General features: G+C 38.9%; 39 protein-coding genes and 1 pseudogene (1 of these 40 running past the window's edge). 22 read left to right on the top strand and 18 right to left on the bottom strand.

The genetic code is table 11. From position 1 onward, the window contains the following. Positions 1-340: 340 nt before the first annotated feature. From B4N43_RS18890 to B4N43_RS18870, 5 genes are all read right to left on the bottom strand, one after another. Entirely contained in the window at positions 341-844 is a 504-nt protein-coding gene (locus tag B4N43_RS18890) for a hypothetical protein (RefSeq protein WP_075991373.1), read from the bottom strand. A gap of 407 nt (positions 845-1,251) precedes the next feature. Further along, positions 1,252-1,749, bottom strand: a complete 498-nt coding sequence (locus B4N43_RS18885; protein ID WP_075991374.1) for a DUF1772 domain-containing protein — start codon at positions 1,747-1,749, stop codon at positions 1,252-1,254. 202 nt (positions 1,750-1,951) lie between these two features. After that, positions 1,952-2,725 (bottom strand): helix-turn-helix domain-containing protein, encoded by a 774-nt coding sequence (locus B4N43_RS18880; RefSeq protein WP_075991375.1) that lies wholly within the window; start codon positions 2,723-2,725, stop codon positions 1,952-1,954. 229 nt (positions 2,726-2,954) lie between these two features. After that, a complete protein-coding gene (locus B4N43_RS18875) occupies positions 2,955-4,082 on the bottom strand; it encodes an NAD(P)-binding domain-containing protein (RefSeq protein WP_286735851.1) in 1,128 nt (375 codons plus the stop codon). A 12-nt stretch (positions 4,083-4,094) separates the two neighbouring features. Then, positions 4,095-5,117, bottom strand: a complete 1,023-nt coding sequence (locus B4N43_RS18870; RefSeq protein ID WP_075991377.1) for an LLM class flavin-dependent oxidoreductase — start codon at positions 5,115-5,117, stop codon at positions 4,095-4,097. 178 nt (positions 5,118-5,295) lie between these two features. On the opposite strand from B4N43_RS18870, the gene B4N43_RS18865 reads away from it, so the two are divergent. From B4N43_RS18865 to B4N43_RS18855, 3 genes are all read left to right on the top strand, one after another. Next, positions 5,296-5,895 (top strand): HD domain-containing protein, encoded by a 600-nt coding sequence (locus B4N43_RS18865; RefSeq protein WP_232475691.1) that lies wholly within the window; start codon positions 5,296-5,298, stop codon positions 5,893-5,895. A gap of 1,312 nt (positions 5,896-7,207) precedes the next feature. After that, positions 7,208-7,429: a methyltransferase type 11 gene (locus B4N43_RS18860; RefSeq protein WP_075991379.1), complete on the top strand. Its 222-nt coding sequence runs from the start codon at positions 7,208-7,210 to the stop codon at positions 7,427-7,429. Between the two features lie 172 nt (positions 7,430-7,601). Next, entirely contained in the window at positions 7,602-8,459 is an 858-nt protein-coding gene (locus B4N43_RS18855) for an alpha/beta hydrolase (RefSeq protein WP_075994664.1), read from the top strand. 24 nt (positions 8,460-8,483) lie between these two features. Here the strand turns inward: B4N43_RS18855 and B4N43_RS18850 are convergent, their stop codons facing one another. Next, entirely contained in the window at positions 8,484-9,020 is a 537-nt protein-coding gene (locus B4N43_RS18850) for a GNAT family N-acetyltransferase (protein ID WP_286735850.1), read from the bottom strand. A 211-nt stretch (positions 9,021-9,231) separates the two neighbouring features. Continuing rightward, complete coding sequence (locus B4N43_RS18845) at positions 9,232-10,398, bottom strand: FN3 domain-containing metallophosphoesterase family protein (protein ID WP_286735849.1); 1,167 nt, start codon at positions 10,396-10,398, stop codon at positions 9,232-9,234. A 238-nt stretch (positions 10,399-10,636) separates the two neighbouring features. On the opposite strand from B4N43_RS18845, the gene B4N43_RS18840 reads away from it, so the two are divergent. The 5 genes from B4N43_RS18840 to B4N43_RS18820 all read left to right on the top strand — a co-directional run bounded on the left by B4N43_RS18840 (position 10,637) and on the right by B4N43_RS18820 (position 18,186). Then, positions 10,637-13,774 (top strand): SusC/RagA family TonB-linked outer membrane protein, encoded by a 3,138-nt coding sequence (locus B4N43_RS18840; protein WP_088160505.1) that lies wholly within the window; start codon positions 10,637-10,639, stop codon positions 13,772-13,774. A gap of 4 nt (positions 13,775-13,778) precedes the next feature. Further along, positions 13,779-15,392, top strand: a complete 1,614-nt coding sequence (locus B4N43_RS18835) for a RagB/SusD family nutrient uptake outer membrane protein (RefSeq protein WP_088160506.1) — start codon at positions 13,779-13,781, stop codon at positions 15,390-15,392. A gap of 18 nt (positions 15,393-15,410) precedes the next feature. Next, the gene (locus tag B4N43_RS18830; RefSeq protein ID WP_075991384.1) at positions 15,411-16,094 is read left to right on the top strand and encodes a hypothetical protein; all 684 of its coding nucleotides are present in this window, start codon (positions 15,411-15,413) and stop codon (positions 16,092-16,094) included. An 8-nt stretch (positions 16,095-16,102) separates the two neighbouring features. Then, positions 16,103-17,092, top strand: coding sequence for a DUF5007 domain-containing protein (locus B4N43_RS18825; RefSeq protein WP_075991385.1), 990 nt, complete (start codon positions 16,103-16,105; stop codon positions 17,090-17,092). Positions 17,093-17,280: 188 nt separating this feature from the next. Continuing rightward, complete coding sequence (locus tag B4N43_RS18820) at positions 17,281-18,186, top strand: AraC family transcriptional regulator (RefSeq protein ID WP_088160507.1); 906 nt, start codon at positions 17,281-17,283, stop codon at positions 18,184-18,186. Between the two features lie 34 nt (positions 18,187-18,220). Here the strand turns inward: B4N43_RS18820 and B4N43_RS18815 are convergent, their stop codons facing one another. Next, positions 18,221-20,860 carry an alpha-L-rhamnosidase gene (locus B4N43_RS18815; protein ID WP_232475692.1) on the bottom strand — a complete coding sequence of 880 codons (2,640 nt, stop codon included), beginning with the start codon at positions 20,858-20,860 and terminating at the stop codon, positions 18,221-18,223. A gap of 223 nt (positions 20,861-21,083) precedes the next feature. Here B4N43_RS18815 and B4N43_RS18810 point away from each other — a divergent pair, with 223 nt between their 5' ends. The 5 genes and pseudogenes from B4N43_RS18810 to B4N43_RS18790 all read left to right on the top strand — a co-directional run bounded on the left by B4N43_RS18810 (position 21,084) and on the right by B4N43_RS18790 (position 24,576). Beyond that, positions 21,084-21,527, top strand: coding sequence for an SRPBCC family protein (locus tag B4N43_RS18810; protein ID WP_075991388.1), 444 nt, complete (start codon positions 21,084-21,086; stop codon positions 21,525-21,527). Positions 21,528-22,029: 502 nt separating this feature from the next. Then, the gene (locus B4N43_RS18805) at positions 22,030-22,242 is read left to right on the top strand and encodes a hypothetical protein (RefSeq protein WP_075991389.1); all 213 of its coding nucleotides are present in this window, start codon (positions 22,030-22,032) and stop codon (positions 22,240-22,242) included. Between the two features lie 150 nt (positions 22,243-22,392). Then, positions 22,393-22,731, top strand: a pseudogene (locus B4N43_RS18800) (TraB/GumN family protein); the annotation flags it as partial. A gap of 36 nt (positions 22,732-22,767) precedes the next feature. Next, positions 22,768-23,529, top strand: a complete 762-nt coding sequence (locus tag B4N43_RS18795; RefSeq protein ID WP_088160510.1) for an SDR family NAD(P)-dependent oxidoreductase — start codon at positions 22,768-22,770, stop codon at positions 23,527-23,529. Positions 23,530-23,667: 138 nt separating this feature from the next. Further along, a complete protein-coding gene (locus B4N43_RS18790; protein ID WP_075991392.1) occupies positions 23,668-24,576 on the top strand; it encodes a DUF6268 family outer membrane beta-barrel protein in 909 nt (302 codons plus the stop codon). On the opposite strand, the gene B4N43_RS18785 is transcribed toward B4N43_RS18790, so the two are convergent. The 3 genes from B4N43_RS18785 to B4N43_RS18775 all read right to left on the bottom strand — a co-directional run bounded on the left by B4N43_RS18785 (position 24,577) and on the right by B4N43_RS18775 (position 27,021). Beyond that, complete coding sequence (locus B4N43_RS18785) at positions 24,577-25,305, bottom strand: LytR/AlgR family response regulator transcription factor (protein ID WP_198386042.1); 729 nt, start codon at positions 25,303-25,305, stop codon at positions 24,577-24,579. It abuts the gene before it with no gap. A gap of 9 nt (positions 25,306-25,314) precedes the next feature. After that, positions 25,315-26,220, bottom strand: a complete 906-nt coding sequence (locus tag B4N43_RS18780; protein WP_232475693.1) for a sensor histidine kinase — start codon at positions 26,218-26,220, stop codon at positions 25,315-25,317. Between the two features lie 204 nt (positions 26,221-26,424). Beyond that, positions 26,425-27,021, bottom strand: coding sequence for a porin family protein (locus B4N43_RS18775; RefSeq protein WP_088160512.1), 597 nt, complete (start codon positions 27,019-27,021; stop codon positions 26,425-26,427). A 251-nt stretch (positions 27,022-27,272) separates the two neighbouring features. Between B4N43_RS18775 and B4N43_RS18770 the strand changes: the two genes are divergently transcribed. Then, the gene (locus B4N43_RS18770) at positions 27,273-28,208 is read left to right on the top strand and encodes a hypothetical protein (protein WP_088160514.1); all 936 of its coding nucleotides are present in this window, start codon (positions 27,273-27,275) and stop codon (positions 28,206-28,208) included. Positions 28,209-28,331: 123 nt separating this feature from the next. Here the strand turns inward: B4N43_RS18770 and B4N43_RS18765 are convergent, their stop codons facing one another. Continuing rightward, complete coding sequence (locus B4N43_RS18765) at positions 28,332-30,098, bottom strand: hypothetical protein (protein ID WP_088160515.1); 1,767 nt, start codon at positions 30,096-30,098, stop codon at positions 28,332-28,334. Positions 30,099-30,399: 301 nt separating this feature from the next. Between B4N43_RS18765 and B4N43_RS18760 the strand changes: the two genes are divergently transcribed. The 4 genes from B4N43_RS18760 to B4N43_RS18745 all read left to right on the top strand — a co-directional run bounded on the left by B4N43_RS18760 (position 30,400) and on the right by B4N43_RS18745 (position 34,102). Beyond that, positions 30,400-30,954 (top strand): hypothetical protein, encoded by a 555-nt coding sequence (locus B4N43_RS18760; protein ID WP_145327723.1) that lies wholly within the window; start codon positions 30,400-30,402, stop codon positions 30,952-30,954. A gap of 361 nt (positions 30,955-31,315) precedes the next feature. Continuing rightward, positions 31,316-32,206, top strand: a complete 891-nt coding sequence (locus B4N43_RS18755; RefSeq protein ID WP_075991402.1) for a DUF6694 family lipoprotein — start codon at positions 31,316-31,318, stop codon at positions 32,204-32,206. A 152-nt stretch (positions 32,207-32,358) separates the two neighbouring features. Continuing rightward, a complete protein-coding gene (locus tag B4N43_RS18750) occupies positions 32,359-33,165 on the top strand; it encodes a helix-turn-helix domain-containing protein (protein ID WP_088160517.1) in 807 nt (268 codons plus the stop codon). A 151-nt stretch (positions 33,166-33,316) separates the two neighbouring features. Beyond that, positions 33,317-34,102: a hypothetical protein gene (locus tag B4N43_RS18745; protein ID WP_075991404.1), complete on the top strand. Its 786-nt coding sequence runs from the start codon at positions 33,317-33,319 to the stop codon at positions 34,100-34,102. A 167-nt stretch (positions 34,103-34,269) separates the two neighbouring features. Here the strand turns inward: B4N43_RS18745 and B4N43_RS18740 are convergent, their stop codons facing one another. The 5 genes from B4N43_RS18740 to B4N43_RS18720 form a co-directional block, all read right to left on the bottom strand. After that, positions 34,270-35,769 (bottom strand): SusD/RagB family nutrient-binding outer membrane lipoprotein, encoded by a 1,500-nt coding sequence (locus B4N43_RS18740; protein WP_286735848.1) that lies wholly within the window; start codon positions 35,767-35,769, stop codon positions 34,270-34,272. Between the two features lie 10 nt (positions 35,770-35,779). After that, complete coding sequence (locus tag B4N43_RS18735) at positions 35,780-39,136, bottom strand: SusC/RagA family TonB-linked outer membrane protein (RefSeq protein WP_075991406.1); 3,357 nt, start codon at positions 39,134-39,136, stop codon at positions 35,780-35,782. Between the two features lie 25 nt (positions 39,137-39,161). After that, complete coding sequence (locus tag B4N43_RS18730; protein WP_088160518.1) at positions 39,162-40,187, bottom strand: FecR family protein; 1,026 nt, start codon at positions 40,185-40,187, stop codon at positions 39,162-39,164. A gap of 42 nt (positions 40,188-40,229) precedes the next feature. Beyond that, the gene (locus B4N43_RS18725; RefSeq protein WP_075991408.1) at positions 40,230-40,760 is read right to left on the bottom strand and encodes a sigma-70 family RNA polymerase sigma factor; all 531 of its coding nucleotides are present in this window, start codon (positions 40,758-40,760) and stop codon (positions 40,230-40,232) included. A 79-nt stretch (positions 40,761-40,839) separates the two neighbouring features. After that, complete coding sequence (locus B4N43_RS18720; protein WP_075991409.1) at positions 40,840-41,205, bottom strand: hypothetical protein; 366 nt, start codon at positions 41,203-41,205, stop codon at positions 40,840-40,842. 327 nt (positions 41,206-41,532) lie between these two features. Here B4N43_RS18720 and B4N43_RS18715 point away from each other — a divergent pair, with 327 nt between their 5' ends. Then, positions 41,533-41,928: a hypothetical protein gene (locus B4N43_RS18715; RefSeq protein WP_075991410.1), complete on the top strand. Its 396-nt coding sequence runs from the start codon at positions 41,533-41,535 to the stop codon at positions 41,926-41,928. Between the two features lie 128 nt (positions 41,929-42,056). Continuing rightward, positions 42,057-42,242: a CsbD family protein gene (locus B4N43_RS18710; protein WP_046672091.1), complete on the top strand. Its 186-nt coding sequence runs from the start codon at positions 42,057-42,059 to the stop codon at positions 42,240-42,242. Between the two features lie 156 nt (positions 42,243-42,398). On the opposite strand, the gene B4N43_RS18705 is transcribed toward B4N43_RS18710, so the two are convergent. Next, positions 42,399-42,923, bottom strand: a complete 525-nt coding sequence (locus tag B4N43_RS18705; protein ID WP_276521464.1) for a DUF5777 family beta-barrel protein — start codon at positions 42,921-42,923, stop codon at positions 42,399-42,401. Positions 42,924-43,445: 522 nt separating this feature from the next. On the opposite strand from B4N43_RS18705, the gene B4N43_RS18700 reads away from it, so the two are divergent. Then, the gene (locus B4N43_RS18700) at positions 43,446-43,850 is read left to right on the top strand and encodes a hypothetical protein (RefSeq protein ID WP_286735847.1); all 405 of its coding nucleotides are present in this window, start codon (positions 43,446-43,448) and stop codon (positions 43,848-43,850) included. A gap of 507 nt (positions 43,851-44,357) precedes the next feature. Then, a protein-coding gene (locus B4N43_RS18695; protein ID WP_088160521.1) for a SusC/RagA family TonB-linked outer membrane protein crosses the window boundary here: on the top strand, positions 44,358-45,847 show its start. Its footprint extends 1,711 nt past the window's final position; the window shows 1,490 of its 3,201 coding nt (coding positions 1-1,490); the start codon lies at positions 44,358-44,360; its stop codon lies off the right edge, out of view.

Raw genomic sequence — 45,847 nt, 5'->3', positions numbered from 1 at the left:
TTAGTTTTTATTTCTATATTTGATTATAAATTGAACGTTTGCGGACATGTTGTTGCGTGCTGTCTTGGCGCACCTAGTATATATTTAACGTTAAGAAGGCCGATAACGTGACGAGAATATTGGTTGCTCATTATTCAGGCATGTCCGTGGCGTTCAATTGAAATAATAGGTACATGTGCGTAGGTTGTCAGGGCGGGGTGGAGGCATTTTTGAGTAAATCGAACTATTTACTAAGTTGTACCTATGGACTTACCATTTACTAATCATCATATGTTTATTTTTGAAGCCAGGTTTTGAAATCTGGCTTTTTTATTTCTTATGCTATCAATTGTTGTTAATTTTAGTCTTTTACAAAGCTTACATCGGTTATTTTATAGGAAAAATTATCTTTTTCCCGTTCAGTTTCAGGTTTTTCCATTTCACTGTAGTGAACGGTTCCCTTCATCTTGAAGGTTGTATGGGAATCTAGATTGATTTTTTCTCCCTTATCGTCAAATACATAAAAGTTCTTAAGCGTATAATTTTTCTGATCTGCGGGAATTTCAAATAAAACATTGTTTTTTTCTGTCCCTACAGGTAATATAACGCTGAATGCAGTGAATTTTTCAGAACTAAATGCATGGGATTTAACTACGAAATTCATGGCCATAGTTTTTGATTTACCTGATGAGAATGTAAAGGATGGTGCATCAAATTCACCTGTTAACGTAATGGTTTTGTTTTGATTGTCGTAGTTTGATTCGATAGCTTTTACCGTATCGACAGAACTGCCATTGCAAGATGTGAACAACGCTATGGCAGAAGATACTAACAATGATGTCGAAATTAAGTGTTTTGTTTTCATGGGGAAAAATTTCATTAATTGTATATTATTTTGAACATAACATACTTCGTACTGCTATGCTCCTTTTTAATTGTAAAGACCCTTTTTATTGATAGACAACTTCGGCTCATGTATGTTTTGGCAGTTTCGTGAAGATTTCTTTGAATCATCAATATACATGCCTTCATGATGATTTAAGCTCACATTCAATAACATTCGTTGATCAATTTTTATAAAAGTAAGGTATTGAGGAAGAGGTTTTAGCACTTGATTTAAATTCGGGGGGAATGAATTTAAATTCGCATGCCTTGGGCTTTTTTTCGTCTATAAGAGATAGGTAAATGATAAACTCAAGTTTTATTTCGGCGGAAATGTCTGTAAACAGGTTGTAAGGGATTTGATCTTATACTATTAGCCCAATGTTATGATCAATTTTTTGATTTAAAAAAGACCAAGTTAATAACTAAACAGGTGAGTGTAAGTAAAGAAGAGCAAGTTCGGATGTTATTCCAAAATACCCAGGGTTTTTCAAAGGTGTCACGTGCAAGTCTTAACGATTTTTCTGAAGATATCGATAGGTCTATCGAGGCTAATTGATTATTTAAGGGTACATTTTGCGTGCCTGTAACCACAAATACACCAATAATATAGCTTAGGCATGCTGCTAGGATTAGATAAAATTTTGGTGAATACAGATCAAAAAATAATATGGTAGCCATGAATAACAAAAGTGGTGCGCCTAGAAAACAGCAGTAAAAAGCTGAGTTTAGTATTTCTTTATTGATATTTTGCATCGCCATCAAAAAGGCTTTATCGTTGAGTTTATGTAGACCCAAATTGACCGAAAAGGTATACGAAAAAAACAAGCCTGATATGATAGCCGAAAATATTGTTGCCAGCGCTAAAATGATGTCTTGCGATTTCATGTCTATATTTTTTTTGATGTACAATGTTTTACTGAACCTAATTCTCTAGGAGCTCTAATTTATCAAAGCATTGTTTTCTTATAGCAAATCTTTCGAAGAAGTTGAGGCTTTAAGAAATTACACACTTTCGTTGAGCTCGCCCTTAGACAATACAAAAGTTGTGATAAACAGTGAGTCAATATAGAATAAAAACGACAGTAACCTACTTTTTGTTAAATGATGTTGGCGTTGTTCCTGTGAAAGTCTTAAAGACACGAATAAAGTGCGATTGGTCGGAGAACCCATTTTCATAAACAATTTCCGTTAGCTTTTGGAAATCTTTGCTATTAAGCTGTTTCAAAGCGGCCTGAAACTGTACCATTTTAGCGAATTGTTTAGCGGACACCCCAGTTTCCTTGAAAAACCTTCTTTCAAAAGTTCGGATGTTCAATGCTTCTTTTTTTGCAATTTCCTTAATAATGATTTGGCCCTTTTTTTTGATGATTTCGAGAATTGCTCGCTGAATCGAAAAATCTATGTTATATTTCTTGCTATCGAAAAAGCTGAGGAGCGATTGTGTTAATAGTTGGATGCTGTTTTCAGCATTTGAAGATGAGAATAATGTACTGCTTAGTTGGTGGAAGGCTCTATTTGAAGGAGCATCTAGATCATAGCAGTCGTCGTTTATGCTTTCGGGCGAGATACCCCAAAATCGGCGTAATACAAATGGGTAAAATTGAAAAACGATAATCTGAAAAGGCCCTGTTACATCTATTGAAATCGGTTTTATTGTCTGACCATAGAGAAAAATCGTCGGCATCTTTTTATCATGGGGCTTGATTGTAAAATCACCATAGCATCGTTGAAACAATAGACCAGGGTAACCATCAGCATAAAAAGGTAAGTTTATGCGATCATTTTTCTGACTTTCAAATACCAGGATCGCCTTTACGAATAATGTAATGGATGTATCAGGGCTGATAATTTGAGAATTCATCAATTAACTTTGTTGGCTTTTGATTACGACCTGTTGTACGTTTAAATATACTTAAAAATCTATTATAAGATGGAGTTGCCCTGAGATTTTCATTAGCGGATTTGTAATATCATGGTATATCTAAAGTCTACACATGCAATCCGACTTATTTGAAATAAAAAAGGGGATTTTTTCTTCTCACCTCAAATAATTGTGCATGTTCCAGTAATTTAAATACTCAAAATTGAAACTACCATAATAGCTGGATCCCACTAAATGTATTTGTGTTCAGGTCGGCAGCTGAAAGCGTTTTTAGAAGTTCTCTAGCTGCGGCGCTACCTGCACGGTTTGCACCGATTGTCGATGCTGATGGACCATAACCCACGAGGTGAATTCTTGGTTCTTTAGCGACCATAGTCGCTAGTCTTCCTGCCATTTGAATGCCGCCCTGTTTTTCTTTTGGCAGCACAGCGTCTAGATGGCGCAATGAACTTTTAAAGCCTGTATTCCAAAGTATAACATCTGCTTGTTGTTCTGTTCCATCGGCCCATTTGATCCCCTTTTCTGTTATTTCTTGAAACATTGGAAAACGTTGAAGGACACCCCGTTTTTCCATCTCCTGGATTTTTGTAGAATAGGGGAGGCCCGTAACGGAAACGACAGACAAAGGTGAAAGCCCCAACCGTACACGTTCCTCTACCATAGCAACAGCATTATGCCCAGCCATGTCATCAAATGGCCCCTCTCTGAATAAAGGTGGTCGTCGTGTTACCCAGGTTGTCGTTGTAACCTTCGAGATTTGGTCCAATAGCTGTATGGCAGAAATACCGGCTCCAACAACAATAACATGTTTGCCACGAAAATACTCTGCAGTTTTAAAATCCTTTGTGTGAAGTTGCTCGCCACGAAATAATTCTGCACCTGGATAGGTAGGAATATAGGGGTTTTCCCATGTTCCGGTGGCGTTGATAATACCGAGTGCTGAGAAAAGAGTTTCTGCCGTATCGATATGAAAGCGATCTTGGTACAAGTAGACTTTTTCTACTTTAGCTGGTCGATATACTTGAAGTCCAAATTTTTCTTCATAAAGTTTAAAATAATGGGGAACAGCGGTGTTTGCCTGAACTTCCGCCCCTTTTGTTGATAAAGTCTCCTCAAACGACATGCCGGGCAAATCGTGTATTTTATTGACTGTACTTAAGGTAAGGGAGTCCCAGCGAAATTGCCAGGCTCCTCCTGGTGCAGAGGCTTCATCCAAGATGATAAAATCCGGCCCGATTTTAAGTCCGAGCTTCTTCAAATGATAAGCAGCAGAAAGTCCAGCCTGACCCGCACCAATGACTGCAATTTTTGTTTTGTAGCGAATGTTCTTTATCATACGAGAGTGGAGTTAACGCCAACCAAGTTCGGGAGCTACGTGTTCCAAAATGGCTGAAAGAATGTGGACATTGTAGTCGACCCCTAGCGTATTTGGAATGGTCAATAATAGCGTGTCTGCTTCCTGTATTGCTTCATCTTGCGCTAGTTCTTTCACGAGTTGATCTGGTTCTGCGGCATAACTTCGCCCAAAAATCGTCCGCTTGTCCGATTCTATTACCCCAATTTTATCTGTTTTGTCAGCCTCTTGCCCGAAGTAATAACGATCTAAATCATCGACCAGAGCGAATATGGATCGACTGACCGAAACGCGGGGTTCACCAGGGTGCCCTGCTTCCTTCCAGGCCTCTTTGTATAAACGTATTTGTTCGGCCTGCTGAATATGAAAAGGTTTGCCATTTTCATCATATTTCAAAGTGGAACTTTGCAGGTGCATCCTGTTTTGAGCAGCCCATACAGCCGTGGCATTCGATGCTGCTCCCCACCAGATACGATCACGTAACCCTTCCGAATGGGGTTCGAGTCTCAGCAAACCGGGCGGGTTTGGAAACATTGGATAGGGATTTGGTTCAGCGAAACCAATTCCTTTAAGTTTTTCTAAAAATTCCAATGCTTTTTGCCTTCCCATATCAGCATCTGTTTCGCCCTCGTTGATATTGTAACCAAAGTAACGCCAACCATCTATTACTTGTTCAGGCGATCCTCTGCTGATGCCGAGCTGCAATCTGCCCCCGGAGATTAGATCTGCAGCTCCTGCGTCTTCCACCATATAAAGGGGGTTTTCATAGCGCATATCGATGACGCCGGTGCCGATCTCAATTTTGGAGGTTTTGGCTCCAATGGCCGATAATAGAGGAAAGGGAGATGCTAGCTGATTCGCAAAATGGTGTACACGGAAATATGCACCATCTATGCCTATTTCTTCAGCAGCTACTGCTAGATCGATGGATTGCAATAAAGTATCGCTTGCGGTCTGCGTACTATATGCGGGATGCTTGGACCAATGGCCAAAAGATAAAAAGCCTATTTTTTTCATAAATCACAATGGGATTTGATGTCAATCAAATTTAATAAATGTTGCGATTATTTCGGTAGTCTACATTGTCCGATGGGTGTCAATAATATATGGTTTGAATGAATTTGCCAAATGACAAGTAGGCTGTGGCTCAAAAAGAGTAATTTTATATATTATTCAATTGTATTAGTGATTCAGGATGATGCTTTCAGACAAATTATTACAACAGATCGAGTTTATTAAGGAGATCGATAAGATTAAATATATCCAGCGCAGGACAAAACTTTTCAATAGTGACCGTCCCGAAAATGACGCTGAACATAGTTGGCATCTTGCCCTCATGGCTATTGTACTTTCAGAACACGCAAATCAATCAGTGGATTTATTGAAGGTAGTCAAAATGGTATTGATACACGATATCGTCGAAATTGATGCAGGTGATACTTTTATCTATGATACAGAAAAAAATCATACCAATACAGGTGCGGAGCGTTTGGCAGCTCAGCGGATTTTTGGAATTTTGCCTGGGCAGCAAGCAGAGGAACTCATTGCGATCTGGGAAGAATTTGAAGCTGGCCAAACGCCAGAAGCACAGTTCGCACGAGCGATGGATCGATTGGAACCACTTTTACAGAATAGTTCCAATAATGGTGGAACCTGGAATGAACCTGGTGTAAATTATGAAAAGGTTTATGCAAAAAAATCTGTCATCAAGGATGGCTCAGCAGTATTGTGGGAATATGCAGAAAAATTGATCGATGCTGGAGTTGCTCGAGGGATTCTCAAAAAGGGAGAGTAGTTAGGATACTGATCAATGGCAAGCAGTAAATCCGATACTATTGCTGACAGCTGCCAGCTTTTTATGATGATTGATAACTAAGTTCAGCGGTAAGTCTTCGAGTTCTATTTGTTTCCCAACAGAGGTTAGTGTCCAGCCATTTGGTAGTCCAACTTTATTGCTTTCCAAAATGAACTAATTCTATTTTGTATATTGTTTTGACTGAACGTGAGCTGCGAGGTTGCAAACATGCACGTTGTCAAAATGAATGTTCCTATTCTTTTCATGGGACATATTTACGAAATTGAGTAGTCAGACTAAATAGGAAGCATCAAAATTAAAGAAAACTTAATATTGGACCGCGAACTTAGCGTAGGTTATAACGCGTTGTTTTTTAGTATGGTCAAGAGCCTCTGAAAATCTGTTTGAAAAAAAAATACTATATGACAGGAAATTTAGTATGGAATTCTCTTGTGTAATTGTTTATAGCAAAAGCTGAACGGTTTATAGGTAAAAGTCTGTTGTTTACCGATGGAAATTGTTCTTTCGCCGAAAACTTATGGTTTTTTAAAGTTTATTTTTTGAAATTGGATTGATAAACTATTCAATCTTTATTTATGATACACTTCTTTAATTCATTGGTAATTTTAACTATAGTAGGATTGATAACCATCTCTACCAATGTGAAAACCAAAGATCCTCAGGCCAATATTGGGGACACTATAGTAGAATATAAATCTTCAATCAATCGCACTATTAAGCCCAGTATCCTACACAATATGCGACAAGATAAGGTTCAACTATACATGGATTACAAAGATTCTATTTTGTAACATTAACTTTCTTATTTGAAGTGACTGTTTTTATTTTTTGAAAAATATAATTTTTAAATTACTTTATTGTTATATAGATTAATTTCGTATATTGAGTTATATTGAAAATCAAGAGGGTATGTTATGGCGTCTGTTCTGTTTTGCAGCGCTCTAGCGCAATTTCCATCTTTGTGAAGCCTATATTTTTAAATTGATTATTCTTAAATAGCTTGTTATGAAAAAGAAAAGTTCGTCGTGGTTTTTTTATGCCATTATTGCTATTGTCATTTGCGTATTTTTATTATTGAATCTACCTGAACTTATTCAGGGATTTATGAACGGTTATAATTCAGTTATTAAATAGCAGCCTGTTGTTTACCGTTTAATTTACCATACTTACCGAGTTTTTTACTGTGTTTATCTAAATTTTGTAGCTGTTGCACGCGCTGTATTGTAGTTTAGAATGAGTAAATAGAATAGGATTAACACCGTATTTCTTGAATTGAACTTAATCAGATCTAATGAAACGAGTCGAAATATTTAAAACCAATGTTTATCGAATGAAGGATGCACAGCGAATTGTTGCAACTCTTGTCAGCCTCTTTTCCTCTTATAAAATTAATTTCGATCTTGACGATGAAGAACGTATTCTAAGAATTGAATCTTCACAATTGGAAATTGAGACCAACAGCATTGTTAGAAAGATGTTTGAGTGGGGTTATCGTTGTGAAAGAATCATTTAATTATGCTCAAAAAATAAAAAACTAACAATTATATTAATTTTCATTGTAAATTGTGCTGGTAATTTGTTGAACAAAAATGTTGGCAGGTCTTAGGGATATTATGTCGAATAGTCAAGGATTTCAATATAGGATTATTCAAAAAAACAGTCTTGGTAAGCGCAATATATCGGATATGATTGGTAATAGAATGCTCATTCTTTTAATTTTCTTTATTTTTAATACAGATTGTTTGGCACAAAATGGTACTCCTTTATTGATGGGGAGGTCAGAGATTTTGCATTCAAAAGTTTTGGGTGAAGACAGAATGATCAACATTTATCTTCCCGACAATTATAACCCCAATGATGCTGTTCGCTATCCAATTGTATATGTTCTTGATGGTGGTGTTGATGAAGATTTTTTTCATATTGCGGGTATTGTCCGTTTCAGTACACAACCCTGGATCGATAGATTCCCTCAAAGTATTGTTGTTGGAATAGGTGGAAATACACGTAGAAGAGATTTTACCTTCCCTGTTGAAAATACAGATTTTATAGAAAAGGAAGGTTTTCAAAAAGCTAGCTTTCCCTCGTATGGTGGTTCCGAAAAATATAGAACCTTCATGAAAAATGAATTGATTCCTTACATAAGTGGCAATTATAAATCGAATGGAAAACAGACTTTAATAGGAGAATCACTGGCTGGGCTTCTTTCCGTAGAGATACTATTAAAACAACCCGAACTATTTGATGACTATATTATTATAAGCCCAAGTTTGTGGTGGGGCGAGGAGTCATTATTGAAAAAAGCGGAGAAGTTTCTACAAGGTAATTTGAAAAAAGATGTAAAAGTTTATCTTGGTGTGCCCAATAAAGAAGAAGATGTGAGAATGTATGACGAGGCCATAGCGTTATCTGATATACTTAATAACAATAAAAAAATTCATTTTGTATTTGATTACATGCCTGATGAATTGCATTCCACTGTAATACATCAAGCGGTCTACAACGCTTTTAAGAAGTTGTATCCAAAAACATTTTATTCAAAATAGTGTGGGGATATGTAGCGATTAATTTTATTTTATACTTAGGTTTCTTCTATCGTGCCATTCATCTTCCAGGATTGACATCAATAGCTTGTCGTGAAATTGATTATCCCTAAAACAGGCTTTACGCATTCTTCCTTCCAATTGAAATCCTGCGTTTTCATATGCTTTTATCGCTGCATAATTCGGTTCAGATACCGTAAGCATAATTCTATTGAGCCCTAGATTTCCAAACCCTATATCTAGGATTAATTTGGTAACTAAAGAGCCTATCCCTTTCCCCCATTCTTGGCGATCCCCTATAAAGATAAAATACTCTCCGGATCTGTTTGGCTTGGAAATATTACAAATGCCCGCATACCCAATCAGTTTATTCGAATCGTTTAGGAAAATTCCACGATTAAAATTTTTAGAATCGTTGACAACGGATAGAAACCAATTGTCTATATGATCCTTTGATTGGAGTGACTGAAAAAGAGAGAGGGAATATTTAATAGATAAATCGTCATTGAGCCATTCATAAAATGGTGAGACATCTTCAACAGAGAGTGGTTTTAAGTTGACCATGGTTTAATGTATATTGCATTCATTATTTCCGAAAATTATTCAGGCTCAAAGGCTCTTCAGCTAATGCTCTTTCTCCTGATAGATGCACATGGGGTCGTTTTTCTTGGCTCTTTCGAAGCTTTTTTGTTAGAAATTGACGGCAGTACGATTTGCTATTAGCATTTGCATATGAAAGTGCAGGTAAATTTCCTGTGCTATTTTCTTGACCATTTTATTTTAACGGCTTAATGATCACTTGGTCCACCGTTTTCCCCTGCTGATCGAGAATTTTGAAGATTCCTTTTTCGTCGTCTAAATCTACGCGAAGCACATTATTGTTGGAATTTACAATGATCGGAAATTGTATTATATTTGTCGCATTTTTGATTATGTGTCTATGTAAATGTCCTGATAGCATGATCTGTGTTCCTGCTTTGTTGAGGATAGGAACAAATTTCTCCAAAATCTCTTGTTCCCCATGCCATCCACCAAAAGGGGGCATATGACAGATTACGATCTTATATTTGGCATCTTTAAATGACGGATCTTCAATAGCTTGAGCTAACCAGGCCGCTTGTTCGCTTCTATAGTTATCCATATCTACAATGCCACTATATTCAATGTCGGTATCGGGTTTATCTTCACCACAATCTAAAATGATAAAACCAGCATTTCCATGCCTAAATTGGTAATATAGTTTACCTGTTGGTGTTGGGAAATATTGGGGATATTCAGTGGCAAAAGGTCCACGTGTTTCATGATTGCCTCTTGAATAAAACATTGGTTTTTCGCTGGCGAACTTTTTAATGGCGGTATCCATAAACCCTTCATATAGTTGTGTTTCACTTAATAGGTTATTAACCATATCACCGTTGAATACCACAAAGTCACTAGTCTTTAGACCGCCGATATCCAATAGCTTATCGAGAACCTCATTGCGTTCGTGAATATCATTAACTACCGTAAAATGGGTAGATTTGGCCATGCCAAAGGTTTGGAAAAATAGGGGTGCCTTTTGATAGACATCAGTGGCCACTACTTTTCCATATTGCACATTGACTCCAACATGTTTGAGAACTTCCTGACTATACACACGATATCTATAGCGTGTTCCAGGTTTTAAATTGGTCAATGTAACCTGATGTAAAGTGCCTACCTTTTTGAAGCCATAGGCAGCCGCATAATATTTTGGTCTTTCCTTAAAGTAAAAGTGACTGGAGTCATCTGGGGCCAGCTCAACCCAGCCAGTAGCAGGCTTGTCTGTCGTCCAAATAATGGAAACAGATTGCTCTGTCAGTCCTTGAATGAAAGGTAAGTGATTTATTCTGATCGCATCCTGACCAACTGCCATAAAACAATTGAAGAACAACAATAGGATGATGCATTTTAGTTTCGTCATTGTAGTACCTGGGTCTATAATTGATTTACCGATGTAAATCGGTTTTTCTTAAGCTAAAGATATAAAATTGTGTAAAAAAGCCATCAATCAAAATGTAACAGTCTTGCTAGACTACATGGCGCCCCGTTTTGTTTTTTGCTAAAAAAGTGCTGTAAACTGGTAATAATTAAGAAAATTAGACCTGTGTTTAGCTCCTATATTTGGAATAACCTAAGTAAGAGCACCTAATCAAACACAAATGAAAAAGATAGTTTTATTTTTATCTGTGTTTCTAACTTCACTAATTGCACTAGGCCAGCAGATCACGGGTACCGTACGTGATAAGAATGGTAAGCAATTAGCCGGAGTAACTTTAAGAAACACGAGTACTTCCAATAGTACACAGACCGATGATCAGGGGAATTTTAAGATTTCAGGTAAAGTTGGAGATGTCTTGGAGACGAGTTTTATCGGATACGAGCGGGCGCGTCAGCCTATCCCTGCAACCGGTAAAATGACCTTTACCTTGGTCGAAACATTAAGTATTCTTGACGAGGCCGTGGTAATCGGTTATCAAAGTACTTCCCGCAAAAAAGCTACTGCAGCTATATCAAGTATTTCAGGTAAGGATCTAGAAAATCTTCCAGCTGCCAGTTTTGATATGTTGCTTCAGGGAAGATTAGCTGGCGTCAACGTTCAGAATTTTTCTGGCGCTCCGGGTGCTTCGCCAACATTGGCTGTTCGTGGTACATCGGCAGTTAGCCTGAATTACTCCAATGACGACTATTACAATGTCATTAGTAATCCACTCTATGTTATTGACGGAGTTCCGCAGCCTACAGAACAATTTGTGGGTCCGAATACAGGAACAGGAACCAACTACCTTGCAGGTCTAAATCCGAATGATATCGAATCTGTGGACGTGCTCAGAGATGCTTCTGCTGCTGCAATTTATGGGTCTAGAGCAGCAAATGGGGTGATTATGATTACGACGAAAAAAGGGCGTAATGGCGATCCCCGTTTTATGCTAACCGGATATGGAGGTCTAACGCAACGGCCCGAACTACGTGAAGTAACACTCGGAAGAACCGAACGTGAGCAGAAGATGACGATACTAAAAAATCAACTCTCTTCCAACGATTTTAGAAATCTACCTTTTATGCTAACCGATTCGCTAAACCCTGCATTCAATGGAAATACAGATTGGCAGGATCTATTCTACCAAAAAGGAAAGATAAAGAGTGCAGACCTTTCTGTTAGCGGCGGATCGGCAATTAGTTCGTATCGTTTTAGCGGGAATTATTACGATGAGGCTGGGATCATTAAAGCAACCGGGTTTAAACGCTATACAGGAAGACTCAATTTGTCCAGTAAGGCTATCAATGAGCGTTTAACGATCAATCCCATTGTTGCCTATTCGTATAATAAGCGAGCGCGGGGGAGCGGGAGTGATGTGAGCCCAATAGCATTGAGTGCGGGTAGTATGCCATCATCACTTTTTAATCTTTCAGATGCTAAAAAAGCTTATCTTTTGGGTACCTATGATAGTAGTCTTGACAATAATGAATCTTCTAATCTGAATACCAATCTAAATCTGATTTTCAATATTGCACCTGGGTTAACTTTTACCTCCCAATCTGCCTATATTAAAGATATGGCCAATAGGGCTTATAATAGACCATCTGCCTTGATGAGCGGGGCTGGTAATTATTCGTCAGCTTATTCTTATGAGAATAGCCAGGTCAGGATATCGAACTTTTTAACCTACGTCAAACAGTTTGGAAAACACTCGCTTAATGTATTACTGGGCCAGGAAGCTGAAAAGAATAGAATGCAAAATGTATCAGCTTGGGGCAGCCAGGGCGTATCGGATCAGATCCAAGTGGTTACAGGTTTTCTGCAAAATAATATTGGTGCCAACTCCGATTTGCAAAAATGGTCACAGCTATCTTATCTCGGTCGCTTTTCCTATGATTTTGATAGTAAATACCTTTTTTCAGGTGCTGTACGTGCTGATGGTTCGTCCCGCTTTGGAGAGAACAACAAATGGGGATATTTTCCATCGGCATCTCTTGGCTGGATTTTAACTGAAGAAGATTTTCTAAAAAATAACCCTGCATTGACCTTGCTTAAAATTAGAGGAAGTTATGGATTGACTGGATCGCTCCCTTCAAGTAACTATTTGCAGTATAATCTCTATAATGTCAATAATGGTGGGTATCAGGGTAATTCCGGAGCAACTTCCTATAATGGCCAAGTGGCTATTACGCCAAACTTTAGAAATGGTGTTGCACAAAAGAACCTAAGTTGGGAACGTAATAGACAGTGGAATCTAGGCGTTGATATGGAATTGTATAAAGGGCGATTTACAGCTATGGTCGATGTCTTTAATAAGGAAAATTATGACGGACTATTTGATGTAATGCTCCCGGTGACTTCAGGATATGATTATGCCAAAACAAATTCTGTCGGGATTCGCAATTCAGGTGTCGATATTCAATTATCAGCTGATGTTCTCCCACGTAGCTCCGCATTGACCTGGCGATCCAATTTAAATATTTCTTATGTCAAGAATCGAATTATGAACCTTCCAAATGGTGGCCGTGATATGGTCATGGACGGCGATCGATTTGATAAATCACATATCCTTTCCGTAGGTAGTCCAATCAACGCATTCTATCTCTATAAAACTTTGGGCGTTTTTGCTACCCTGGATGATATTCCTGTTAACCCCTATACAGGTGAGCGTTATCGCAATTCCAATGGAACGTTCAATCCAGGAGATTTTTATTTTGAAGATGTTGATGGCGATTATTTTGTAGACGTGTTTAACAGTGGTATCAATCCTGATAAAAGGGCTATTGGAGATCCCAATTTTAAATGGACCGGTGGTTGGAATAATGTCTTTAACTATAAAGACTTTTCGCTTACTTTATTTTTTACCTATGGTTTTGGAAGAGATGTACTAAATCTTTTTGAATCAGATCAATTTAATAATTCCACTTCTGGAGATGCGGTATCAAATTTCACTTACTATTCGATACGGGATTTAGATAAACTGAATATTTGGAGGCAGCCAGGTGATAAAGCTGAATATGCCAAATATGATATTGGTACCTATCGCTACTACTATACCTCTGCACAGACTTTCTTTTTAGAAAATGGTTCCTATATGCGTTTCAAGAACCTTATTTTTTCTTACAACCTCCCTGAACGCATTAGCAAGAAATGGAGTATTTCTAAAGTGAGATTCTTTGGTATAGTTGACAATGTAGCCCGTTGGCAAAAATCAAAAAAATTGCCTGATGCCGAGGCAGTAAACCCATATGGAGAGTATAACGGTGGGGGTTATCCTATTCCAAGAAAATATACATTAGGATTTGAACTAACTTTTTAAGACGATGAAAAGATTTTTTTTAAACTATAGACTAGCTGTGCTACTGATGCTGGTTTTCTTGCTAGGGTCATGTAAAAAGTTTTTGGTGGAAGAACCTGTCAATTCAACCTTCGCGGGTGCGTATTGGAAAAGCTCCGGCGATTTGAGAAGTGCTATGGCAGGTAACTATGCCTTGGTACGGGATGTGATGAATTCAGGTAACTGGAATCCGAGTCCTCGATACTTTATGTATGGCGATGCAATTGCCAAGAATTATTTTACAATCCAGTATAATGGCGATGGTCTGGAAGGAATTCAAGACGGAGATTTCACATTTCAATACAACGTAGAAAACTTCGGAGACTGGACCAAGTATTATAAAGCGATTACAATGAGCAATATCCTTATTAATCGAGTTCCTAAGGTAGCGGACGACTTGCTGACCGATGTGACCAATCCGACGAAATTCAAAAATGAGATGCTCGGAGAGGCCTATTTTTTACGGGCGTTCACTTATTTTATGATGCTACGTGTTTGGGGAGATGTCCCCTTGGTAACTGAAGAATACGATGATCCTATTTCTGCTCCAGAATTAGCACGAAGTACCAAAAAAGAGGTTATGGCGCAGATTGAGAAGGACGCACTGTTGGCACATGAACTGCTACCTTGGCAATATTCACTTGTTGGGAATGCGAAAGTTACAGCCAATAAAGGCGCGGTGAATGCATTGTTAGCACATTTTTACCTTTGGAAGGCAACAATGAGCGATGTCAATTCAAACCAACCGGATCTCGAAACGGTAGACAAAGCCGATAAGGCCATCGATGAAATCTTAAATAATGGTATGTATTCATTGACCGATACATCTAATTATTACAAGACTTTCGAAGGACTTTCGAGTGAAGGTATTTTTGAAATTGCAATGAGTGAAAATACGCGTGAAGGAACCAATCAACATATTGCCAATATGTTTTTGAGAACAGCGCAGCTGGCAACTACTGGAACAAATTCGAGGTGTTATGTCAATTCAGATTATCTGACAAATCATTTTTATAAGATAGACCAAGTTTGGGATTGGTATTGGAATACAAGTTTGCAGCAGTGGGAGTGGAAAGCGATGCCTTCACAAGTCTTTGACGATAGTGATATTCGCTGTCGACGTAATTTTACAGATTTAAACAGCGATAAAGCTACTTGCATAAAATATCAAAATGTTGTCTACCGTAATCCCTCACAAAAGCAAGATCCTTATGTTAGCAATAATTTGATTGTCTTTAGGTTAGCGGATATGCACTTGTTGAAAGCCGAAATTGCACTCTATAGAAATCAAGTCTCCAAAGCGATCGATATCATCAACGAATTTAGAAAAAGGAATGGCGCCGATGAATCTGCATTCGTGGATAATACATCGAGTAAAGACGATGTCATGTACGAATATATTATTGAAAGAGGTAAGGAACTTTATCTCGAAGGGCATATTTTTTATGATCTATTGCGAACAAGGCAATACAGCAATTTTGTTCCATGGCTTTCAGAATCCCGTTTTCGTCAGGAAGGATTCTATTGGCCGATTAATCCAGCCCTATTCAAAAATAATAACAAGTTGACACAGACCTCTTACTGGAGAGGAAAGGTTTAAGCACTAACTAAAAGAATTATGAAAAAGATAACAGGATTGTTTGCGTCGTTATTGATCTTTCTTTTTGCTTGTAAGAAAGATAATTACAAAGTAGATGGAGGAAAGAGCGACGCCCACGTGAATCAGACAACCTATGATTTTTTAAAGCAGCACGGAAGCTTTGATTCATTGGTTAAGATTATAGATCGCGCTGGTATTAAAGATATTGTCAATTCGGATGTCACTTTCTTTGCTACGAGTGATTATGGCGTACGGGATTATGTAGCCGCCAAAAAACAACAAAAGATCATTGAAGTAGGAAACGAAAATATTCAGTTCGGGATAAATAACATCCCAGTCAAGGAACTACGTGATTCGATGATGATTTATCTATTCGATGGAAAGATTACAAGAGAGAATCTCAGCCCGGATAATAAATATTTTGTGAGCAAGCTTGGCGCGATCCCAAATGTCAGGTTCAATATTAAGTTGCGTAGAACACGTGATTACAGCGATTATTTGGATTATGTAGACTATCTCAATTTTACAAAGGTTATCGGGACTCTTGATGCTGAAGAACCAGATTATAATGCGATTCCCAAAGATCAGCTCGATAAATCCTATGATTGTCAAACCTCAGGAATTATTACGACGACAGGTGTATTGCATGTATTGCAAAACACACATCGTTTATTTTTTAACGCCGGAAAAATGGCTGACTAAAAACAGATATGAAAACGAATTTAAAAATTTTATATAGCCTAGTGTTTGTTTTTACACTGACTTCTGGGTGCAAAAAAATTGAAAACGGTTTTTTGAGTGAAGGTATCCGTTATAAAGACAATACCATCTTTTGTAAACGTGGGATGTCGCTTACGATGTCTGACCGTATCAATACGGATGGCTCCACTCCGCCCTATACATTCGAATTGTTAAATTTAAAGGATGAAGCAACAGGTCAGCCCGCACCGGATGTCTTTTTTAAAGAATTTGACATTTTAACCTTTAAGCCTGGTTTAGTATTCAATGCCGAGACAGATACCACGGTTGAGCTTCTCAATAAAAAGAGAGAAACAGTAAAAAAGGCTCCGATGGAATTCAATACCGTCAGTGGACAGCTGGTTTTTAATCGAGCTTCTGCCAACCTACCTCTAGGGCGTTTTAATTTTGATGTCAAAATGACCAATCCAAGAGGAGAACGGGTATTCCCTAAATTGGCAACCATTGAGATTGTAGAGCCCACGATTGATGATATGTTTAAAGTAACATATCAGGCGGCGTCAGGATCAAGTGCTGCTGAAGTTTTTACTGGGATCACGGCTCCAAAGGTGACTTGTACAAAAATTTCAAACGATGGCGCTCGTGTTATTCTAAAGATCGTCGATAAAAATGGAAATGCATTCAATCCTAAAAATGGAGAAGTGATCAAAAGAGGGGATCGTCCGATGTTTGAATCTCATGTGAAGTTTAATCCCGTACAGGTTACAGATAATTCAATGATCTGTGATTTTGAAGTAGCCCCCTTTCCATTGGCTAAATTAATTGGAAAAGATGGAACAGATTGGGGATTTCTCAATTATTATCGCATCCCAATGAAGTATGCACAGATAGATGGGTTGAGTGCTAATAATGTTAACCCCGTATTTGGATTCCAACTATTGATGGAAGGTACTTATGAGGTTCAGGTGAAACTGCCAACAGTAACGCGTATAACACAATAACGATTAGGGGGGGCAAAGCGGGGCTCCCCTTGTTTTTAATAGATCCAAAAGATCAAAGTGCAAAAATTATCCAATAATGAGCAAATCTTGATATTTTATTTGATCTCAGATTGACGTATAATAAATATGTTGTGTTTGTTATTTATATTTAGTAAACCAATGTTGAGTACCCTAAATACCGACGCACTATGAAAACACTACAGTTTAATATCCCCGTGATACAAGGACAGAGTATAACTGTTCAAGAGGATATATCGGAATCTTTCTACCCGCATTTGCATCGTCATCAAGAAGCGCAACTGATGTGGATTACAAAGGGAAGAGGTGTATTGCTCGTGGATGAAACCTTGCATAGCTTTAAAGAAAACGATATCTTCTTCATTGGCGCAAACCAGGCGCATGTATTTAAATCTGTTTCCGAAGATAAGGCGAGCGATGCGGCACGTTCGATTTCCATATTTTTTGATCCTGCTGGGAGATTAAAACAGCTCTTTATGTTGGGCGAATTTGAACCATTGGAGCAATTTTTAAAACAGGATTCCAGGGGGTTTAAGATTCCTAAGATGGATTTCGAAGTGGTATCTAAGCGTATTATGTTGTTAAAACAAGCCGAAAAGATAGATAAAATGATGCATTTCTTTTATTTGTTAAGAACACTATCTCAAATTTCAAAGAGAACAGATTCACTCTGTCCTGAACCCATGGAGGCTGCCGTCTGTTCGATTGGAAAAAATAACCGAATTGAAAAGGTTTGTCATTATATCAATACACATTTTAAACATGGGCTTACTTTAGAGAGTGTAGCAGAAAGTGCACACTTGTCGCCACAGGCATTCTGCCGTTATTTCAAAAAACACTGTGGAATTACCTTAGTTGGTTATCTAAACCGGATACGAATTAATGAGGTTTGCAGTCAATTGGGAAAAGATCATTTACATTTGGAAAATATCTCATTTATCGCTTATAACTGTGGCTTCAATAGCATTACAAATTTTAACCGCGTATTTAAACAGATTATCGGTTGCACACCGAAAGAGTATATTATGCGCTATGATCAGCGACATACAGAAAATACAATTGTTTCATATGTTTAGTTTAAGGCCACGTCGTGTGACGTGGCTTTTATGCTTATTTGACACTACTTTCAAAATGATAAGTACCCGAACCTATATTGTGGCTGGAATCAACGAGTACAATTTTTGCCCGTGTATTTACCGGAACGGTGACATCTAGTTTCAATAGATTATTCTCTAACAGCCAGGCCGATTTTACCGTACCGTACACCGTTTCAAGTTCTGCAGATGCATGTGTTAATTTACCACCCGGTTTTGGAGCAATAACGATTGATTTATAACCCGGAGCATCTGCTGCCGAGTTAATTCCAGCTATTGTTCGATACATCCAGTCACCAATGGCGCCATAGGCGTAATGGTTATAGGAATTCATGTCTGGAGTTTGAAAAGATCCATCAGGTTTAATACCATCCCATCTTTCCCAGATGGTGGTAGCGCCCATTTTCACGGGGTAGAGCCAAGAGGGATAACTCTCTTGCATCAATAGATCGTATGCAACGTCATTGTGTCCAAATCGAGTCAAGACATGGCATATATAAGGGGTGCCCAAGAAACCTGTCGTGAGGTGGTTGCCATAATCCCGGATGTTGGCAACAAGGCGGTCAGCACAAGCAGATCGTAGCTCTTCAGGCAACATATCAAATTGCAGTGCCAGTACATAAGCCGTCTGTGTACCGGATACTAGGCGACCTGTTGGAGTCATATACTCCTTTGCAAAGGCTGCTTTGATGTTAAAAAGTAATGCCGTGTATTTGGCAACGTCTTCTTTTTTGCCTAAGACCTCCGCTGCGTTAATCAGTAGTTGCGTCGAGTGAGCATAAAAAGTCTGTGCGATTAGATATTTATCGGTTACAGCGGCTCTTCCATCATTATCATCATTCGGACGGTAAAAAAGCCAATCCCCAAAATGAAAACCTGAATTCCAGAGATTATTTTTCGCAACAGAAGTAATATAACCCACCCATTTTTGCATACTTTCGTATTGTGTTTCTAATATTCTGCGATCTCCATAAGCGCGGTACATATCCCAAGGAATAATTGTGGCTACATCGGCCCAACCAGCTGATGCGCCATCATTGATCCCAAGTACATTTGGTACGACATGAGGAATGAGTCCGCTGGGTTGTTGGTCAGCTTTGACATCCTTTAGCCATTTCGTAAAGAATCCTGCTACATCCATGTTGTAAGCCGCGGTATTCGCGAAAGCTTGTGCATCGCCTGTCCAACCTAGGCGTTCATCGCGTTGTGGACAGTCGGTAGGTACATCTACGAAATTTCCTTTTTGTCCCCATTGAATATTGTGCTGCAATTGGTTGATTAGGGGATTGGAAGTCGTAAATTTACCCGTCGTCGCCATATCAGAATACAGAGCCACGGCCGTTAGATCATCGGATTTTAATTCTCCGGGATAGCCCTCAACTTTAACATACCTAAAACCCTGAAAAGTAAAATGTGGTTCAAAGACTTGTTCGGCCCCGCCTTTTAAAATATAGCTGTCCTGAGCCTTGGCAGATCGTAGATTTGTTGTATAAAAATTACCTTCTTTAGTAAGTACTTCAGCATGACTTAGTGTAATCTTTGTTCCAGTAGGGCCCTGTGCCTTCAAAATCACCCATCCCACCAAATTTTGCCCAAAATCTACCACAGTTTCCCCTTTTGGGGTTTTAAAAATGCTGAGGGCTTTAAACTGTTCATGTTTCCTAACATGAGGACCGCTCATCGCGATAAGCTTTTCCGTTCCTTTGTTCATCACATTTACATTCTTCCAGTTGCTATCTTCTTTAAAATCAATATTATCCCATCCAGTAATCTCCATTCTAGCATCGTAAATCTCTCCATCATAGATATCCGACGCCATAATAGGCCCATAAGTATACTTCCAGTTCTCATCCGTATTTATTGTTTCCTTTGTGCCGTCGGTATATTCGACCTCAAGTTGTAAAAGCAGTCCCCGTGTATCGCCATAGAAATTATGCTGATTTCCAAATCCAATACGGCCTTTATACCAGCCATTGCCGAGACTTGCGCCCAGCACATTCGAACCGACCCTAAGCAATGCTGTAACATCGTAAACTTGGTATTGCAACTGGTTCTTGTAGCTGGTCCATCCCGGAGCAAAATATGTGTCACTTATACGAGCGCCATTAAGCTTGGCTTCGTATAGGCCTTTTGCCGTAATATAGGCCATCGCTGATTTTATCTTTTTTTTCAGGCTGAATTCTTTTCTGAAAAGTGGACTTCGGGACGAAGTGTCCTTTCCTGAGACAGTGATCCATTGTGCAGACCAATCTGAGGTTGAGATTCCCATTTGAAAGAATCCTATTGTGGACCAGGCAGATGTATTGCCATGATTGTCTTTTACCCGGACTTGCCAAAAATATTTTTTCTTTGACTGAAGGGGAGATCCCGCGTAGTCAATTAACACAGATTGATCTGTGGAAGAACGATGTTTCCAAACGAGATCTTTATCTTTATTTAAGAAAACTTTGTCTGTTCCCACTCGAATTTCATATTCGGCTTGTTGTGTGTTTTTCTCCGTAGAGGTTATTTTCCAGCTCAATCTCGGAATCTCGGTTTCGATGGCTAATGGATTGCTCAGATGTTCTACCTTTAGGTCAATTACCGCTAGTTTTTGAGCGAAAGTGGAGAAATTTAGTACGATCAGAAATCCTAATATTCCTAATTTTTGAAGCATAGTCTTCATAGATGGTTTTATATTTGATTAGTAATCTGTTGCTTGGAGTATAAAAGTATATAGCTATTATCCGCAATAAATTTTATATAAGCGTCATGTACTATCCTGACACTGAAGAAAAACTTGTCTTATGCTAAGGTCGATTGGAAAATCTATCTATAAATTCGTTAATAATAACGGAAAATCGAGGCCGTGTGTACTATTCAAAAAATAAAAATTGACAATGGAAAATTATAGTCAAACGATCCAGTTGGGTGTAACAAAGGATCGGGTTTTTAAAGCACTAACCGATGAAATACCATTTTGGTGGACAACCATGTTTGAGGGCTCTTCCAATAAGAAGGAGGATAGATTTACAATTCGCTTTGGCGATCTTATTTACAAAGTAATGCAAGTGGAAGACTTATATGAAAATGCAAAAGTTGTTTGGCATGTCGAAGATTCCTTGATAGCCCTTCCTGGATTGAAAAATCAAAAAGAATGGATTGGCACAACGATCGTTTGGGACATCACTGAAAAAGAAAACGGGGTTGTGTTGCAACTTGAACATATTGGCTTATCCCCTGAAATCGAATGTTATGCTATTTGTACAGATGGATGGCGACAATTTGTGAAAAGTTTAGAAGCATATATTGAAACAGGTAAAGGACAGCCTTTTTCGAATTGATCTTTGCTAGCATACCAAAATAATAAACTGTGAGCCTGCCCTTGGGGGCTCCAGCATCTGTTTCTCCTTCGAGATTAATAATCCCTAAATCATTACCGCTATAATTTTTCTTTCTCCAAAAATACCATAGACTTGATTCTAAGCTGTCTATCACATATCCATTGGATCCCCGCTCATCTTCAGATTTACTCCTGATGTTTGTAGAATGACACGGTCGAAATAAAACCACTCCACTGTGGAAAAATTGATTGGATCTGAATTCAATGGAACTAGGATAGCTACTATAATTTCTGGTGGAAGCTTTGTTAATTGTTTGATTAATTTATGAAAATAACAATTAAATTAATAATCTGATTAATGAAATATTTAAAATTATTTACGATATTTGAATGAATTATAAAACTGCAAGAAAATAAAAATTAACATGCTTTCTGAACGATTGCTGGCCTATAAGACCTGTATCGATTTGTAAGATAAGTATTTCTAGAATTGAATAAAAACAATGGAGTATTTTTCCCAACTTGGATACCATTCTAACGAAATCGTAAAATTCGCTGCCGCTAGCGGAATCTTTTCCCTACTTTTAAAATGTGGTGAAGTAATCCATTTTACACCACAAGATCCTGAGCATTTTAGAGCCTGGTTGATTGAAAAAAATATCGAAGATATTAAAAGCGAAAAACAGCAGCGAGAATTTTTGGGGACTAGCATTTAATACCATAAACCTGTTGCTGTTATATCCTTGTTCTCGATGAAAGGATTTAATTGCCCGGATCCGACAAAGATGAAGTCTTATGAGGTTGAGCTGTCAGCACTTGCGACCAGCCAAGGAAAGGTAATAGGAGAGTTGTAGACACCTGATTTTCAATTTAATTTGCTGAAGGATCTCATTACACCTAAATTGTTCATCGAATCTGTTTTTCAGTTGGACGAATACCCTGCATTGACCGTTAAGATGGTTCAAGCTTATAAATCAGAGAATTTGGAAGAGTTGACAAAATTGCTCCAAGATCCAGCCTGGATGACGAAAGAACAAAAAGAAAAATTGTTAATTGGGAGAAATTTGAATTGGAGTAACCTGATACCCCCTATGATCAATGAAGAATCCTGTTTTATTGCCGTTGGCGCAGGGCATTTGGTCGGTGATCAGGGGCTAATTACCTTACTCCGAGAAAAAGGATTCAAAGTAGAGGCCGTAAAATAAATCTTATCTTAGTGGATATTTAAAACTAAGAAAAAAATGGCATCCGAGCACAACAAAACAGTAGAGATATTGAAAACAGGTGGCAAGACATATTTGATTTTTGGGATAAGTAGGGGATTAGGCAGAGCTATAGCGTTGAATTTGCCAAGTCAGAATGATCTAATATTTGGTATTTCCAGGAATGAACCAAATTATTTAAGTGCCAATTCAGACATCCGATGGATTGCTACCGATCTATCCCAACCGAAAGAATCTTCGGAGACGATAAAGGCGATAATAGGAAATCAGCGGATTGATTATTTTATCTATAATGTTGGGATATGGGAAAAAGATGCATTTACGGAAGCGTATAATTTTGCAGATAGCAGCGCCTCCGAAATAATAAACTTAATCAATACGAATATTACGTCTTGCATTTTAAATGTACAGTCGGTAATAGATAATTTAAGACAATCGTCCAACGCTAAGATTATATTGATTGGTTCTACTTGGGGTTTAGATAACCACAGTGGAAAAGAAGTTGCATTCTCTGCGACAAAGTTTGCATTACGTGGTGTTGTCCATTCCTTACGAGAAAACCTTAGAAAAGATAAAATAGGTGTTTCCATATTAAATTTGGGCTATTTAGCGACAGAATTTGATCATAATGAAACCATAGAAAACGTTATTGTACAAACACAAAGTAATCTTATTCCCCTGCAAGATGTAATCCAAGCATTACGATTTATTATCTCTACTTCGGCGGCAAGCTGTGTAAAGGAAATTAATATGCCGGCAATGTGTGATATTAATCTATAACATTGCTTTTGATCCGCACTTCTTGCCGTTATAAATTTTTTGACATCGCGATAAATTTGCATTTGGTCAACGTATACATGCACTATATCAAAAAGATTGGTGCTTGATCCGTCCAAAAGCTTCCTTTGTTGAAAAAACATGAGGAAACAAGTATTATGTGCAGTTATACTCAGCGGTTTTACTACGCTGGCTGCACATGCTCAAAATGCAGTATCGGGACAGGTTGCTGTGGATTATGTCCCACTATCAAATTATATTCGCCCTGAAGATAGTGTTAAGACAGGTTCAAAGAGCGATTTTAGGAGAATACAGTTTAACCTGGAAGTTCCATTATCTACCAAAATAGATTCTTCTGGCAATATAAAACGCTGGTCCTGGAAGATAGGGGCAGCTTATGCAAAGATGGAAAATAGAGGGTACGAAGAGCCCTTATTCCCGACTGAAATGCTCAATGCTGAAATGGGACTTCAATACCTGACCTCATTAAGGAAAAATTGGTCTCTATTGACTTTTGCCTCCGTTGGGATTTATTCAGACCTCGTTAAAGTAAATGGTAAGGATGTACTGGGGCAGGGGGGAGTGCTTTTTATCAAAAAATTTAGACCGAATTTAGCTTTTGGTTTTGGCCCTGTGTTGAGCAATAGTTTTGGCGTGCCAATGATCTTACCTGGCTTGTATTTTGACTGGAAAACAAATGGAAAAGTGAAGTTCAATGTGAATTTCCCACAGGGTCTTTCCGCATCCTATCACCTCAATGAAATGGTTGATCTTCGTGCTGTCGTTAATCTAGATGGTATGACTGCAGAGCGAGAAAAAAATGGGAAATCTACTTTGGCCGGTTTTATGTTATTGACAGCTGGGCTTCAGCCTCAGTTCAATTTGGGCAAGAGCCTGAAGCTCCAGCTGACCGGCGGAAGCACACTTGCCAGATTGTATGTAGAAAATGATAGGTCGCTGAAAAGTTTATTCAAGAACAAAAGTCAGGCGGATCCCCGGTTTTCTCCAACCTTCTATACTTCCGTAGCACTTAAATGGAATATGCCTTAATCATCTGCTGAGGAGCTTCTTAAAAACAACATTTTGGAGAAGCTCCTCTCTTTTTGTACGCGATATCGGTAATTCTTGTTCCTGTATATATACTCTCCCTCCAGTAATAATATCAATGTGGTTTACATTGACTAGGTAGGATTTGTGAATACGAAAAAAATGGTTGCCGGGTAATGCCTCTTCCAAAGCTAACATGGTTTGATGGATTGTAATTGTACGCTCTTTAAAGTGAAGTTTTGTATAATTTTGCATACTTTCCGCGTACAGAATATCTGTCCAGGAGATTTTAACAAAAGCATCCCCTTGTCTTACAAATAACATATTGTCATTCGGACTACTTTCCTGTAAGGGTTTGTTCCGCTGTACAAAAAGCTGATAAGCTTTGGAGCTGGCCTGATAGAAACGCTGGAAAATTATAGGTTTGAGGAGGTAATCAACAGCTTGAAGTCTGAATCCTTCCAACGCATATTCTGAATAAGCTGTGATGAAGATGCATAAAGGCGGGTTGTCAAGGGAGTCTAAAAAGTCTATACCATTGAGGTAGGGCATATTAATATCTAAAAAAATAAGATCTATATCGCCCTGCTGTAACCTCGAAGTTGCAGCTAGTGCTGAAGGAAATGTTTCCACTAAATCCAAAAAATCGATCTGCTCGGTCATTTCGGCAATATGTTGGCGCAGCATAGGTTCATCGTCTACGATGATACATTTCATTTTAATTTCTTCCATTGTCAATAGTTAGCTGTTAAGATCGATGGTCAGTTGTATAGTAAAACTGTCGTCAAGTTTATGGATTGTTAACGAATAGTTGTTTTCATATTGCAGTTCCAGTCTTTTTTTTACATTTTCCAGCCCTATGCCCGAGTGTCCTGTCGAAGCTAATTGCGGACAGTCCTGATAACTATTACTGATGTTGAATTGAAGTTTTCCTTTTTCCTCAGCACAGGATAGCGCTATGCTCCCTTTTTGATTTGGAAGACGGTTTACGTGTTTAAATGCGTTTTCGACAAAACAGATGAGCATCAATGGTGCAATATATAAATCCTTTGAAGATTGATTCCATGAACAGCTTACATCCAGTTCGTTACCCCACCGCATTTTTTCTATGGCTATAAAATCCTGTAAATATTGCAGTTCGCGTGTTAAAAGTACGAGCGGTTGGTTGCATTCATAGAGCTGATACCTCAGAATGTCCGAAAATTTCAGAAGCAAATAATCGGCCATTTCCACATTCTTTTTCATGAGGATATGAATATGGTTCAAGACATTAAACATAAAATGAGGATTGACCTGATCCTGTAAAAATTTTACCTGACTTTCAAGAAAATTCTGCTGCAATTGACCATGGATACGTTGAATATCTGCATGTTCCTGATAAAATCTAATTCCGCAGGCCGTACCATTGATCAGTAGGGAAGATGGAATTGCTTGATAGAAATGAGTGAGTATTAGCTCTGTCCGTTCATGGTTAGCTATTCCTTCTTTGGTGAGAATGAAATAGAAATCTATACTTCCAATTAAAATAGCTAAAATAACTACAAAAAGCACTGCTTTTAGTACAAAAGGTTTCATTTGTTGAGCCTTGATCGCTCGCGGTAGAACCCGGTCGCTCAGCCACTGCGATACAATAATCGAAGAAGCCATGATTAGCGAGGTGTGCAGTAAAGCCTGGAGCGAATCGAACTCGCCTTTTATTTGAATCCATACAGCAAACCCAAGAACGAACCAAAAAGAAATGAGAAAAAGATGTTTATTTAAATAGTTTTTTTTGAACATATGACGATTTAAAAAAAATACCTTTGGAGCCTGATTCCTAGGTAGCTCCAAAGGTAAAACTTATTCATTGTTTTAGAAGATAAAGTAACCCAATCCAATAGAAAATGCCTGTGGTTTGGATTTAAAAGATTTATTAAGGTCAGAAAAACCGCGTTCATAACGAACATCGAGTGTAAATCGCTGAATATCGACTCCCAGACCGCCGGTAACTTGTAAGTTTGATTTGTCAAAATGTTTGATTCCTTGTTGTATTGCTTTTAGAGGCGGCAAGTTGTCGTTTAGCGTATAACTGTAAATTACACCAGCTATTACCCGGAAATTGATGTCCTGATTTTGGTAGATTTTGTAGCCTGCAACGACGGGGATATCAATCGCATTCCATTTGAGTTTGCTTTCGGTTTGCCCTTGCGGTTTAAGTGCTGCTTTTCGTTTATTGAAAAGAGCTTCACCCTGGATATAGGCTCTTCCAAGATTAACTCTTGCCATACCCCCTATGTGTAATCCTATGGCATATTTGTCATCTAAGTCTGCTAATTCGGTGTTGAGTTTGTTGAGACTACTTCCCCCTTTTATACCCAATTGAATGAAAGGTTGCTCCTGAGCAAACAGTTTTTTGCTAAACATCATGGCAAATAATACGATGCATGATAAAATTGCTTTGTTATTCATTTTATATTGTTTTGATTTGTTCAAAAGAACGAAAGATCAATTCCTTGGCAAAAAGAGTTTGACGAACGGCATTTTTGTAGTGACGAAAGTTAATATAGCGATGATTAGTCTGTCAAGATGTCTATTTATTTGTCAAGATTTCTGGCCTAAGCGTATTTTTTTTTGGGATTGATGGGGAAAGGTCTATTGTTTTTTTTAACTTACAAGATAGATTTTGTTTGGTAAATTGTGTTGTATAAATAATCGATTTCATGAAAAATCCATTGAAGCTAACGTTTTCCTTTTCTTATCTGGTATGGCCCTTTTGTCTGCTTATACTAACATCCTGTTCTAAAGAGGGACTTAATTCACAAGGAGGTCTAATAGATCCCGGTTTTAAAGCTGTCAACTTACAAACCGGAATCAAGGAAAATGTAATTCCGATCAAAGCGGATTTATGGTATGTATCCTATGTCAAAGATGCCCTTACAGGAGAAATATTGAAAGATTCCACTGGAAAAAAGCTCAAGTTGGAGCGTACGGGCTCGATTGGGGTTGACGGCGGGTGGCTACAGTTGGAAAAAACAATTAATAACGAGCTTAAATTGACCTTATTGGAAAATTTTAGTGATCAGCCTAGGAATTTTGCTATTGGCATATTATCAGCGGATAAAATGGATGAAGTGAATTTTATTCAAACTAGGGCTGACGGATATGAGTTGGTCAAAAAAGAAATCAAAGAAGTGAAAGAAAGCCGGAAAATCTATGTCAGTACCGAAGGGTGTACTGCGATGAATCTGGTAAATAGCTCAAATAGAGAGCGAAAAGTCGATATCACTGCCATTTTTAAGGACGTAAAGTATAGTTCCGAATTCATAAGTGACAGCTACGGCGCTTTTGACTGGCTCAATAAAACAGACTCTACGATCTTCATGGATGAATTAATGGTAAATGGTGGAGTTCGCTGGCAAGGTAAAGTTCCTTACAGCAAAGGCAAAACTTTTGAAAATTATATTAAATCTGGAGATAAACAAGAACTGCTGCTCAAGCCCAATGCCCAGATAACCGCGAGAGGTGAATTCAAATACCTCGAAAGAACTTGCAATTATATCTTCACGATCAAGAATAAAACATCCGGACACGAATTCCAAGTGAAGGGTACCTGGAAGCAAAAGGTTCCGCTGACCCCACGGACTATTTTGCAATAAGATTATTTATGAGGTTTTAAGCATAACAACAATATAATGACCTTTTTGTAATTCTCGGTAAATATAAAAGCCACATCATCTGATGTGGCTTTTTTGTGTTCTGCTTAATGGCTATACAATGTCTTATTTGACTTGTGTAATTGTTCCGTTAGTAACGCTTCCCCAATTTGTAAGACTTCCATAAACAATTAATTTGGACTTACTGTTGGCAAATTCTACCTTTCCGCTACCATTAATAGTCAAGTTACCGTATACGACAACTTCACCGTCAATAACCATCTTACCATTGATAAATGAAGTGGATTTTGATCCGACAGTTCCCTGAGAAAGTGAACCTGTTACACTCAAGATACCGCTTCCGTTTACGGTAAAAGTTCCACCAATAACACCTGAGCCCACCAAATTCATTGTTGAATTGACGTTAATGTTTTGCTTCAAAGCGATTGAACCATACATATTGAATACACCGCTGTTGATGTTAACAGAATTTCCATTGATATTAAGTGTGCCACACCAGTTAAAATTCCGGTTGATATTGACATTTGAGGCAAATGTTTTTGTATCTGAGTAGCTCGCTTCATTATTGACATTCAGGTCTCCTTGTGTACTGCCTGTGAAAGCTGGATAAGTACCATTACAGCTTGGAGTTGTTGGTTTCAGATCGATGAGTTTAAGAATTTTTAAGCCACCTTTTCCCGTTGCTACAAAAACATAGTTATCTCTACTGATCACAAAATTACTTGAACTGTTGTCAATCGCATTGAAACTTGCACTACCGATATAGTTAAAGTTGTTTTGTGTATCAAATTGATAGGCTGCGATACCAGCACCACCGTTGGCAACAAATACACGTTTGTCGTTTGTAGATACAGCATTGGTCACAATATCTTCCGGATCCATGTTGCTGTCATCAGGACTTACTGGAATACTAATGCGTTTATCTAGAGCTCCTGTATTTATATTATAAATACCCAAGCCCTGAGCGCCTTCAGAAGCTAAAAGATAACTGCTGTAAAAATCGATAGTACGCTTTGCTGAACTTGGATTTTGACTCACATTGATTGTTTTAACCGGATCAAGATTATTGGATACAACTTTTATCCCCTGTGTTCCTGAAAGCACATACACTTGATTCTGGTATGTTCTTACAGATAGGAGATCCGCAATAGTTACCGATTTTTCGATAGCACCCGAAGATTTATTGATTTTAGAAATAGCACCCGCATTACCTGAAACAGCATACTGGCTTTCGTTGTTAAAAGTAACATCTGTTGCCACATAGCTTGGCAGACCTGTATAACGATAAGCATCGGTAGGTAATCCATTCTGAAGTGGTAAAACAATAAGAACTGCAGGTGAGGTCATTTTTGCCAATACACCTTCATCTGCTGCTCCAGCTAAGAGTAGGCTATTGCCATCAACTGCCAATGAGCTAATGTCGATATTCGGCAATTTAGCATTTACGATAAGACGTGGGTTATTAATATCTGAAATGTCGATGACATCGACACCACCAAGATAGCGATCGCCTTCGGTATTGTAACTTACATAAGCGTAGTTGCCCGAAACAGCAACATGGGTTGCCCGAAGCTTATTGCCTTCATAATCCGGAGGAGCGACTTGTGCGACCAAAGCTAATGAGAAGTCTGGGTTTTGAGTGGCAGTTACTGTCGAACCATTGGCTGCGCGCTTACCGGATGCTAAAAGATTAGATAACGGCAATAAACCAGCATTTTGATGATCTAAACGTGCATTCAATTGACTTGCATTATTGTCGATAACAACAGATTGATTATTTTTAGGGTCATCAATGGTATCATTGTTTTTGTTACAGCTAATAATAGTAGTCAAACTCAATGCTAAAAGTGGCAGGTAAAATTTCTGTTTCATAATATTATATATCTATCACAAAAGTAAACCAAAAATCTTGTAGTTAAGTTTTGTTGCGGTTAATTTTTATAAAGCTGTAGTTGTTTTACTACTACATTTTATGTTGTATAAACTTCGGCTGAACACAAATTTTCCCATTGCATGTTCAACTAAGTTTAGCATCTGTAACGCTCGCAACAGCTCCCTTTCAGCTGTGTAATGGGGTGCTTAAGAAATGTGGTTTTCTCTTCGACTAGATTATGAAATGAAATTGATAATTTTGAAAATAGTTAAACCATTCAAAAGCCTGTAAATTATTTGTATGCAAAGAATAATATATTTTACCGTTGGATGCCTACTTTTCAGTGCTATTTATCTGCAAGGTTGCATGAATAGTGGAAGTACCATAGAACGGCGGAGAAAAGAATCCTCGGTCCCGATACCATCTAATTTTGATTCACTGGAGTATTATTTTGTGGATATTGATTTATTTAAAATAGGTGAATTGGAGGACAAAAAGAATAAATCTGAGAAAGAGCGTCTTTTGTTATCAGTACTGGAAGATGATAAGTTGGATCTTTCCCTTTTATCTCATTTGAAGAATATAGGCTATGTTAGAGGCTCACTGGATCAATCTCTCTATCGTGCTGTCGACTCACTATTTTTCTTAAAAACAAGAACAGATCATGTCGACACCTCTTGTATTTATGAATTTCGAGATATCCTTGTGTTCTATAAAAATAAGCAATGCATTGGGATCGCTAAGATCTGTTTTGATTGTAAAGCTATGGTTTCATGGAGCGAAAAACCAAATTTCGCAGGTTTCGGTGATTGGGAAGATTACGATAAATTGCATCTTTTACTCAGGGGGAAATAAAATTTCACCTTTCGAATTCCTTTATTTTCAGATTGTTCTAAGGTGTTTGGCCAAAATACCTAGTACAAATATCGCTGAGTCAGCGGGCTGTTATCAATAGCGACAGTTGGAAAGTGTCAGTTGGGGGCTATCTTGTGAAATGTAGCTTTTTGTGTTGAATTAATTTTTAAGATAACGTTTTTTGTATATTTTTAACAGCTCATAAAAAAACTGAATGTTAAATTCTGCGTTCTTATGTTCAGCTTGAACGATATGATGGAATTAGCAGTAAGAGGACGTTCAATTGATTTAAGAACAGCGTTACCTAAGCATTAGCTTTATGCAAGCTTAGCCGATATCTTGTATACTAAAACTATTTAAAATGAAACAATGCATAAAAATCGCACTGATCGGACTATTCTTGACATTATCTATAAGCTCTTGTAGCGAAAGACTAAGTGGAAAGGACGAGTCGTCCTTTGACAGTTCCCGTAAAAAGGTAGAAGCAAAGCTGAATGACAAAGAAAAAGCGAACTTGGAAAAGGCCTTGCGAGTGGCACTATCCGAAGCGATGTGGCTCAAAATGAACGAACCTCAAAAATATAATGAGGAATCAATAAATCGTATTTCGTTGGGTATGATCGATGGAAAATCTTACGGTGCAGTATTGGACCTGGCCGATGACATCCTTCAAAAACAACAGGAAAGGAAAATAGCTCATCTTCAAAATGAGATCGATAGTCTACAAAAACATAAAACTGAATTTGAACAGGTAAAGAAAGAGCTGGCTGTTTTTCAGTTGGAACCGATTGAACTGGGACTCGAAGATTTCTTTGGCGAACCTGTTCCCAGAATTATAGTGACTATGAAGTATATGGGTAAAAAGCCGCTAAAAGGAAGTCAGGGCTTTTCGTATGTGCTGAAAAAACGTTCTTCACAAACTATTATCAGTAATGAGCAGGCTGTTTTTGGCGAATCTGACAGTGTGCTCCAGCCAGGTGAGTTTCGTGTCAATACGATAGTCTTCAATCAGCAAAAAAAAGATTATCCTAAACTCTGGAGCTTTCCTCGCTATCCCGTCAAAGGAATCAATCTGACAGATTACGATCTGGAATTAGTTGTGACGACGCAATCGATCAAATCGAATGACCGGGAGACAGTTCTTCCTGAAGGTAGTATAGCATTGATTGATGAAAACTTAAAAAAATTAGAAAAGGAAATTACTGAAGTAAAGAAAGAGAAAATTAGCCTTGACGATTTGGAATTGACGTAATTTGAGTAGAGTACGTAAAATCTTTTTTTCAAATCGCTGCCCAATTTCCCGTTTAATACATTTGTCGATCCTATTTTCGTAAAAATGTCCCTGAATTAAAAAAGGGACATGAATTACAGTCTTATTTTTGAGGAAAGTACCATTTTAAAAGCATGAAATTAGACTTTTATAAGCCGATTAACGAAACATTAAGAAAATACATTAAAGGATATTATTTCATTACTAAAAATCAAGATAGTGGGCCTATTAAGTATTGGACTTTTCCAAATAACTACTGTATTTTAACAGTGAATCAGCAGTTTGAGGTGGAAGATAAAGGGGACCTCGTCACGATAAGTTCTTCTGAAACAAATAATATTATGACTTGCGTTGTCTCTAGGTATACCAAACCGATGCAGATTTTCTATAAGGAACTTGTTGATGAATTGACTATTTATTTTCATCCCTTAGGCATCAATCATTTCATTGAAGATCCTGCAAAGCTCTTTATAAGGAAAACACAGATTGATATAAATTTTTTGGATGGATTTAATGATAAAATGAGGACACTCTTTTCTTTGGATAGAACGTCTCAAATTATTGAACTAGAGTCTTACTTATTGTCTAAACTCAAAGCGGATAAAGATCTTACGATCTTTAGACAAATGCTGACAGATCTCGAAAACGAACTTACGGTCGATCAATTAGCTAAGAAGTATCATTTCTCCCGACAGTATATTAACAGATTATTTTTGCGGAATTTAGGTAAATCCCCCTCTGAATACAAAAAAATACATCGTTTTAGACAGGCCTTGAAAATGCAACATAAATCCAAGCGATTTTCACTTTTGTTAAATACAGGGTTTTACGATCAATCGCATTATATTAAGGACTTCAAGGCATTTACAGCTTTAAACCCGAATAGCTTTTTTAAAGATGTTGATGTGAATAAAGAAAATGTTTGGCTAATTGTAGAGTAGTTTCCATTTTTACAATTTTACTCTTTTCTAAAACCATAAATTTGATGATCAGATGTGCATCATCTGTTTTCACTTTAATTTAACCTCGTATTCCCACAACATGAACTGGAAGACACTACATCTTTATCTGTATACATTTTGCCGGTATTTTATGGCAACTGTAATCATTTCGTACGCTGCCGCTAAGCTCCTGGAAACACAATTTACCTCACAACCCAGCGTGTTTGATAAACCGCTTTCAGCGCTTTCAGGATTCGAATTGACATGGTATTATTTTGGCTATTCCAAATGGTACGGCAATGCAATTGCTGTTGCGCAGCTTATCAGCGCGCTATTGCTCTTTTTTCGCAAAACTGCCAGAATCGGTGTGATCCTTTTTCTGACCTTTATCGTCAATATTTTATTGATGGATTTTGCCTTTGACATTCAGGGTGCAAAAGGTATGGCAACCGTTCTTACCTTAATGGCTGTTTTCGTGCTTTTATCAGATTATAAAGCTTTTTATGCCTTTTTTATTGACAGCGCCCCTTTATTTACCGATGCAGATAGACCTAATTGGTTCAATAAAGTCAGTAAAATTAAATTCATCTATATTCCATTGGCAGCGATTGGAATTGTTACATTATTGGCGGTATTGAAAAACAAGTACCTCGCGAAAGATGAATTGTATGGAGCCTGGGAACATGCGATTACGAAGGAAAGATTATATTTTGAGGCAGCCCAGCATTTTCAGTCAAAATTACCCTGTTCGGTAAAAAATGCAACTGACGGATCTTATCGTGTTTCAGCGGACTCATTGTTGTTTTACCCTCCAAAGGGGAATGATGACTTGGGGAAAGACAGCTTAATTTATTACTCCGGAAAATTTTCCATCAGCGGTAATGAGTTGAAAATTATACAGCACAATAAAACGGAACTATTTAAGAGGATCCGATAGTATCGTTTGACTTATATTGTATTGGTATGACCTGACAACCATGCGAATTGGAGATGAGAAGAAATAAGTAGGGCCCTGATATTAATATCAGGGCCCTACTTATTAGCACTTCTTTGAATGATTGTGAACAGCTTTGTCTGTCTATAATCTCGGCTAAAAAAGTGCAGTTACTTCTTGTCCCACCAGACTTTGGATAGGAACGAGTCACCATTTGTCAAGCGTGCTGCAGCCTCTTTTAAATTTGCTGCGTTTAACTCAGCCTCTTCACTGGAATAAATAGCTCTACGCGGTATTTGTCCGTTGGTGGAACCTGGGTTAGGACCGGGGGTTAATCGAGGATATCCTGTACGTCGCCATTCGGCAAAGGCTTCCATGTCCCGGCCAAATAGGTGAATCCATTTTTGTGTCGCTATTTTCTCCATTTTCTGTTCGTCAGTCAAGCCGCTTAGATTGAGCACAGGTTCGTATGCAGAGGGGATTGCCGTCATATTGTATGGCGGAAGTGCCAGCGCAGCTTTGACCCCTTCTGTAAAGAACGTTTGGGTATTTGCAGGTGTAGCACCCCAGCCAAGAAGTGCAGCTTCGGCTTTGTAAAAACAGATATCCGAATAGGTAAAGGCATAGCTTGGGATCGGTGCAAATGAAAGGCTGAACCAAGTAGACTTATTCGCCGTTGAATAGTTGGCACGAATTAATTGTGACAGTTGGTTATCGGTCAACGAAACCCCAATACCTTGATAGGTTGCGACTCCATTGCTAATGACCGGTTCGGCAAGTAAAGGAAGCCTTGGATCATTGTATTCTTTGAGTTTTTCAACCAGGGTATTAGCCAAATAACGTAGATCGGCACTTCCGGTAGTCATTTGACGTAAAATCGGGTTCTGGTTTTCAGCTTGAGCATCGTTGTAGGTCGGTACTGCGGCATTATCACTGTTGCTGGAGAATAGACCTATAGCAGAAGTCATGGCTTCGGTAACCGTTTTCTGTGCCAAAGAAGGATTAGCGTACCGCATGCGCATGCCGAGCTTTAATTTGAGCGAATTGCCAAATTTTTTCCATTTATCGATACTGCCTTTGTAAAAGAAATCTGAAGAGCCGTAAGAGAGGTCTCCGCTCGTAAGCCTTGCTATAGCTGCATCGACTTTTTGAACCAGTGCCGGATAGATCTCTTCTTGTTTGTCAAATTTGGGGGTACGGTTAATTTCCTTATTGGATTTTGTGATCTCGGAGTAGGGGATGTCACCAAACAAGTCTGTAAGGCGCTGATAGAGGTATGCTTCATAAAGCTCGGCAATAGCCAGTTTACTTCTTCCTTCTGCATTGTCTTCCTTGCCGCTTAATTCCTGTTTGATCTGAACGATATTGCGGAGCAAGGTGTAGTGCTGCGACCAAATAAGATTTTCGGGTCCTTCAAAATATCGAGAAACAGGCACTACCGGTCCCCCGGCCCAATGTTGGATCCAAGAGCCGAACTTGTTGTTGGGTAGTTCCCCAGATTCCTGAAAAGTGCCATCACGTAGAATGCGGGCTATGAGTAAGGAAGGGTCTACAGTGGTGACCGATGTCGGCGGCGTATTGATCCGTTCGAAATCCTTGGTACATGAACCTAATCCTGCCACAGAAATAAGTCCGACGATGAATGTATTTTTAAATAGTTTCTTTTTCATGATAAAGGGTTTACAGACCAACAGTGAGATTAATACCGAATGTGCGCATCATTGGAAGTGAAGTTGATTCAATACCAATCGAGCTATTGTTTACATTGAAAGCAGAAGCTTCTGGTGAAAATCCATCAGTTTTCCGTTGAAAATAAAATAGATTCCGCCCATAGACGCCCAATTTTAGGGAGTTAACAAGTTTATGTGGCATCAGCTTTTTAGGGAAAGAATAGGAGAGACTGATTTCGCGCATGGCAATATAACTCATATCATTGATCATTTCTTCGGATACCATGACTTCTTTGTCACTCGCAACAATGTTCCAGTAATCTTGTGCGGCAACCTGCTTGCTGTTTTTTGTTCCTGTACTTGTCCAGTTCCCTGATCCATCTTTTTGTCCGACCATCCCTTCGGCAACGTAGGTGCCATCACGGCCTTCCAAGGTCTTTTTAGAAGTACCATAAATGATCTGCTCACGATTGGATTGGGAGAAGATCACGCCGCCCTGACGGATATCGACAAGTGCGTAGAGGTTGAAACCTTTATATTTAAAGGTATTGGCAAAACCACCCAGCCAGTCGGGTTGCGCATTTCCAAGATCGGTTTCTACACGTCCGGCTGTGCGCAAAGGGAGTCCAGTGGTAGGGTCGATCAACCTATTTCCCTGATCATCTTTGATCCATGCAAACTGTGTCCCAATTAGCTGGCCAAATGGTTTTCCGACCTCCGCAACAACATTTATCCCGCGGTCTGTAGCGAGTAAAAAGCTTTCTACACCGGGATAGAGTGATTCAACTTTATTTCTGTTGCGGTTGTAATTGAAGGTTGTATTCCATTCAAAACCCGATTCGCTTTTGATTGGTGTTGCTCCCAATACAAATTCAATACCTCTGTTGCTAATTTCTCCAGCGTTGATCCTGTTCTTTACATAGAGACTGGAAGGGGCGATTGGTACGTCCAAAATCTGATTCTTTGTCTTGGCTTGATAGTAGGTAAAGGAGAACGAAAGTCTGTTTTTTAGAAATCTCAGGTCTGCCCCAGCTTCGATCGACGTGGTCAATTCGTTTTTCAAATTCGGATCAGGAATAATTTCTGTATAAGAAGCCATCGGTACACCACCATGGGTATACTGGTTGAGACTATAAGCTCCTGTCAGTTGATATGGGTTTCCTGAACTACCGGCCTGGGCCCATGAAGCTCTGATTTTGGCGAAAGACAGTGCATCAGATTGCCATTTGAAGGCATCCGATAAGACTAAACTGGAACTTACACTCGGGTAGAAAAACGAATTGTTTTCCTTTGACAGGGTAGAAGACCAGTCGTTACGGGCAGAGAAATCAACAAACCAATAGTCTTTGTAACTGAACTGGCCCGATAGATAAGCCGAATTAATCTTGGACTCGATCAGGTCAAATATGTAACTATTTGTCGTGGTGTTATTGATTACAAAGAGATTCGGAACAATAAATTGATTGCCTGAATTTCCTGTCATACGCAAATACCGGCTTTGATGGCTGGCCCCTAAGTTGGCACTGAGTTTAATGTCATCGGTCAATTTGAAGTTGGAGCTAGCGAGGACGTCAAAATTGTCTTCGCGGGCTCTGATGACCTCTTCGCGAATATCACCCTTTCGGTTCAAGCTTTGGTAGGTGTTTATAGGACGGTAGCGAAACCGTTGATCGGTATAGAAGTCCGTACCCCCGGTCGCTGTGACCTTAAGCCAAGGAGCAAAGTCGTAGCTCAGACGGAGTAACCCTATGATGCGGTCCCGACGATCTTCATTGTGGTTTTCATGAATGGTCCAAAAGGGGTTGGCTGTGGAACTATTGGTGGCATAGGTTTTCTCCAATCCTTCCGTCAATCCCGAAAATCCGAGCTGTCTGCTGATCTCCTGTGCGGTCCATTTATACTGTGCCATGATGTCGTTGCCCAAGCTTCGCGGCTGGCTGATAAATAGGTAGGCAGGATTGTCTGCCGCATCGGCCAGTGTTGGCCGGTTTTGCCCCTTTTGTGCGATATAGTTCGCCTTGATGTCAATGTGAAATTTATCGGTTATTTTGGCTTGTGTGCGCAGACCGAAATTGTTTCTCTTCAGCGTATTGGTTGGGATATAACCCTTTACATCTGTATTGGCAAATGAAAAACGGTAGTTTACTTTGTCGGTTCCGCCATCTATACTAAGGTTGTTGACAAACTGTTTCTCCGTTTGAAAAAACGACGAGTAGGTATCTGGTTTCGGTGTTAACTGTAAGATGTTGCCATAAGCATCTTCATAAGTCTGGCCTTCCATTTTTGCACCCCAGCTTGCTCGTGTCGTACGGTCACGTCCGGCGCTCATTTTAGGCATACCACTGTAACCATTTTTCAGCGCTTCACTCATAGAAACAATGGTGCCGTCATCTTTTCTGAAATGTGTAAATGTTCCGTTCAATCCTTGTCCATAGGCATTTTGAAAATCCGGTAAGACCAGCCCATTGCCCAATGAAAAATCTGTACCATAGCTAAAACGGGTCTTACCAGCTTTACCAGATTTAGTTGTGATCAAGATAACTCCGTTACTTCCTCTTTGTCCATAAAGTGCGGCCGCATTCGGGCCTTTTAATACCGACATCGTTTCGATGTCTTCGGGATTGATGTTTCCGATTCCGTCGCCATAATCTGTTCCCCCAGATTGGTTTGGAGATGAAATGTTTTGATTATCAATCGGTACTCCATCAACAACATAGAGCGGCTGGCTATTACCGATAAGTGAGTTGTTACCACGTATCACGACCTTGGATGAACCTCCGGCACCGGATGCGGCGCGGCTTACCTGCACGCCGGCAACTTTACCCGATAAGGCATTCGCCACATTGGTTTCCTTACCCTGCGTCAGCTCGTCGCCTTTGAGTTCAGCGACCGTATAACCGAGCGCTTTTTTTTCGCGTTTGATACCAAGCGCTGTAACGACAACCTCCTGTAGGTTTTGCGCACTCGATTCCAAACTGATATTGATCGCTAGCTTGTCCCTGTCTGTAATGGTGTAATCCAACAGTTCTCTGCTTTTAAAACCGATAGACGATACGCTGATCTGGTAGCCCTGTCCAGCAGGAATCTGGTCGAGTGAAAAAGTTCCGTCAGGCCTGCTGGTTGTTGTTTTTTTCATTCCGCTCGTCGCATTACGTATGGTAACCGTCGCCGAGGGGATGGGCTTTCCTGTTTCATCTTTGATTACTCCGTTAATGGTCGCATTTTGTTGGGCATTAGCGAGAAGATAGCTTGTTGACAAAAGCCCCATGAGGCCAAGACGCAGTGCCCAGTTTACGTCGGCTCGAATGTTGGATCTCAACAATAGCATAGTCAGGATACTATGCTTGGAAGGTAAATAATTGTGCATAATTTGTGGGTTATGTGAGTGAATGTTATTCGGTTTGTACATGAATGGTTATTTTATGGAGTGCTTGGATATCAGCTAACATGTTGACGTATGCAGATGCTGTATTTTTATACGTTCCACTATAATATTTATTTTGTATATCTTTAGGTTCAACGCTTAGTTTAAGGCCATAATTATGACTGATGATGTGAAGTACATCTTGCAATGGGAGGTTTTTAAAGATCAGTTGTCCGCTAGTTTTTAAGTAAGATCCCCTTTTGCTGGATTGAGAAGTATTGACTCGGGTTTCGGCAATGATCTGTTGTAGCTTGCTATCAATGCTGATTTCTTCGTTGGGTTGAAACTGTAGATTTAAGGCCTGTTTATTTTCAGAATGCTGATTGCTTTTGACTTCAATACGGCCTTCATAGAGTTTTATTTTCGTAATCGCGCTACCACCTTCTTCCACACTGAAAACAGTGCCAAGTGCGGTTGTTGTCAAATCGGCCGTATGAACGCGAAAAGGCTTTGTCTTATCCTTTGCTACCGTAAATTTGGCTTTACCTTTTAATTGGATTTCCCGCGCGCTAATAGTTGTGAAATCTGAACTGAATTTTACTTCAGAATTGGGGTATAGGTCGATAGTAGAACCGTCTGGAACTGCAATTTGTTGAATGGTATTACCTGAATTGATATAATATAAATTACTTGGTTGCTCTTGTGGTGTGGGCTGGACTTTCTTTGCGCTACGATATGCGGTGTTATATTTAGAAGAATCGATCTGGTTTAATCCCAGCCAAGCTCCGATTCCAATGAAGAAGATAATAGCCGCATATTTTAACCAGTTGAAACGATCCTTATTTTTTTGCCCTATTTGTTTGAAAATATGCCCTTTTATTTCCTTTTGGTTTTTAAAATCCGAATCCATCTCATATGCTTGCCATTCCGTTTCCGGCATAAAATCCTCCCAATAAAACTCGTTATTGGCCAGCGCATTTTCTACTGCGGCAATTTCTTCCGCACTGGCTTTACCGCTTAGGTATTTGTCGATGAGTGTTTTTGTAATCTTCATGTATAAAGATTACGATTGAAAATGAGGTACCCCCCAAAGAAATTAAAAAATAATTTGCATCAGCATACCGAACAGTAAAGCCTTTCGAATGGTTTTTAGTGCTAGTGTCAATTGGTTTTCCACAGTTTTCGTTGATATGGCCAGCTTGTCCGCAATTTCCTTATGCGAAAGATTAGAAAATCGGCTTAGCATAAAAATCTCCTTGCGTTTCTCCGGTAGTTTATCGACAATTTCATGGAGTGTGGAGGTAAGTTGTTTGGCATAAAAATCATCCTGAGGGCTATGGCGTAAGACAAATGTTTGATCGTGATCCAAAAGTTTCTTACGGTTATACTCTGCCTTGACCAGATCGATCACCACTGTTCGGGTGATACAGAAAATCTGGGATTCTATGGTGGCATCGATATTTTTGTCACTCATATTTTTCCAGAGTTTGATAAATACACGCTGTACGGTTTCTTCGGCTAGATAAGAAGATTTGGTTTTATGGATTGCATATTGGTATACTTTGGAACTCCATAGGTCAAAATATTCCTCGAATCTTCGAACGATAAGCGCATAATTGATTTCCATAGTGTAGGCTTGGAATAAATGAATTTAGCGATAATGCGCTTTTGCTCCAAGTTTTTTTAAAAATATTTTGTCTCCTTTCTTAGTGGATGAGATTTGTTTTCTGAATGATCTTCGATGTATGGTTATAGACTCTCAATTGGATATTAGTTCCTTGATCGGATTGATTTAGGAATACGATGTTCCCTTTCTGGTTGACATTCAGTGTGTATGTTTTGTCCTTCTCCATCTCAATCTCCTCTGATTCATTCAAAATTTTTAGCCGACCGGTCGAGCTTTTTTTAGTCTCAATGGAAAATGGACTGGCATCTTCGGTTGAGATGGCTAAGGAACTATGTGCGGGGATTGATGTATTGATATACAAAGAACCTTTTTCTTTTTTTCCTATCCGCTGAACGGTGCAAGACTGGAGGGCAATAAAAAATAGAAAGACGGAAAATAATTTCATAAATAAGGCTGTTTTTTTTATATGGGATCTAATCATGCATTATACCGGAGGTTTTTCCCACTAGATTGGAGTTAGATTACTCCAATGTGGAGGGAAAAACCAGTTATGGTCTTAAAAATACAAAAGATCATAATGACTTATTAATAGAAATGGGGTATTTAACGGATATCTGCATACGATCGTTGTGTATTTATTCGCTAGTTCGGTATTTATACCCCTTCTTAAGTGTTTGATACGGGTGTTTCTAAGGTTGCATTTGCACTGGCATAAAGTTTGAATTTTACCCAGCTGTAATAAAATATAATATTCACATTAACACATCAACGTATGAAAAAATTAATTCAAACACTGGGACTCGGTATGCTTATTTTAACGGTATTGGTAGGCTTTACATCATGTAGCAAAGACGATGATCCGGCCGACAACGATCTTTTTGTTGGTAAATATGAAGGCACTATCTCGTATGATGATATGAATAACAATGACAATGATGTTGCCGCTGCAGAAGGAACAGTTACCGTAACAAAAGTTGGCGATACCTATAATTTCGCTTTTGGAAATGGCATTCCAAATCTCAACGGCGTAGATTTTGAAAAAAAGGATAACGTCTTGGTCAACATTGGTTCGGCAGGTACAGGAGTTATCCGTATTGATGCCGGTAAATTGACAATTGGTTATACAAAAGACAGCAAGGTATGGACGGCCAATTGTAACCGGAAATAATAATATAAAAAATAGAAAGTGCCTGTTTACCAGGTGAATGTTGTGAAATTAACATTTTATAACATTATTTTTTAAACGATTAGCTGTATGAAACTGTTCTATTGATAAATAACGAAAGGAAAATAATTATGAGCGAATTAACATGGAAAGGCCGTTGGAACGAAATCAAAGGTAAGGTAAAACAACAATATGCAGATCTTACTGATGATGATCTATTATATGCCGAGGGCAAAGAAGACGAATTGGTAGGTAAGCTTCAAAAGAAGACCGGTAAAACACAAGATGAGGTAAATAAGTGGTTAAATGATTTGTAGATTTAATATTGTGTGATAAAAAAGCGGATAACAGCATTGTTATCCGCTTTTTTGATTTAAGAACCTATCAACCGATGATGCTTTTAAGTATTTTGAATTCTTATTACGTTGGACAGATTATTTTGATTCCAAGTACACGATGGAGCAATTGCTTTTTTATTTTTTGTTAAAATTGAAACGGCGTGCAATGCTGAATCCCCAACGGAATTGTCCCTTACGCCAGGAGCTATTTGTTTCGCTAATAAACTGAGATTCTTGTATTGCGGTTGCATTGGTAAAATTGAGATGGAAGATATGTCCTCCGGTAACCATTTCCAAACCGACACCTAATGCATTATAATAACGCTGTCCGCTTACATCTTCACGGTATTTTTTGTTCGACGACTTTCGGAAGGGTAATGTATAGTCTGCTACTAATGCGATCCTATTGCTGACCTTGGCCCGCTCGCCAATACCAAGAGCAAATACAGTATTCTGATCGTTATAAGCTGTATAGCTCCAGTGAAGAAAGGTTGGGACCACAACGAGCGATAGATTTGAGCTAAATTTACGGGTAATGATGAGCTGCGTCATATAACTCAATCGATCATTGAAGTCTTCAAAGCTTGCTGCCGAAGACTTATCGGAGCTGGCAGGAAATGTGGACCTGGAATCTAAAGGCGTCGCGTTTACCTTGGGAATGAGTTTGTAATTCCGATATATTCCCTCGAAGATGACCAGTTAAACCTATGTCTCGCGAGCTTGTACCGTGTTACTAGCCTGTTTGTCTCCCCGAAAAAATTTGATGCCTGATCTTTCTGATCAGGCAAACAAGTACGTTTCTTTTTTACTGTATATCGTCATTCACTTCAAAATGTATAGAAAATTAAACTTCTATTTCATTTTAATGTGCTGTACGTATGTGAACAATTCGGATAAGAACTGTTCGCATGCGTACATTTCGTTTTTTGAAGAAAATCTTAGATCGTCCATAATGGGTTTTAAAAGGCATAAATGAACCTTGGGGCCAACTGGTATGGTCTTTGGCACGGAGCTATTAAAATTGATAGTATGTTCTTTATGCATTTTGAAGTTTACTTTTTCATTTCAGTCATTCAGCGACTTCTGCTGGTTATTGATCTAAAATTCGTGGGCGACAAGCATTTGGAGCGATAATTTTGAGTCAAGAGATAAGCAAGGTAAAAAAGCACAAAAAAAGATAGTATGAAAACTCTCGTAAAAACATTCACATTAGCAGCTTTAATGGCCGTATCAACATTTGCTATGGCAGCTGAAGGACCGGGTTCAAAATCAAACCCGGTCAGCGTTAATCTATCAACCGCAGACTTTGCGCTAGAGCACTATGTCGCCGTGATCACTGAAGGTGAGTCGGCTGGAATAGAACAATTAAAGTCATATAGCCGCTATGAAGTGGTTAAATCCTTGAAAAAGCAAAAGAATATCCACCTGGATTGCGCGGTTAGCACAGATGTAGTTGAACAGTCTACAGATTATATGGTGGCCAGGGTTACTTTGAAATTTGAAAATTTCACCAAAACCGATCTTGTTACTTTAGTGCGTGAAGGTAAAGACTGGAGAGTATCCAAATCGATCAATTCCTATAAATAGAAGCTCATAATTTGCGGGCCAGCTCAGTTATACCAAAAGCTGATCCCTAGTGAATAACATGTTTATAAATTTAGTTCAGAAGCCACATCCGGAGATGTGGCTTTTTTTGTCTGCCTAAACCAGAATATCCTTTAATGAGGTCAAAAAGCCTAATTTGACGAATTTACCCCTTAAAATAAGAAGATTATACCCCCCTTCCTCTGTAACGTTTTTGATAATATTGCAAGTGTCAATACGACATTTTATTGTATTGACGATGTTAAATAACCAAGAGTGTTTGCCTAACTAGATGAATACCCTCTCCAAATTATATAAAAAATAGGTGTGGGGAAAGTAAGTTGGCTAAAGCTCAAAAACAGCTAAATAACCAAGTTTAATTATGATGAATTTACCAATCAAAAGTGGATTGTTTGATCCTTGAATTCTTAACGAAACGCAATATTGCTACCTCGTATTGCCATGTTACTCTTCATCAAAATATTATTTAATCACTAAACAGTTTTACTTATGAAAAGGAAAATAGTATTAACGCAGCGCTGGCTTTGTTCTATCTGCTTTTTACTTTTAAGCTTACAGCAGGCTTATGCACAGTCAATAACTGTACGGGGCCAGGTTACCGAAAATAACAGACCACTTGCTGGAGTGACCGTTAAAAATATCGGTTCCACAATGCAGGCGCAAACAGATACACAGGGGAAATATACACTCAGTGCTGCAACAGTCACGGCATTAGAATTTACCTTTCTAGGCTATGCGAAACAGCGCTTTGAATTCAGTCAGCTAAAACAGATCAGCCAAGGGAACTACGAGCTTAACGTGCAGCTTGATGCTTCCGAAGGAGATGTTTTGGATGAAGTGGTGGTCGTTGGTTTTGGCTCGCAGAAAAAAACAAACCTGACCGGTTCTGTTGCGGTGGTAGATGCCAAGCAGCTGGAAAATAGACCTGTAAGAAATGCTATCCAGGCACTGCAAGGACTGGCCCCCGGCCTAAATATTTCCCAAAACTCGGGAACGATGGAAACCAATCCATCTATTAATATCCGGGGTACAGGTACAATCGGCACATCTTCTTCGGCACCATTGGTCCTAATTGATGGCTCTGAAGGATCTTTGGCGGCATTAAATCCACAAGATATCGAAAGCGTTTCTGTCTTGAAAGATGCTGGTGCTGCTTCAATTTATGGTTCTAGAGCCGCTTTTGGGGTTATTTTGGTCACCACAAAATCTGGAAAGGCTGGACGTACTTCGGTAAATTATAATAATAGCTTTCGTATGAACGCACCGACATTGATGCCTAAGATGATGGACTCTTACACTTTTGCTCAATATTTCAATCAGGCCGAAGTCAACGCAGGCGGTTCACCGCATTTCTCCGCGGAGCATCTACAGCGCATCTTGGATTATCAAAACGGAAGCCTGAAAAATTCGACCATTGTCGATCCGAATAATAAGTTGTATTGGGCTGAAGGATATGCCTATGGTAACGATAATAACGATTGGTTCGACGTCATGTACCGGGATCAGGCTTTTGCCCAGGAGCACAACCTAAGTCTCAATGGCGGAACCGAAAAAACAACCTATTACCTTTCTGGCAATTTCATGAAGCAACAAGGATTGATGGCCTTCAATACAGACCATTACGACCGTTACTCTGTTGCGGCTAAAATCAATTCTAAAGTATCTGACATCTTTCAGGTAAATTACAACGCTAGGTTGGTACGTGAAGACTATGACCGTCCTGCAGCATTGACCAATAGTTTTTACGATGATTTAGGAAGACAGGGCTGGCCAACGCTGCCACTTTATGATCCGAATGGATACTTGTTCAGTTCTCCTTCACCTGCACTTGCCATGAAAGAAGGCGGACAGGATAAATCCAGTAAGGATTACATTTATCAACAGTTACAGCTGATCCTTGAACCAATTAAAGGATGGCGTACAACCGGTAATTTTAACTATAGGACCACAACTCAATTTCGTCACTGGGATTCGCAGCG

Origin of the sequence: Sphingobacterium sp. UBA1897, from assembly GCF_002337775.1 — a bacterium.
GTDB classification, from domain to species: Bacteria; Bacteroidota; Bacteroidia; order Sphingobacteriales; family Sphingobacteriaceae; genus Sphingobacterium; species Sphingobacterium siyangense.
The sequence above is the reverse complement of the archived record's forward strand: the minus strand, read 5'-3'. Positions and strand labels throughout refer to the sequence as shown.

What these genes read in the sequence shown, in the direction of transcription:
- B4N43_RS18815 (WP_232475692.1), bottom strand. Translation starts at nt 20,860, where the DNA reads ATGCTTCAAAAATTAGGAATATTAGGATTTCTGATCGTACTAAATTTC.
- B4N43_RS18825 (WP_075991385.1), top strand. Translation starts at nt 16,103, where the DNA reads ATGAAAACGAATTTAAAAATTTTATATAGCCTAGTGTTTGTTTTTACA.
- B4N43_RS18740 (WP_286735848.1), bottom strand. Translation starts at nt 35,769, where the DNA reads ATGAAAAAGAAACTATTTAAAAATACATTCATCGTCGGACTTATTTCT.
- B4N43_RS18860 (WP_075991379.1), top strand. Translation starts at nt 7,208, where the DNA reads ATGAAACGAGTCGAAATATTTAAAACCAATGTTTATCGAATGAAGGAT.
- B4N43_RS18735 (WP_075991406.1), bottom strand. Translation starts at nt 39,136, where the DNA reads ATGCACAATTATTTACCTTCCAAGCATAGTATCCTGACTATGCTATTG.
- B4N43_RS18805 (WP_075991389.1), top strand. Translation starts at nt 22,030, where the DNA reads ATGGAGTATTTTTCCCAACTTGGATACCATTCTAACGAAATCGTAAAA.
- B4N43_RS18750 (WP_088160517.1), top strand. Translation starts at nt 32,359, where the DNA reads ATGAAATTAGACTTTTATAAGCCGATTAACGAAACATTAAGAAAATAC.
- B4N43_RS18725 (WP_075991408.1), bottom strand. Translation starts at nt 40,760, where the DNA reads ATGGAAATCAATTATGCGCTTATCGTTCGAAGATTCGAGGAATATTTT.
- B4N43_RS18880 (WP_075991375.1), bottom strand. Translation starts at nt 2,725, where the DNA reads ATGAATTCTCAAATTATCAGCCCTGATACATCCATTACATTATTCGTA.
- B4N43_RS18790 (WP_075991392.1), top strand. Translation starts at nt 23,668, where the DNA reads ATGAGGAAACAAGTATTATGTGCAGTTATACTCAGCGGTTTTACTACG.
- B4N43_RS18820 (WP_088160507.1), top strand. Translation starts at nt 17,281, where the DNA reads ATGAAAACACTACAGTTTAATATCCCCGTGATACAAGGACAGAGTATA.
- B4N43_RS18720 (WP_075991409.1), bottom strand. Translation starts at nt 41,205, where the DNA reads ATGAAATTATTTTCCGTCTTTCTATTTTTTATTGCCCTCCAGTCTTGC.
- B4N43_RS18890 (WP_075991373.1), bottom strand. Translation starts at nt 844, where the DNA reads ATGAAAACAAAACACTTAATTTCGACATCATTGTTAGTATCTTCTGCC.
- B4N43_RS18700 (WP_286735847.1), top strand. Translation starts at nt 43,446, where the DNA reads ATGAAAACTCTCGTAAAAACATTCACATTAGCAGCTTTAATGGCCGTA.
- B4N43_RS18770 (WP_088160514.1), top strand. Translation starts at nt 27,273, where the DNA reads ATGAAAAATCCATTGAAGCTAACGTTTTCCTTTTCTTATCTGGTATGG.
- B4N43_RS18760 (WP_145327723.1), top strand. Translation starts at nt 30,400, where the DNA reads ATGCAAAGAATAATATATTTTACCGTTGGATGCCTACTTTTCAGTGCT.
- B4N43_RS18875 (WP_286735851.1), bottom strand. Translation starts at nt 4,082, where the DNA reads ATGATAAAGAACATTCGCTACAAAACAAAAATTGCAGTCATTGGTGCG.
- B4N43_RS18765 (WP_088160515.1), bottom strand. Translation starts at nt 30,098, where the DNA reads ATGAAACAGAAATTTTACCTGCCACTTTTAGCATTGAGTTTGACTACT.
- B4N43_RS18715 (WP_075991410.1), top strand. Translation starts at nt 41,533, where the DNA reads ATGAAAAAATTAATTCAAACACTGGGACTCGGTATGCTTATTTTAACG.
- B4N43_RS18845 (WP_286735849.1), bottom strand. Translation starts at nt 10,398, where the DNA reads ATGACGAAACTAAAATGCATCATCCTATTGTTGTTCTTCAATTGTTTT.
- B4N43_RS18865 (WP_232475691.1), top strand. Translation starts at nt 5,296, where the DNA reads ATGATGCTTTCAGACAAATTATTACAACAGATCGAGTTTATTAAGGAG.
- B4N43_RS18775 (WP_088160512.1), bottom strand. Translation starts at nt 27,021, where the DNA reads ATGAATAACAAAGCAATTTTATCATGCATCGTATTATTTGCCATGATG.
- B4N43_RS18850 (WP_286735850.1), bottom strand. Translation starts at nt 9,020, where the DNA reads ATGGTCAACTTAAAACCACTCTCTGTTGAAGATGTCTCACCATTTTAT.
- B4N43_RS18785 (WP_198386042.1), bottom strand. Translation starts at nt 25,305, where the DNA reads ATGGAAGAAATTAAAATGAAATGTATCATCGTAGACGATGAACCTATG.
- B4N43_RS18885 (WP_075991374.1), bottom strand. Translation starts at nt 1,749, where the DNA reads ATGAAATCGCAAGACATCATTTTAGCGCTGGCAACAATATTTTCGGCT.
- B4N43_RS18795 (WP_088160510.1), top strand. Translation starts at nt 22,768, where the DNA reads ATGGCATCCGAGCACAACAAAACAGTAGAGATATTGAAAACAGGTGGC.
- B4N43_RS18830 (WP_075991384.1), top strand. Translation starts at nt 15,411, where the DNA reads ATGAAAAAGATAACAGGATTGTTTGCGTCGTTATTGATCTTTCTTTTT.
- B4N43_RS18710 (WP_046672091.1), top strand. Translation starts at nt 42,057, where the DNA reads ATGAGCGAATTAACATGGAAAGGCCGTTGGAACGAAATCAAAGGTAAG.
- B4N43_RS18730 (WP_088160518.1), bottom strand. Translation starts at nt 40,187, where the DNA reads ATGAAGATTACAAAAACACTCATCGACAAATACCTAAGCGGTAAAGCC.
- B4N43_RS18780 (WP_232475693.1), bottom strand. Translation starts at nt 26,220, where the DNA reads ATGGCTTCTTCGATTATTGTATCGCAGTGGCTGAGCGACCGGGTTCTA.
- B4N43_RS18745 (WP_075991404.1), top strand. Translation starts at nt 33,317, where the DNA reads ATGGCAACTGTAATCATTTCGTACGCTGCCGCTAAGCTCCTGGAAACA.
- B4N43_RS18840 (WP_088160505.1), top strand. Translation starts at nt 10,637, where the DNA reads ATGAAAAAGATAGTTTTATTTTTATCTGTGTTTCTAACTTCACTAATT.
- B4N43_RS18855 (WP_075994664.1), top strand. Translation starts at nt 7,602, where the DNA reads ATGATTGGTAATAGAATGCTCATTCTTTTAATTTTCTTTATTTTTAAT.
- B4N43_RS18870 (WP_075991377.1), bottom strand. Translation starts at nt 5,117, where the DNA reads ATGAAAAAAATAGGCTTTTTATCTTTTGGCCATTGGTCCAAGCATCCC.
- B4N43_RS18835 (WP_088160506.1), top strand. Translation starts at nt 13,779, where the DNA reads ATGAAAAGATTTTTTTTAAACTATAGACTAGCTGTGCTACTGATGCTG.
- B4N43_RS18810 (WP_075991388.1), top strand. Translation starts at nt 21,084, where the DNA reads ATGGAAAATTATAGTCAAACGATCCAGTTGGGTGTAACAAAGGATCGG.
- B4N43_RS18755 (WP_075991402.1), top strand. Translation starts at nt 31,316, where the DNA reads ATGAAACAATGCATAAAAATCGCACTGATCGGACTATTCTTGACATTA.